31 protein-coding genes are annotated in these 57671 nt (G+C 64.0%); 14 read left to right on the forward strand and 17 right to left on the reverse strand.

What is annotated here, in order from left to right; all coding sequences use genetic code 11:
- The first annotated feature begins 125 nt into the window (after positions 1-125).
- Positions 126-290 carry an HNH endonuclease gene (locus ACWETB_RS21490; RefSeq protein ID WP_452213573.1) on the forward strand — a complete coding sequence of 55 codons (165 nt, stop codon included), beginning with the start codon at positions 126-128 and terminating at the stop codon, positions 288-290.
- 16 nt (positions 291-306) lie between these two features.
- On the opposite strand, the gene ACWETB_RS21495 is transcribed toward ACWETB_RS21490, so the two are convergent.
- Positions 307-3213 carry a DEAD/DEAH box helicase gene (locus ACWETB_RS21495; protein ID WP_452213513.1) on the reverse strand — a complete coding sequence of 969 codons (2907 nt, stop codon included), beginning with the start codon at positions 3211-3213 and terminating at the stop codon, positions 307-309.
- A gap of 83 nt (positions 3214-3296) precedes the next feature.
- On the opposite strand from ACWETB_RS21495, the gene ACWETB_RS21500 reads away from it, so the two are divergent.
- Positions 3297-5636 (forward strand): GmrSD restriction endonuclease domain-containing protein, encoded by a 2340-nt coding sequence (locus ACWETB_RS21500; protein ID WP_452213515.1) that lies wholly within the window; start codon positions 3297-3299, stop codon positions 5634-5636.
- A 90-nt stretch (positions 5637-5726) separates the two neighbouring features.
- Here ACWETB_RS21500 and ACWETB_RS21505 read toward each other — a convergent pair whose 3' ends face one another.
- The 13 genes from ACWETB_RS21505 to ACWETB_RS21565 form a co-directional block, all read right to left on the reverse strand.
- Positions 5727-6260, reverse strand: a complete 534-nt coding sequence (locus ACWETB_RS21505) for a hypothetical protein (RefSeq protein ID WP_452213517.1) — start codon at positions 6258-6260, stop codon at positions 5727-5729.
- 159 nt (positions 6261-6419) lie between these two features.
- Complete coding sequence (locus tag ACWETB_RS21510) at positions 6420-8228, reverse strand: UvrD-helicase domain-containing protein (RefSeq protein WP_452213519.1); 1809 nt, start codon at positions 8226-8228, stop codon at positions 6420-6422.
- A complete protein-coding gene (locus ACWETB_RS21515; RefSeq protein WP_452213521.1) occupies positions 8225-10372 on the reverse strand; it encodes a UvrD-helicase domain-containing protein in 2148 nt (715 codons plus the stop codon). Before ACWETB_RS21515 ends, ACWETB_RS21510 begins: the two co-directional genes overlap by 4 nt.
- Complete coding sequence (locus tag ACWETB_RS21520) at positions 10372-16620, reverse strand: DEAD/DEAH box helicase (protein WP_452213523.1); 6249 nt, start codon at positions 16618-16620, stop codon at positions 10372-10374. Before ACWETB_RS21520 ends, ACWETB_RS21515 begins: the two co-directional genes overlap by 1 nt.
- Entirely contained in the window at positions 16617-21335 is a 4719-nt protein-coding gene (locus ACWETB_RS21525) for an Eco57I restriction-modification methylase domain-containing protein (protein WP_452213525.1), read from the reverse strand. The genes ACWETB_RS21520 and ACWETB_RS21525 overlap by 4 nt, the downstream gene beginning before the upstream one ends.
- Before the next feature lie 4 nt (positions 21336-21339).
- The gene (locus ACWETB_RS21530; RefSeq protein WP_452213527.1) at positions 21340-24156 is read right to left on the reverse strand and encodes a DEAD/DEAH box helicase; all 2817 of its coding nucleotides are present in this window, start codon (positions 24154-24156) and stop codon (positions 21340-21342) included.
- Positions 24157-24191: 35 nt separating this feature from the next.
- On the reverse strand, positions 24192-25925 hold the full coding sequence (drmB, locus tag ACWETB_RS21535; protein WP_452213529.1) for a DrmB family protein: 1734 nt from the start codon (positions 25923-25925) through the stop codon (positions 24192-24194).
- Positions 25922-29107: a helicase-related protein gene (locus ACWETB_RS21540; RefSeq protein WP_452213531.1), complete on the reverse strand. Its 3186-nt coding sequence runs from the start codon at positions 29105-29107 to the stop codon at positions 25922-25924. The genes drmB and ACWETB_RS21540 overlap by 4 nt, the downstream gene beginning before the upstream one ends.
- Positions 29104-30918, reverse strand: a complete 1815-nt coding sequence (locus ACWETB_RS21545) for a UvrD-helicase domain-containing protein (RefSeq protein WP_452213533.1) — start codon at positions 30916-30918, stop codon at positions 29104-29106. The genes ACWETB_RS21540 and ACWETB_RS21545 overlap by 4 nt, the downstream gene beginning before the upstream one ends.
- A gap of 197 nt (positions 30919-31115) precedes the next feature.
- On the reverse strand, positions 31116-31775 hold the full coding sequence (locus ACWETB_RS21550) for a very short patch repair endonuclease (RefSeq protein WP_452213535.1): 660 nt from the start codon (positions 31773-31775) through the stop codon (positions 31116-31118).
- 763 nt (positions 31776-32538) lie between these two features.
- A complete protein-coding gene (locus ACWETB_RS21555) occupies positions 32539-35784 on the reverse strand; it encodes a helicase-related protein (protein ID WP_452213537.1) in 3246 nt (1081 codons plus the stop codon).
- Complete coding sequence (locus tag ACWETB_RS21560; protein WP_452213539.1) at positions 35777-37558, reverse strand: phospholipase D family protein; 1782 nt, start codon at positions 37556-37558, stop codon at positions 35777-35779. Before ACWETB_RS21560 ends, ACWETB_RS21555 begins: the two co-directional genes overlap by 8 nt.
- A complete protein-coding gene (locus ACWETB_RS21565) occupies positions 37545-38687 on the reverse strand; it encodes a DUF6361 family protein (RefSeq protein WP_452213541.1) in 1143 nt (380 codons plus the stop codon). The genes ACWETB_RS21560 and ACWETB_RS21565 overlap by 14 nt, the downstream gene beginning before the upstream one ends.
- A 239-nt stretch (positions 38688-38926) precedes the next feature.
- On the opposite strand from ACWETB_RS21565, the gene ACWETB_RS21570 reads away from it, so the two are divergent.
- The 5 genes from ACWETB_RS21570 to ACWETB_RS21590 all read left to right on the forward strand — a co-directional run bounded on the left by ACWETB_RS21570 (position 38927) and on the right by ACWETB_RS21590 (position 44126).
- Complete coding sequence (locus ACWETB_RS21570; protein ID WP_452213543.1) at positions 38927-40225, forward strand: hypothetical protein; 1299 nt, start codon at positions 38927-38929, stop codon at positions 40223-40225.
- A 449-nt stretch (positions 40226-40674) separates the two neighbouring features.
- Positions 40675-41010, forward strand: a complete 336-nt coding sequence (locus ACWETB_RS21575; protein WP_452213545.1) for a hypothetical protein — start codon at positions 40675-40677, stop codon at positions 41008-41010.
- A gap of 163 nt (positions 41011-41173) precedes the next feature.
- Positions 41174-42241: an HNH endonuclease gene (locus tag ACWETB_RS21580; RefSeq protein WP_452213547.1), complete on the forward strand. Its 1068-nt coding sequence runs from the start codon at positions 41174-41176 to the stop codon at positions 42239-42241.
- Positions 42242-42301: 60 nt separating this feature from the next.
- Positions 42302-42928, forward strand: a complete 627-nt coding sequence (locus ACWETB_RS21585) for a hypothetical protein (protein ID WP_452213549.1) — start codon at positions 42302-42304, stop codon at positions 42926-42928.
- A 127-nt stretch (positions 42929-43055) separates the two neighbouring features.
- Positions 43056-44126 (forward strand): Hsp70 family protein, encoded by a 1071-nt coding sequence (locus tag ACWETB_RS21590; RefSeq protein WP_452213551.1) that lies wholly within the window; start codon positions 43056-43058, stop codon positions 44124-44126.
- Between the two features lie 337 nt (positions 44127-44463).
- Here the strand turns inward: ACWETB_RS21590 and ACWETB_RS21595 are convergent, their stop codons facing one another.
- Positions 44464-45780 carry a lipase family protein gene (locus ACWETB_RS21595; protein ID WP_452213553.1) on the reverse strand — a complete coding sequence of 439 codons (1317 nt, stop codon included), beginning with the start codon at positions 45778-45780 and terminating at the stop codon, positions 44464-44466.
- Between the two features lie 386 nt (positions 45781-46166).
- On the opposite strand from ACWETB_RS21595, the gene ACWETB_RS21600 reads away from it, so the two are divergent.
- The 3 genes from ACWETB_RS21600 (at position 46167) to ACWETB_RS21610 (ending at position 49269) form a co-directional block, all read left to right on the forward strand.
- On the forward strand, positions 46167-46964 hold the full coding sequence (locus ACWETB_RS21600; protein WP_452213555.1) for a cyclase family protein: 798 nt from the start codon (positions 46167-46169) through the stop codon (positions 46962-46964).
- Positions 46964-48634: a thiamine pyrophosphate-binding protein gene (locus tag ACWETB_RS21605; protein WP_452213557.1), complete on the forward strand. Its 1671-nt coding sequence runs from the start codon at positions 46964-46966 to the stop codon at positions 48632-48634. Before ACWETB_RS21600 ends, ACWETB_RS21605 begins: the two co-directional genes overlap by 1 nt.
- Positions 48635-48804: 170 nt before the next feature.
- Positions 48805-49269 (forward strand): hypothetical protein, encoded by a 465-nt coding sequence (locus tag ACWETB_RS21610; RefSeq protein ID WP_452213559.1) that lies wholly within the window; start codon positions 48805-48807, stop codon positions 49267-49269.
- 84 nt (positions 49270-49353) lie between these two features.
- Here the strand turns inward: ACWETB_RS21610 and ACWETB_RS21615 are convergent, their stop codons facing one another.
- Positions 49354-50352: a hypothetical protein gene (locus tag ACWETB_RS21615; protein WP_452213561.1), complete on the reverse strand. Its 999-nt coding sequence runs from the start codon at positions 50350-50352 to the stop codon at positions 49354-49356.
- A 261-nt stretch (positions 50353-50613) separates the two neighbouring features.
- Here ACWETB_RS21615 and ACWETB_RS21620 point away from each other — a divergent pair, with 261 nt between their 5' ends.
- From ACWETB_RS21620 to ACWETB_RS21635, 4 genes are all read left to right on the forward strand, one after another.
- Positions 50614-51807 (forward strand): TY-Chap domain-containing protein, encoded by a 1194-nt coding sequence (locus ACWETB_RS21620; RefSeq protein WP_452213563.1) that lies wholly within the window; start codon positions 50614-50616, stop codon positions 51805-51807.
- A 180-nt stretch (positions 51808-51987) separates the two neighbouring features.
- Entirely contained in the window at positions 51988-54741 is a 2754-nt protein-coding gene (locus ACWETB_RS21625; RefSeq protein WP_452213565.1) for a LuxR C-terminal-related transcriptional regulator, read from the forward strand.
- 96 nt (positions 54742-54837) lie between these two features.
- A complete protein-coding gene (locus tag ACWETB_RS21630) occupies positions 54838-55452 on the forward strand; it encodes a hypothetical protein (RefSeq protein ID WP_452213567.1) in 615 nt (204 codons plus the stop codon).
- Positions 55453-55489: 37 nt separating this feature from the next.
- Entirely contained in the window at positions 55490-56905 is a 1416-nt protein-coding gene (locus ACWETB_RS21635; protein WP_452213569.1) for a carotenoid oxygenase family protein, read from the forward strand.
- Between the two features lie 76 nt (positions 56906-56981).
- Here ACWETB_RS21635 and ACWETB_RS21640 read toward each other — a convergent pair whose 3' ends face one another.
- Positions 56982-57545, reverse strand: coding sequence for a nucleoside hydrolase (locus tag ACWETB_RS21640; RefSeq protein WP_452213571.1), 564 nt, complete (start codon positions 57543-57545; stop codon positions 56982-56984).
- Positions 57546-57671 lie beyond the last annotated feature (126 nt).

Genomic DNA, 57671 nt, shown 5'->3' on the forward strand with positions numbered 1-57671 from the left:
GCTTCAGCTCAGCCGAGTACCGCTTCGATCCTGCCGCTGCCATAGGTTTCATTCTCCCTTGAGACGAACCCTCCGGAAACACCGGGACGGATCAGCCTGCTTACGGTGGCGACCTCTCATGGGTCCTGGACTCACTCGCGAAGGAGCACTTCGATCATGTCGTTCCCTTGGCGCACGGAGGCCTGAACGACATCACGAACATCCAACTCCTTTGCCAGTCTTGCAACTTGACCAAGGGCAGTGAGCGAATGGGGCCCCGCTTGCGGTATCGACGATGGCATGAGGCCTGACTGCCCAGAGTCCACCCTACCCCGCCGCCTCAGTCAGATACCCCGCCAACGTCTCCCGTGTATTCTCATCAACCACCCAGTCATTGAATCCGACACCGAATACCGTCTTGTTGGAAATCGTTGACTTGACGGTCCCCGCCGCGACCGCCGGATTGCGATACTTCTTGCCCGACAACGATGCCGCACCCTGAGCCCGAACGATCTCCAACTCCGATGACTCGGGGTCGAAGAAACCGACCACACGACACCCCTCGTAGTCGAGGACCACACGCAGCCGGCCTTCGGCCCATACCAAGCCCGGTGTCGTTGCTACCGGCACCTGTTCGTCCTGCGGAGCCACGGTATCCGATTGAGTGAGATCGACATCCGACTCTGCCTCCGGCTCAACGGGAATCGTTGTGGTGGAGGCCGTCCGAGCCGCTGCGGTGCGGGCAGCCACCTCTGCGGGTGTCGGCACACCGCTCGGCTTCTCCGGACTGGTGGAGATGGTCTCGGGTTCCGACAACTTCAGGAGATTCCAGCGTCCGAGTCCATCCTTGACGACCCATGCTTCGATGTTGATATGGGCGTCGTGACGTTCCCGGGGATTGCTCTTTGCCCGCGCATCGATGACATGCTTCACTCGCTTCGAGTATGGACCCACAGGCGCAATGTAGAAAGCGGGTGGCGTTTCGCTCTGATCGAGGAAGACCACCGCGTCGTGTTCCCCACTCCCCTGCCACAAGTGCTGGTCCTGCGTGCTGATCCGCCAGCTTCCTCCGGCTCCGCTGTGCACGCGGACCACCCTGCTCTGCCCCTGAGAATTGCTGACGATGAGTGTTCCGCGCGAATGCTCGTCGGATGTCCGCGCCGTCCAGCCCTGGGCTTCGACCTGTTCGATCACGGCACGTAGGGCCGGCCCGATGGGAGCCTGCGGCTCCAAAGTATCCGAATCAGACGCGTCCACGCGCACTTGGACAGCTTCGTCCGGTGCCGAATCTCTTTCTTGCTCAGTCTGTTCGAACTCGGCTACCCGACCACCAAGCGCCACCCACAGCTCGGATATGCGCTCACCAGTCAACGAACTGAAAGCCAGATCGCGATCAATCAGCAGGTCCTGAATCCCCGCTTGCTGCAACGACTCCGCCCCGGCGACATTGAAGGTCTGGGCCAATGCGTCAAGTGCAATAACCCGATCGTCCACGGCGTCCGAATCTCGACCGGCGAGACCGACCGTCTCGTCACCGATCCGCATCCAGGTGATGTCGTCGAAGCCCTGCATGAGGGCTTGTTCAACCTCGAGATCCGGCAAGAGCTCACGCAGCTCACGCCAGGTCACGATCCCTTCGTGTTCCTCGAAGATATCGAAGATCGCGTCCCGCGGATTCCATACAGCGGGCGCGACCACAGTGGTCGGCTCATCCGCCTCCGCGTCACCGCTTGGCTTAGAGCTCAAGGCAAGCCACTCACTCAGCCGCCGCGCAGCGTCACGCGGATCGAGGTCATCGCGCTCGGCTGCCACCGTGAACAGCTCGTCGAGATACGTGTCCGCGGTCGAACCCACATCGGGGTCCTCGATCGTCGCGTTCACATAGACCACGACCATCGCGGTTGGCCCGGCCCAATCCGCCGGATGAACCACGCGACCCATCCGCTGCAGCATCTGTGCACGACTACGGGCAGCGGCCGTCACGACGCCCACCTGCGATATCGGCACGGCAACACCCTCATCGAGCAAGCGAGAAGTGGCCAAGACATCCACCGAGCCACTCGCGTAACGACCAAGCGTGAATGCAACGTCGCCGTTCTCCGGGACTGCGTCGGTGACAACGCCAGAGTTACGGGCGGCCTTGGCAATTGCCGCCGACATCTCGTGCGACGCTGTGAAGACGGTGGTTCTGCGTGCGTCTACAACGCCGCGGGCGATCACTTCGACAGCCGCCACCTTCGACTTGCATTCCGATAGAACCCACCTGCGGGCGTCCACAGCCTCCAGGTACTCACGCGCCAGGAAACTGATCTCACCGACGAGCGAACCGGAGTCGATTTCACGCGCGGTCTCGTACACGCCACCGCTGAGATCGACGCCGGTGTCGCGGAGTTTGCGTTCGGCCCGGTCGATGCGCGCGGTGAGCCCGTCGTACTCCTCCCGCTCAGGAACCGAGAAACGGACACCGACCGTCAGCACCAACGGCTCGCCGAGGATCCCCTCGTCCACCGCACGTCGGTAGTCGCAGCCTTCGATCAGCACGCCGAAGTACGGTCGCAAAATCCGGGCGGCCTGTGGATTCGACCATTCGTAGGACGCAGTCAGGCCTAGTTTTTCGGTGATCTCCTGACGCGGGAAGACGACGTCGGTGTAGTCGGCGACGCCAAGGCGTTGGATCTCGTCGACGACGAGCAACCCAGCGTCTCGGAAAGCCGTCAGGTGCCGCTTGCCCAGTCCTGCAACTGTGGTGACGACGATCTGCTCGCGAATCGCGAGCGCCTTCGAGCCATCGGGTGCACCGATCGCCACACCGGGAAACGCCCCCTCGAGAGTGCTGCGCCAATGGTCGACGAGGTCGTGGTCCGGGGCCAGGACCAACGCGGGCACTCCCCGACGCCGCGCCTCGGCAATGGCCGCGATGCCGACGTCTGTCTTTCCCGCGCCGGTAACTGCCTCGATGACGCCGGACCGGCCGGCAGCGAGCCACTTCTGAAAGGCCTCCACCTGCCAGGGCCGCAACGGTCGATTCATACCCAACCGCGAAGCAAGATCATCCGATGAGACGACACGCCATTCGTCGGCACCTTCCGGCGGTTGAACGAATACCTGGTCGTTGTCGAGGAGAACCTTCTGCACCGCGGTCACGGTCTGCGAAAGGCGTTCGGCCAGTTCAACGGATGTCAGCGGACCGACTCGAGTGATCTCGCCCAGAACCGAATCACCGAGTGTCTGCATTGTCCCGTGTCCCCTGTCGTCGCCGTCCGCTAGGTTTGAACTTCAAAGTATTAGATCAACTGACACTGACGAGGTTCACCACCATGAAGGCCGAGGGGAAGCTTGTCCGCGAACTGTTCGAGGGCGAGCAATGCCTGGTCGTACCCGTCTTCCAACGACCGTACGTGTGGAACCGGGTTCGCAACTGGGAACCGCTGTGGGCCGACATCGTCGCCATGGCCGAGTCCATGTCGACCGACACCTCATCAGAACCACACTTCCTCGGCGCGGTGGTCCTCGATTCCACGGACAAGGACGCCGCCGACATCAGCGTGCTGCAGGTCATCGATGGACAACAGCGCATCACGACCCTGCAGATCGCTCTCTGCGCGATCCGTGACGCTTTCACCACCGCCCAGGTCGAACGCGTCTTCATCAAAGCCCTGAACAAACTGGTCACCAATGAAGATCAGCTCTCGACGGAGGCCTTCGCCCCGTACAAGGTGTGGCCCACCCTCCGCGACCGCGAGGTCTTCGCGTCGATCGTCGACCACACCCAGCCGGACGATGAGCCCGATTCACGTCTCGCCGACGCCTACCAGTTCTTCTACGAGGAGACACTGACCTGGCTCACCGAGAACGAGTCGGACCGCGCGGCGATCAAGTCGCTCGTCGACGCACTGCGGATCGGTCTGCAACTGGTCGTCATCGAACTCACCGCCAACGACAACGCGCAGGTGATCTTCGAAAGCCTCAACGACCGCGGCACGCCGCTGCTGCCCAGCGACCTCGTCAAGAACTCACTGTTCCAACAGTTGGAACGCGCAGGTGCGGACGTCGAGCAGATCTTCGACGATCACTGGCGTCGCTTGGAGGCGCCGTTCTGGCAGGAAGAGGTCAGACAGGGCCGCTTGATCAGGACGCGTGTCGACGCCTTCTTTGCCCACTACCTCACCATGCGAACGGGCGACGAGGTGTCGGCCACCGGCCTGTTCAACCGGTTCAAGGATGTGTCCGTGGGCATGTCGCGCGACGATCTCGTCGCGCTCACACAGGAAATCGCCGAGTGCAGCGACCTCTACCGAGGCATCGTGGATCGCTCCGGCGACGACGTCCACGACCGACTCCTCGAGACAGCCGAGACGCTGGACACCACGGTCCTGTCGCCGGTGGTTCTCTATCTGGATCGTCGGACAGATGAGGCCGATCGCGCCGAGGCCTACGGATACATCGAGTCGTGGCTGGTCCGACGTGCCGTGCTGCGGTCGACCAGCAAGAACTACAACCGAATGCTGCTCGATCTCCTGAAGATCTTGCAGCGAAGCGCCACGCCTTTCGCACCGACCGTACGGACGTTCTTCCTTGAGAACACGTCGGAATCCGGACGATGGCCGACCGACGCCGAGATCCGTGACGCGCTGATATCCGCGCCGATCTTCAAGAACCTCACACGCGCCCGAATGCGTATGGTGCTGCGCGGCTGTGAGCGCGGCCTCCGCTCGGACACACACCAGATTCCCGATCTCGATTCTCTGGAGCATGTATTGCTCGCGACTGCGAGCGACGACATCGACGACACACTCCGCGGTGCCCTGGGGAACTTGACGCTGTTTCCGCGGTCGCGCGACCTGTCGAGGGCAACCGACTGGCCCGCTCGCCGTGCGATCCTGTCGGGCTCGGATCTCGAGCTGAACCAGCAACTCCCCGAATCACTTTCCGGGGTTCAGATCACCGTTCGCGGCTCTCGTCTCGCAGACGGTTTCTGCCGGACATGGCCACATCCCGATACACCGACAACCGCAGCGCCGGACGACGACGTCGAGGAGGAGGCCCCATCGGACGCGCCCACCTGGGTCGACGAGGCGTGGACGGAGATCCAGGAGTTCTTCGAAGATCTACCTGTCGGATCGGTGTCGCGGGTCGAGGATCGCATGTCACGGATAGCGCCCGTTGAGGGCGGATCTCTCGAGGTCTTGACGCAAGATCCCTTGGTCGGCTATGCATTTCGTGAGATCGCCGGAACCTTGTACATCGAGAAGGTACCCGGCGAGGCGCCGATACCGGGGCCGGATATCGATGCTCTGGCCACAAGTCAGCTGAACGTCGAACCCCACTTCTCGAACGCAGCGCCTGAGACCAGCAACGGGACAGGTACCAGGGCGGTATACGAGGAGACCATCAATGATCTGATGCTCGCCGGCTTCATCGAAGAGGGCGACACCGTGTACCACGAGCAGCCCCGCAAAGGACGCTCGTTCGCGGCCAGGATCGGCCGAGCAGGCCGGATCCTCATCGGAAACCGTGAGTATGACAGCCCTTCCGGGGCCTTGTCCGATGCGGTGGGATCCAGCCGAAATGGTTGGCGCGACTGGCGACTCGAACGGACCGGTGAGACACTCGAGCAGGTTCGTGAAAGGTTTCGATCACTTCGCCGGGCGCAGTGACGCGAACCATCTCCTAGGGGTGCGACCACCCGGCTTCAACAAGTCCGACCGGCGGCGGGGTCAGGTCGATCCAACGGGATCTAAAGGGATCTAAAGGGTCTTGTGCAAAGTCAGCAAGCCGCCGATATCGCCATCCGAAGCGGACGTTACCCTGCCGCTCAACGTCGTTCCCTGGACCCTGACGGCCAACTTCCCGTCTCCACATCCTGCGGCACTTCCGGTGATATCGCTCTCCACTACATCGATGACGCCTGAGTGGACGCCAACTTGTTCCCATGTCGAGCTGCAGGAGTATCCGGAGCCGACATAGTTTATGTTCCCATTCAGCTCGGTCGGGCTGCTCACGGTGAGGTCGGCGACAAGAGTTACACCACCAGAGGTCTCGTACTTCCCTTGCCAGTGGCCGCTCAGATCATCTTCTGGAGTATCCGCCGGAGCTGATTCTGCCGAATCCACAGCTGGGGTGGCCCGCCAGTGACTGTAGGCCCAGACGCCGACACCAATTGCGCTCGCAAGAGCGATCGTGACGGTTGCGACGGCGATAATCACCAGTAGGTGCCTGTTGCCATTCTCGCCGTTTCCCATAAGACAAGCGACCCCCTGGCTCGCGCGCGATGAACTCATCTGGCGGCATCAATGTGTCGCCAGTCGACTGTGATCCAGCCCTCGAAAGATGACGCTTCGTCACTCTAGCGCGCCGAACAGCACCACGCTGTCGCCCACTTGAGGGAATTCAGCAGTGGCCGGATTGGTGACTGCCGGATGAAAATCATCTGGTGAGCGTCAAGGCGCGCGTGGCGTCACCAACCCGAAAACCCTGGGCACCAACCATAATCCCGACGAGCCCAGCCCCGCGTCCTCAGTCAATCGAGGATCGCCGGCGACCGTTTCCACCGCAACCAGGCGGAGACCCTCGATCACGGCGCCGTCCCAGCCATCGCGGAAGCGATAGCCGAACTCGTCGGCGATAGCGCGTCCGAACCACTCGTTCGTGATCCCCAGTTCGTCTCCGGCATCGGTGCGCAAAACGAAGACCGGCACATCGTCTGTCGAGTAAACGGGTTCGACAAATCCGGTGACCGGTTCACCCGGCGACGCATTCGTCAGGGCCCGCCGCATGTCCCGCACACGTGCGGCGTCCCCAGCCAATGGTCGTCCGGAGAGCACATCTCCGGACCCGAACTCGATTGCTGCGCTGTACTTTTTGCCCTGCTTGCTCTTGCGGCGCTCTCGTAGCCGTCCGTTGCGCTTGTCGAACCACATCCAACCGGTCGGGATATCGAGGACTGCCACCTCATCACGAGCACGGCTCAGTGCCACGTACTTCTGGCGCAATGCCGGCCATTCGTCCTCATTGCTCATTGGGCTGTTCGGGTGCACGAAGAAGGCACGTTCGAACTCAAGCCCTTTGGCGCGGTGGATCGTCGACACGATCACCCGGGATTCATCGGGCTCGGTCAACGTCAAGGGAATCGAGCCTGTGGCAATCAGACTGCGCACGCGAGGCAGGTTCAGCTGGTACATCGTGCGTGAACGCCCCTCGGCTCCCTTCAGCAGATACCACGCTTCCTCACGCAGCCGCTGCGCCAGCTTCGCCTCGATCACTGATTGGACGCTGTCCCGGTCGACCTCCGGCCCGGCGAAGTCTTCGAAGACGCCCGCGATCCACCGCGCCGCGCCGAAGTCCCTGGCCTGTCGACGAACCACGTGATCCACGCCCTGTTTGGTGAGAAACTGCGAAACACGCAGCACCTCACCATTGGTGGCGCACAGTACGGCGGTGCGCCCCGACTCCGGCTCGGCGAGGAACGTCCAGTCCTTGATGACACCGGAGTGGGGCAGGGTCTTCTCGAACTCTGCGACCGTCTCCGCCGCTTGAGCCTCTCGTTGGCCTCGCAGCAGATTCCCCAGGCCCACCACTTCGATCGGAAACGGTCCCTGTGCCCGGTAGTTCCGCGCCAACGTCATCGTCTCGGCGCCAAAGGCATCCGCGAGCTGAGCCGCGAAGTCGGTCGACTTCATCTGACTCCGTGACTCTTTCAGGGTGAAGTCGTATATGCCCTGCAGCGGATCTCCGAGTGCGGTGAAGCCTGCCGACTCCGGCATCCGACGGAGCAGTGCGAGAATCATCTCTGCCCGATCGCCCACGAGGTCTTGAACCTCGTCCAATATCAGGTGTTGGAGATCCTCGATCCCCTCGACGTCCTCGGAGTCGTCATTCAGCAGCTGGGTCGCCTGTCGCACTCGATTGTCGAAGCCTCCGAAGGGTTCTCGTCCGTTCTGCGACAACAGGTACGACGCCAACGAGTCGAAGGTGCGGACGTCGGTACGCGCGATGTCGTGTCCTTCGAGCCTCGTGCGAACAGCCTGTACCGCGGCTCGAGAGAAGCTCAGCACCATGATCTCCGTGGATGCCGATAGGTCTTCTTCCTCCACCAGGTACTGGATGCGCGACGCCACGACCTCGGTCTTGCCCTGGCCCGCGCCGGCGATCACCAGCAAACGCGCGTCGGCGGGCGCCTCGGCCACGGCTCGTTGCGAGTCGTCGAGTTCGAAGACCGTCTGCTCGTCCAGATCGGTGGGCTGGGTCATGTCAGAAGTCTTGCGGGCTCACCCACGTATGTCACGGCCATCCTCTCCCGCGCCCGAGATCCTGCGACGTACAACACGCTGCGAAGCTTCTTCAGTTCGCGTTCGAGGTCGTCGCCCTTCTTGCGTGCGATATAGGCGGGTGGGAAGTCGTTCACCCCCAGCCTCGCCAAGACCACTCCGCGATACTCCAGGCCCTTGGCCCGGTGCATCGTCATCACCCGTACGCTATCTCCCAGCTTCTCCTCGGCCGTGTTCGAGCCAACGGCCGCCGCTTTGATCCCCTCGGCGGCCAATGCGTGCACGATGTCGTCGACATGGCGCTTCTCGTAGGTGAAGACAGCGATACCGGAGGCTCCCAAGCCCTCCGCTTCCCACTTCCGGATCAACGCCGCGATACCAGCGTTCTCGGACGCGACACTATCGAAACCCGCCATCTCGGGTGCAGGGCCGCCGAAGACCGATCGGGAGCCCTGGAGGTCCTCGGAGTCGACATCGAGGTCGTCGACATCGGGATCGGCCACCTGCAGGGTCCACCGCAGGATCTCGCGGCTGGTGCGGTAGTTGATGGTCAGCCGACGTGAGCGTCCACGCGTCTCGATTCCGTAGCGCGACAACGGCGTCGGCCGACCGTAGATCCGTTGGTGCGCGTCACCGACAATGAAGAGATCGTCGGTGTCGGGCGGGACCAGAGCACGCACCATCTTCCAGTGAGCGGGATGGAGGTCCTGGGCCTCGTCGACGATGGCGAATCGGTACCCGAACTTCTCCCGCAGCTTGGGGTCGGCGGTGAGTGCCGACGCCGCGCGTGCGGCGAGTTCGGTGAAGGTGATCAGTCCATCGGCCCTCATCAGGCGTTGGAAATGCTCGATCACCTTCCACACGTCGGCGCGCTGAGGGCGTGAGAGTCGTTGGGAGCGGCCACTCCGGGCCACCCGCAGATATGCGGTCTCGGTCTCGATCGAGTTCCCCAACACCACCAGGGACCACTCATCGGAAAGGAAGGCCGGCTCCCAGCCCTCGGTGGACTGCTGCGCGGCGACCGACCACAGCTGGGTGACCCGTGGATCGCCATCGTGGACCAGCGTCGAGGAGGTGACCAGAGCGCGACCATTGTCGGTGGATGCGACCACCTTGCGTGCCAGTGCGTCGACGTTGAGGACCTCCACCCGCTGGGTGATCTCCTTGCCGGCGAGTTCGATGAGCTGTGCCTCGATGGCGCGCACCAGGTTTCGCGTATAGGTGGTCAACAACACCTTGGCGGCGCTGTTCTCCTCGTCCAGCCGATGGGCGAGGTGACGGGCGCGATGCAGCGCAGTGACGGTCTTCCCGGTGCCGGCGCCGCCGGTGACCCGGAAGGGACCATTCCACCCATCGTGAGTGGCAAGCTTGCGTTGCAGCGGATGCAGCCACACGCGCCATTTGGCGAAGTCGCCTTCGAGTACCGCCCGGAGTTCGGCCTCGTTGTCACCGGCCGCGGCGGTGAAGTTGAGCTGCGAGATAGGGCGCTTGAGTGCCTTCTGGATGTCGTCGGGGTCGACGGGGCCGGGCTCGTCGATGGCGTAGGAACTCCACACCTCATCGGGACTCTTCCCGAACACGAGATCGAGCACCGCGTTGGCCTGGGTATTGGGCAATGCTTCGGCGATGGCGAGAAACGCCTTCTCACCAACCACCTTGGTCAACTTCTCGGCAAGTTCCGCCTCGACGCCGAAACGTTCGAGGTCGATCGGCTTCACCGTTGAGGGCATGAAGGAAGCGTCGGATCCCGATGTGGGAGTCGTCGCCTTACCGATCGCCTCCTCAAGTGCCACATGGTCGAACAGCTCCGCAGCTCCGGTCTTCTTGTTGACCTGCAGGGTGACCTTGCCGGCGAAGTCGTAAGCGTCGTCGTGGGTCAGCACCGAGATGAGGTACAGCGACGAATCGCCGCCCGGGTCCACGAGGACCGCCCGGTAGTTGTCGTTGACACGCGCGGTTCGGATGTACTTGTTGGCGGCCCCTTTGGGCTTCTTGAAGTCCAGCCCGGTGGCGTCCGGGTCTTGTTGGAGCTTCACCATGAAGTTGAGGACCTTACCCTTGATGCTTCCGTCGAGTTTGTCGTAGGACTCCTGGAACATCTCATGCATCTGCACGTATCGCGTCATCACTGTCCTCCTGTCACCGCGCCGACGACATCGTCCACCACACCGATATCGGGCTCGCCCGTCACGCGATACACACGCCAGCCGTTCTCCTCGAGCCACCCATCCCGGTCGTCGACGATATCGGTCACGACGGCGATCCGTGGTTCTTCCCAGCCGAGTTCCACCTGCCAGATGGATTGGTCGGGGCCGAGCTCCATCCCGACCTCGGGGATCGCCGCCCCGGAGTCAGCGAGGCTCTCCACCAGGCCGGCAACCGCAGGGTCGGCGTATTCGTGGACGATCTTCCACTCTCCGGACAGCGGAGTGATGATGTCACCCCGACTCGCCGCGGTGGTCGCCAAGGGGACGGGCACAGCCAGGAAGTCGGCGAGGGACTTCGTCGTCCAGATCGCGGCCATTCGCTGGGGCAGCAGGTCACCGAAGTGTGGAAGTGATACGAACTGAAGCAGATTCGCCCATCGGAGCCAGGCTCGCCATTGATTGTCATGTATCTTCCCGCCGACGGCCTCGTCGGCGTCGTCGAGGAGCGTGAAGACCCCGAGCGTGGGTTCGAAGTTCTCGGGGTCGGCGCAGATCAGGATCGGCAGCCCGCTCAGGCCGTGTCGTGGGACCACCATGATGGTCCCGGAAGAGTCGGGATGCGTGGATGTACCGGCTGCGACATCGACGAGGATCTTCGCGAGTTGCCCCGGCCCGGTAAAGATCGGCTCTCCGGAGCCGTGCTTATCCGACGGGTTCACCAGTGCCAGCGCGGTCGCCGTGGCGCCATCGCCCCAGACGTCGGCGTCGGGATCGGCGAGGTACTCGACAAGCAACTCGATCGGGTTCTCCCACAGGTATTTGATTCGCGGGTCGGAAACCTGCTCGGCGGCAGCATTCTTGACGTGCTGGTGGACGATGTCCTGCGACCGGTTCTTGGCGTTGCCGGATTCGAGGGCGGTGATGTCATCCCACGCGATCGACCAGACGCGAGTGTCGTCGCGTCGCAGCGCGTCGCGCTTACGGGCGTCATCCGCGGTGCGATTGTGTTCGACGCTCGCGTGAAACTGTTTGCCGTCGAGGTAGATCGCGACGTCGGCAGTCTGGGCGTCGACCCTGGTGAGCAGGAAATCCGGCTCGGTGGCGACACCGACGGCGACCACCTGGACGAGCGGCCGCATACGCCATCGTCGGGGTTGCTGGTCGGGACCGGGTATGCGGATGTCGAGTTCTTCGCCGTTGGTGCCCATCGAGATCTCATACGACGCACCAGGACGGCTCTCGAGCAGCGTCTTCAACAGTTCCCGGAACCGGATCTCCAGCTCGCTGAGTTGAACGGCGCCGATGTCAATGCCGGTGACTGTCCCGATCTGCTCGACCTGCCATTCGCCGAGGAAGTCCTCGAGGAGCCGGAGGGCCGATTCACGTGAGGCGTGGGTCATGTCTCGTGCCGGCAGAACTCCGTACAGGCATCGGTGGCAGGCGCGGAGTTCTTCGGTACGACAGGGGCATTCGGCGAGCGCATCCCGGGCGAGGGTGAGGATGTGGCGCATGCGGTCGGGTTCGCCGAATCGGTCAAGGTATCCGGTGCCGCCGGGCACGGTGTCGTGCAGAACCAGGAAGCGGCGGGTGGCTCCCTCGTTGTCGGTCATGCTGGACGCCACCACCGACAGATGTTGAGGATCGCCGCCGAAGTCCTTGCGCAGTCCGAGGAGCAGCGCGCCCTTGAACGAGGCCAGGGTGGTTTCGAAGTTCAGCAACGACACGGGGAGTAGGAGTCGGACCGCTTGGGTGCGTAGTTCGTGGGAGAGCAGGAGCCGCGTCCACGTCTCGGTGCCACCGCGCCGGGTGATGCAGTAACCGCGGTGGCGGACATCTTCGGTTCGCGTGGAGCGTGATGCGACGACGCCGCAGTGTTGGCAGGTGGTGAATCCGGGTGCGTTGCGTTCGTCGCCGGCGATGGTGAGGGTCTCACCGGGCGCGTCGCCGTATCCGGTGTTGATGGTTCGGATGGTGGCCGTTCGTGCGTATTCGGCACCGAAGATGGCGTCGGTGAGTCGCCAGGCCTGGGCGATGTCGTGGGGTTCGATGTCGACGCCGGTGACGGTTCCGAAGAATGTTCGGGTGCGGTCCTCGGTTTCGTCGTCGATCAGGACATCGTCGAGGCGGTGGACCGCCGATACCTTGCGTAGTTCGAGGACGTTGTGCACCGATCCAGAGTCGGCGACCGCCCCGGAGTGACACCGTGGACAGATCTGCACGACGTCGGGTGCGGTTGTGCCCCAACCGCAGTCGGGGCACAGACGGGTTCGGCGCCAGTGAGGTTTGGTCGACGGTCCGATGTCCATGGCGTCGATCTCGACGCGCTTGCCACCCGCGTAGAAGTAGGCGCCGGGTGCGAGTTCGGTGAGGGCGGTGGCGCTGCCCCGCTCATAGGTGAGATCGAGTGCTTCGGTCTGGGGTTGGCCGCCGGGGGTACCGGTGGTCCACCACAGGTGGATGTCGAGGGTGGTCGCGTCGTCGAGCAGGTTGTAGTTCGGGAGGAGCCCGACACCGGACAGTCCGGTCAGGGTTTCGATGCTGCCGCGTTCGTAGAGTTGTTCACTGAGAGCACGGAATTCGCCGGCACAGCGTTTGCGGTCTTCCTTCTGGGCGTCATCGAGATGTCCGTGTTTGTCGAGTGCCGCAATGGTTTCCGATAGTCCGCTCATGCGGGTGCGGATTTCGTCGGTGTCGGAGACCCAGCGGGCGGCGGTCTCGGCGGCGAGGTTGCGCATTCCTCCTGCGGCGAAGTCCCGCAGATGCAGGCGGGCATCGTCGGAGATGTTGTCGCCGAAAAGTGCGGAGAACTCGGCGGTCAGGGTGTCGGCGTGATTGACGCAGGTGTCGACCACCGAACGCAGCCAGTGCCCCTCGTCCATGCCGTGGTCGAGGCATTCGGTGAGTTTGGTGGGCATGGGCGTTGTGATCGGAAGATGATCTCCGGCAACCTTGTCCAGGCAGAAGGCGAGGTACTGGCGTTGCAGGAGTTCAGTGGCCTCCAGGTACGCCCCTGGTGGCATGACCTCTCCGGCGATGAGGTTCTCGGGTTGTGCGAAGTAGTAGAGGTCGCGCGGCGAGGTGGGTACCGCGGCGAGGACGAAGGCGTTGCCGGTGGATCGTCCGGCGCGCCCGACGCGCTGAAGGTAGTTGGCCGTCGACCGGGGCAGGGAGGCCAGTGCGACGGTGCTGAGGTCACCGATGTCGATGCCGAGTTCCAGCGTCGGGGTGCATGCCAGGATGTTGGGATCAGATGCGGAACCGCCGACCTTGAACCGGGTTTCGACCTCTTCCCGTTCCGCGCGCGCGAGGAGGCCGGTGTGTTCGGCGCTGACGATGCGGCGAATGCGGCCGCTGCGGTACATGCTCCGATAGAAATTCGACTCCTCCACCGCATCGGGTTCGAGTTGTCCGGTGCATCGCATCCGGGGGCAGGGCGCTCCGTGCCAGAGGTCCAGTCGGTTCCCTGCGGCGGGTTGGACGTGATGGCACGTCGGGCATTCCAGGCGGACGATGTCGGATGGGTCGAGGATCACTGCTTGCGGTGTGAGGCCGTAGAGCTGTGATCCTTTCTCGCCGGATCTGCGAACCAGGGGCCCGGTATCACTTGCCAGCTGGTCGACGACCCCGAGCAGGAGTGCTTTCGCTTCTCCGCTGTTGACTCCGAGGCAGCGTTTGGTCCAGTCGGTGAGCCACGATTCGCCACGCGGGGTCAGCGATTGGAAGTCGGTGTCTCCGGCGGGCCCGGTGGTGTAGAAGGACGGGGCCGGTCGTCCGCGCGGGAATTTGGGCATGCCGTCGGTGCTGCCGCCCCAGATGGACCACCGCTTTCCTTCGTCCTTGAGGTAGGTCGCGAGCCAGGGGTGGATGATCCCGCCGCCGATGCGTAGGTGCTCGAGTATCCCGAACAGCCAAGGGCGATAGACACTCTCGGCGAGCGGGCCGCCGAGGCTCAGTTGTGGCAGGTTTTCATGGATGTCGTGGCTGAGGCGTGCGTAGGTGTCCAGGTCGACGTCGATATCGACGGCGAGCGATGAGGTCAGTTCGAGGGTGCGGCCGGTTCGGGAGCTTAGGCCGGCTTCGAGGTGTGCCTGGAACGCGAGGCGGGTTGCCAGCAACGATCGGAGCGGCCCGTTGTCATGGTCGAGCCAGTCGGCGTCGTTGGTGAGTCGCCGACTGAAGTCGGGTGGGGTGAGGGCATACAGTTCATCGATGGCCGTGGTGGCGCCCAGCGCTGCTCCGGCGTCGGCCAGGGACACCCGATCGTCGCCGACGGCACGGAACAATGCCGAGCGGAAGTTGAAGGCGAAGGCGCGGCCTTCGATGAATGCGGCGCGGTGGGCGGCGTCCTGTACGGAATCGGTGAAGACGAGGGTCTTCTTCTCGTCGTCCGGCAGGACTTGCGAGCCGAATTCGGTGGTGAGACCGACGCTGAGGAGCGTGGCGACACTCGATCCCATGTAGCGGACGGCGTTTCGAGCGCCGCAAGATGGGCAGACCTCGTTGGCGGCGTCCTCATCGGTCGCGGTGATGTGGACCGCGATGGTGTCGGTTCCGGGTGACGCGTGGAGTTCGAGGGTTTCGGGGTCGAGGTGGCGTACGCCTTCTTCGTCGACAGTGGCGGCGAGCAGTGTGCGTGTCTTGGCGCGGCTGCCGGGGCGGGCGCTGTTGCGCCAGATGGCAGACGCCTCGCCCGCGAGGTTATCGCCGAGTTCGGTGGTGGCGGCCATCCAGCCGGCTCGCCCACACACGCGGCAGTATGTGGCGGGCAGAAGACGCTGTCCTTCGAGGGGCCCGTCGTGCCACCATCGGAACTCGGGCGTTGGACCGACCGCGCGCATCATTCGGCTGAGTTCACGCACCCAGGTCTGCACCTGGACGTTGACCAGTGGCCGTAGTGCTCCGGTGTTGTCGGAGGTGCGTGCAATCGAGATGAGGGCCAGGAACCGGAGGAGTGCGGTCTGGGCTTCTCCGGGGTTGGTGGAGTTGTGGACACCCCATGGCAGGATGCCGGCCTGCGCGACGCCGTTCACCGCGTCGGCAACGGTCATGGGGGCGTCACCGAGGACGTCGATGACGACGCGGGTGAGGAAGTGTCTGCGGAGGGCATCACCGATCGCGACCGGATCGCTCAGATCGGTGGATTGTGCTGCGGCAGAGCCAAGGACCGCCTCTGCGAGCGGCTCCCACGTCGTTGGGTCGTCGCTGACCGGTGCCGGAACCGCGAGGATGTCGTCGACGGACGGGATGTCGAGGGTGAAGTCGACCTCTTGGACGACGTCGGTCGCGGCGAGGGATGTCTCGCCGACGAGGGAGTCGGGACCGAAGGTGGTTCCGAAGACGGTTTCGGCGAAGGTCCGTAGGGCGGCACTCTGGGTTCCGCCTCCCAGGGTCGCGGAGGTCGCGATGGGTGTGATCCGGCCGAGTGGGCCACCTGCGCCGGCCACGCCCACCTTGGCGCCGAGGCGGCGGATGAGCATGGCGACGTCGGTGCCCTGGGCGCCGTCGTAGGTGTGGAATTCGTCGAGGACGAGGTACTGCAGGCTGAGAGCCGCATTGGCCCACAGACTCGAATCTGCGCGACGCAACAGGAGTAGATCCAGCATGCGGTAGTTGGTGAGCAGGATGTCCGGTGGGTTCTCGCGCAAGGTCTCGCGGTGGTCGACGAGGGCGTGGCGGCTCGGCTGTTTGCGTTTGCCGCTGCCGCCGATGTAGACACCCGCCGTTACGCTCGCCAGGCGGTCATCATCATGGATGTACTGCGCCAGACGGCGGGCTTGGTCGGTGACAAGGGCGTTCATCGGGTACAGGATGATGGCCTTGATGCCCTTGTCGCCGCGTGCGACGGCGCGGCGGCAATGGTCCAGGAGTGGTACGAGGAAGGACTCGGTCTTTCCCGAGCCGGTGCCGGTGGTGACGATGGTCGGTTGCGCCGCAGTGCCGTTCGTCGACAGCCGCCGAAAGGCCTCCGCCTGATGTTGGAAGGGACGGAAGCCTCGTGGCATCCACTCCAGCGGCGATACCCACCCGGTTCCGACGGGCTGGTAAGGCGTGCGGATCTTGAGGTAAGGGCCGCGGAAGATCCCGGTCTGCGGATCGGCAAGGAAGGTACGAAGTGCCTGTTGCGCTTCGGGATCCGAGAGCGCGAACGTCGTCGAGAGGTACTCGATGATCGAGTCCTGGGTCTCCAGCGCAAGCAGCGAGGGGAGGCTCGGATTCGGTGCGGTCATTCGCCGGTGGCCAATCGCTGTTCGAAGTCGGCATACGCTGCGCGCATCTCGGCTTCACGGTCCGGCTTGTAGAACCAGGGTTCATCGTGGTCGTCGTCGGGAGCGAACGGCGTGTAGCGGTCGAGCAGGTCGCCGGAGTCCTCGCCATTCATCCATGCCTGGAGCAGTTTGTAGTCGTCCTTCTGCTGGTGAACCCCCTGTGCGTGATGGTCTTTCGCGATCTTTCGCCCGTTCCAGTCGAAGTACATTTCGTACTCGTATTTGCGGAGCACCGGGAACTGGGCCCGGAACATCAGCGCAAGGTGTTCGGCGGTCAGACCGAGCATGAGCGCCGACAGTGCGTCGATCTCGACGAGCGCTGCACGGCGCTCGAAGTCGGTGCGTAGCGGGGTCTTCATCGTCCACTTACGCGTGCTTACTCCGAGTGGGTCCAACAACGAGTCAAATGGTGCGGTCCACGAATCGTTGGTGAACTCTCTCTCGTACAGGGCATCCCAGAGTTCTGCGTAGTCGCGCGTCAGGCAATTCAGGCGCAGTGTCCGAAGGAGGAGTTGTTGGGCTGCTGGGTGATCTACGGGGGCAGGGAACCGGTCGACGACTTCTGTCTGCACATGCGGGCGGCCGCTGACCTTTACCAGGTAGTCGTACGGAAGTGACGCCCACAATCCCGCAACAAGTGCGGTCGTGCGTACATCGGAGAGCCCGTCAGGGCTCGACAACTGTTTACAGGTGGTGGCACATGTACACACAGTCAACGAGTTGACTGTGTGTACATGTGCTACCCCCGGTCTGACAAGGGCTGCGTGCAGTGATCTTTCCAACCCCGGTTGGGTCATATTCCTCCACGCCACCCGCCAGAAGTCCGTCGCGGGCCGATCTCCCCACTTCGGAATTCCGGCGTCGTAGGTGTCGCGGTCGCAGGCGCGCTGGTAATTGGTTCGTGGGATCACCGATTCTGGGAGGGATTCGAGGTCGATACGTTTCCAATCTCGGTGAGACTTGCATGGCACATTTGGCAACTGCGCGATCGGTGTGGCCACCGTAAAGTGCGGTCCCTGAAGTACTACCTCATCCCACACCTCTTGCTGCTCGCTCATCCACTTGATGAATCCTGACTGTTTCGCAGTCTTCTCATTCCATAGACTCGATGCCTTGTATCCAATCGAGGACAGTCGGACTGCCTGCGTCGATATCTCCTTAAGAACATCGATCTGATCATCCGTAAAAGGTCTCAAGAGCCGTGCGCGCTCCGCCTCTGTACCCGGCGGATCGAACAAGTCGGCCCAACTTCGAAGTACACTCCTATCGATACGCTGAATCCTCGCAGGATGCCCCCGTAGATCCCAGCCGCCCCACGGAAGCTGAATTCCCGGAACCGGTTCCTCTGCGTCACCGCCGAATGACCGATCGATCGTTTGCACGTCGAAGATGTACGTCATCTGCAGGAAGTCGACATCTTGAACTGAGCCGTAGATGTGAACGCCAAACGCGACAGTGTTGCCGATACCTTCGAAATAACCCGTCTCGTTGTAGAACTGCCAATGCCGTCGTAAACGCGCATATACGCCTTTGCGCAGCGCACCTGCGCTAGGATCAGAGAAGTGAGTCTCTGGGTGTATCAGTCCGGAAATAGCGGACGATCCCGAGTTTCGCCAAACTCTTTCCATGAAACACATATACAGATTGGTCCGGATTCCACTCAAGATCGGATGGTCCGTGGGCGAACTCAGAACCCAGACCGTGGCAGACCATTCCGCTAGATCAGTCAAATATTTCGACAGCGCGGGCTCGTAGGCCAGTGCATCAGCACGACGATTCCTGAATACTCTATCTGCGATCTTATCCTCAAGCACAAAGAACGGGTCCCCCTCAGCAAGGGTGAGATCGTCTTTCCAATCCGGCCTCACCCAGGGCGGATTGCCCACCTGCAGGTCGAACCCTCCCCGATCAAAGATCTGCGCAAAGTCCAACTCCCAGTGGAAGAATCCCTGATCTTGCGCAATCCCGCGCGCCGTGCCCAGCCACTGATGGCGGACCACCAAATCGAGGATAGATCGCATGCCTGAAAACTCTCGATCCCGCTGGTCAATCTCCGCCAGTTGCTCGTAACCCTCGGCGAGATCTTGGAATGAACCCTGGTCCTTGTCGACCTTCTTGATTCCGGCGGCGCCCAACAGCTCTTCGAGCGTCACGATCCACTCATCGAGATCCGGCGGGCCAGGATGGCCTTGCTCGTCGCCGACCCCTGATCCAGTGAGCGGCCAGAACCACAATGCACACCACGCATCCATGGCCAGGCGCAGCCGTTCGTACGGACCGTCTGGGTTGTGTAGATCCTCCTCTACCTTCTCGCGAGGGATCGCGTCCTCGGTCGTCGGGATCTCGGCTCCCCAGACATTGATGTGCCTAGAGATCTGCTCCTCACTGATCTCCATACGACGCAAAACCAATGCCCACAACCGTTCCACGCGCGTCGCCAGCGCCTTGAGCCGCTCGACTTGTTTCTGACTCGGCTTCTTGGTGACGCCCTTGCGCCATTCACGAAGCGCCGCTGCGGCTTCCGGCGCCAGCTCCTTGGCCTGCTTGGCATCTGCGACTGCGGCCCAACCGTCGGCGGGAAGCAGGAAGTGGTGGATCTCGCCGTCGCCGATCGCGCCCTCCGACAGTGGCCGGTCGACGGGCGGTGTTTTGAGCCAGCTCTTCTTTGCACGACCGAGCGCGGTGAGATCGTACGTTGCGCGGCGAGCGCCGATCAGCGAGTTACCCCGGCGAAGGTGCAGACCGAACCACGGTGCCTGCAGTCCGCTGTGCATCACGTTGAGCCACAACGAGACCTCGGCTAGCTCGACGGCGGTGGAGTTGAGGTCGACACCGTAGGCACGGTGCAGGGCCAGGTACGCCTTGACCTTCTGCAGTTCTTCGGTGTACTTCTCCGGCTTGATCGGCTCTTCGAGTTCGTCCTGCCTGCGCTTCAGGTACTCGGCGGCCAATTGGTTGATGGCCTCGTTGAGGAATGCGCCGCTGCCCAGCGCGGGCTCACAGATGCGGTACTCGAGAATATCCTGCGCTCGCGTGTCGTCAGTGATCAGTTCGGCCAGAGCGTGTTTGACGACGCATTTGGTCAGCACCTCGGGGGTGTAGTACGAGGCACTTCGCTGGCGGTCTCGCCCCGAGAGACGAAAAACGAAGCTGCCTTTGGGGTGTCGGACGATGTCCTTGCGTCCGGTGAGCCGGTCCTCGCGCCAGACAATGTCTTTCTCGTCGTAGTCGCCTGACTTGCTGGACGGAACCAGCCACGATCCCTTGTCGGCGTTGCCGTCTTTGGCCACTTCCACCATGTCGTCGGTGGCGATCAGTCCGCTGTATGACATCAGACCCTCATACACGGCGCCGAGCTGGTTGATACCGAGCTGCGCGTAGGAGATGTATCCGCGCTGAGAACCCTTGCGCTTGGACGGCTTCGAGAGCAGCAGGAGGTTCAGGACCTCCTGGAGTACGCGGTTGCTGATCCGCATGCCTTCGCCGTCGACGAGCGGTGTCTTCTTTGGATCGAACAGGTCGGAGCGCAGCGGCTCGAAGACGAGGCCGTCGGTGTCGCGGCCACCACGGTTGTGGCCCGTATTGACGAGCGTGAAGAGCAGGTCGAGGGAGTCGTGGAGATGGTGTCCGTCGGCGGAGCGTCCGGTGAGCGGTACCTGGACGAGTTCACGTAGCCGATCCAGTCCGTAGCCGGATTCGTATTCGGGTGTCCCGACTGGGAGCACTCCGAGTTCGGGTCGTGCCTCGGCGAAGAGTAGGAACAGGATTCGGTAGAGGAACCGCAGGGATTGGGTGGTGAGATCTCGCGGCAGTTCGGGGATGCCGTCGACAGCGAGGCCCTTTTCGCGTCGCCGCGTGAGAACTTCGTTGGCGATCTTCTCGATGGAGATCCGGAGGCCTTCGCGGAGGTCCTCGCTCACGCCGACGGCGTGCTTCTCGGAGCTCTCGGTGTACCGGTCGAGTTCGGCCTTGCCGTCGTCCTCGTCAGGCAGAAGAGCATTGGCCGACCACAGGCCGGCATGCCAGGACAGTTCGCCGTTGGCCTTGTCGTCACGTCGGTCCAAAGCCGTCGCAACATCGAAGGCGAGGTAGCGGCCCTCCGACCAGCGGGCAACGTCAGTGAGGAGCACCACGCTCCCGGCGACGACCATCAGGTATCGGGGCGCGTCGTCGCTGACAAAGACCTGGGTGATCGCTTCGCTGACACCACAAAGGGGTTGGAGTTTCTCGCTGCTGTGGTGGATGGTCAGTGGTTCCACAAGTTCGGCTTCGCCGCCGAACAGCGCATCGGCGTTGTCGACGGGGTATGCCTGCAGGATGTGGAGAGAGTCGGTGGTGGTGGCACTCGGATATCGCGCGAGTAGCGGCACGTCGATGGGCGTGTCGGCTTGTCGGGTTTCGAGGATGACCGGATCTGCTTTGAGGCCAACGGCATCGAGCAGCACCGCATGTAACTCGGTAACCCTTCCGGTGAGCGTCTCGCCGTCCTCCGGGAGGTCGCCGAGGCCTTTGATGTAGCCGGCCGCGATCGCCGTGAGCCCTTTGACCGGTGTGGACTTACCCTGCTCGGACCATTCCTTCCATTGCCGCGTCAGCGTTTTCAGGGATGACGGAAAGACCTCGGCGAGCCAGTGCTCGGAGAGAAAGTCGTTGACGTTGTGAATCGAATCGAACATCGTGTCACCCCTTGGGCTTCGGAATGATGACACCGATCACGCGCACAAACGGGTCCCCGGATGCGGCGAGGGAGTCGATGATGGTGGACCAGCTGCCCGCGGTGTTCTCGATCTCGAGTCTGCTGTCCTTGCGTTTGCCTGGTTCGGTGGCGATCTTCAGTGCCGACTGTTCCCACTGGGTCAGGCCGGCGCGGTAGCGGTCGACGCGTTCGAGGAGGTCTTGTTCGAAGTCCTCGCGCCGGTCGCGGATGTGGGCGAGGGCGGCATCGACAGCGGCGGGCACGAGATCCTGCAATTCCGCGAGCCGATCGTCGTCGATGCCGGGGTTGGTGGCGTCTTCGCTCAGTCCCGAGATTTCAACGATGGTTTCGAAGTCGTCGACCTCCGGTGACCGCGGCAGCCCGGTGACCGCACCCCAGTGGGCAATGGCCGGTCGTCCCTCGTCGTTCGACCACACGGCTTGGGTGAGGAAGTAGACGCGGTCGACGGAGCCGGTGACGACGGGGATCTCGTTGCGGCCGAATCGTCCTACGGCGCGGTCGCCCGCCCAGTCGAGAACGGGGTGGATCGGGGTGAGGAAGTGCACGTCGGGCCAGGAGGTGTCCTGCGCCTTCTGCGCTCGGGCGAGACGCTCCTTGGCGACGTCGGGGCTGCCGGTCAGGCGGAGTCGCTCTTCGATTCCCTGCTCGGCCCGGTAGTCCGGTGGGAGGTCACGGAATCGGGTGATGAGGTCGTCGGGTGGGGTGAAGGCGATGAGGTCCTTGTCGGCCTCGCGGTATACGTCGAGCTTCGTCGCTCCCTTGTCGGTGGCGATGTCGGCCAGCTCTTCGGTGAGGTAGTTGTCGTCATCGTCGAAGAAAGACAATCGGACGGAGGTGTCGGGGGCCGGCTCGTTTTCGTGCTCGCCGCCCTTGATCATCAGTCGGGCAAAGGGATTGAGCTTCTCCGGGGTGGGTTCGGGGATGACAGTATCGAGGTCTTGCTGGGTGCGGATGGCCTCCATGACGGTTTCTTCTTCGATCTTGGCGTCATGAAGGTCGAGGAGCACTTCGGCGTCACCGAGGGCACGGTTGGCCTCGTCTTCTTTCAGGAGCAGTTTGGTGACGACATTGAGGTCGTCGGTGACGTCCTCGTCGGTGGTCAGGGCCAACGCCGTGATCTGGGGTGCGTGCACTTGGCCGTACCGGTCGATGCGACCGTTGCGTTGTTGGATGCGGATGAACGACCACGGCAGGTCGTAATGCACCAGGTGGTGGCATTCCTTGTGGAGGTTGAGTCCCTCGGATGCCATGTCGGAGGCGACGAGAATGCGGATCGCGGAAGCCTTCTGGCCGAAGCCCTCGACCACCGATTGGATCTTCTCGTCCGAGAGGCCTGCGTGCAGGACCTCCACGGGGAGAAGTCCGTTGACGGCCTTGGCCGAGAACTTCAGCTTCTTCTGCAGATGAGTCTGGAGCCAGTCCAGCGTGTCGATGCGCTCGGAGAAGATGACCACCCGGGTGTCAGCGTCCTTGCCCACGCCGATCGTGTCGAGGTAGGAGACGAGGGCGTCCAGCTTGGCCGGGGAGGCCTTCTCTGTCTTCGCGGCAAGCTCGTCTAGTCGGAGCAGCGCCACCGCTTCCCGGTCACGATCGTTGTCGATGGTCTTCAGGCGCCGTCCGATACTGGCCCGCAGGGCGCGCGGTGACGAGAGGAACGCCTTGTACAGGGTCCACGGAAAGAGTTGTCGGCCTTTGCCTTCGATGACGGGCCGCCCGGTCGGGTGCAACCAGACATCCTCCAGTTCGCGAAGAACCTGCAACTCTGCGGGATTCGGTTGGACGCCGAGCACATCGGGTTTGCGGCGGGCCTTCCACTTGTGGGCGACGTCGAGTTTGACGTCTGGCGAGTTGCGGTGCCGTCGCACGTAGAGGTGCTTGATGTCCTTGGCCTCGTAGTTCCTGGGATCGACGATGGCCGTCGGGTCGAGCATGGAGATCAGCTCGGCAAACGACTCCTGTTTGCCGTTGTGCGGGGTGGCGCTGGCCAGGATGAGGGCATCCGATTGCGCGGCAAGCAGTCTGGCGAGTTCGTTGTTCTGGGTTCCGCGGTTGATCAGGTTGTGGCATTCGTCGATCACGACGGCGTCCCAGTGCTGGCTCTTGAGGTGGTGCTTGTAGCGGGCCGGGTTCTTGAGGGTGTCGATGGACACGATGACCCGCTTGTAGTAGCTGAACGGGTTGCGTGAACTGGGGAGGGTTTGCTTGACCTTCTGGATGCCGGCGGAATCCAGTCGGATCAGTGGGATGGCGAAACGCGTCCACAACTCCTGCTGGAACTGTTCGAGCACCGCGCGGGGAGTGACCACGAGGATGCGCTCGCCCCGTCCGCGGCGGATCAATTCGGAGAGCAAAATGCCGATCTCCAGTGTCTTGCCCAGTCCCACGGCGTCACCGATCAGGATGCGGGGCCGCAGGTTCTCCAGCGCCTGCGCCGCCGGCCGCAGCTGGTAATCCATGCGATCGAGTAGCGCCTGATGTCCGACGGCGATCCGCGTGTCGGCCGCGGGCACCGGGCTGCTGCGTCGTACCGACTCCAGCCACAGACGGGTTCGACGGAAGCCGGGCGAGGTGTCGGCGACCAGACTGCCCAGGCGCGGATCGAGCCGGTCGATCGTGTCGAGGTCGGGATGATCGAAGAACACCGCGTCCTGGTCACGGACCAGTTCACTGACACCGGTGGCCTCGACGCGGGTGCCGTCGAGGTCGGTGGCGCGCACCGAACGGACGAGCCACTCCTCATCTCGGACGATAACGCGCTCACCTGCAGCGATGTCTGCCACGACCCAGCCTCCTCGAATACTGCCCGATTCGCAGCCTATGCCTGCGCGAGATACCCGCTGAAAAGGCCTGCGTCCTCTTCCCCGGGCTCGTGGGTACCGAACAGCAGTGCGCGATCAAGCAACGTGTTGTTGAGCTCACACGAGGTCTCCGGCGCCAACACGCACGCATGACAAGCGGCCATGTTCAGAGCGTCGGTTCCCGATGCCGGCGACTCGATACACACGGGATCGGACGAACACCACGACAGCCTCGTCAGGCCTTCTTCGATGGCGGCGGCGAACTTGGTCGGATCGGCCTGGGAGGCGACACCACCGAGGCTTCCGGCCGAGTCAGAGCTGGCGGTGTAGATGAGGATTCCGGCCATGTCCTCATCGACGAAGAGCCGCTCCCGGAGTGAGGATGCCGGATACCCGGCGTCCAGGGACAGCTGATCGATCAGCACGTGGGCGAGCGTGTGGAGTGCGACCTTGGAGATGTCGACGGGCAGTGCATCGCGGTTGAACTGCTTCGCCTGTTTGTTGGCTGCGTCCTGCAGCTTGCGCCGGCGGCCCTCGGCGAACGGCTTTGTCGCCCAGGTCGTCAGCTGCTTTCGGTCGAGGGCGACGAAGATGCCTTCGCCAATGACCTCGATGGCCGGTAACCAGTAGAGGGGCTCCGGCGACAGCCTGCAGAACTTATCGGGGTCGGACTCCCCGGAGAGCCTGGAGAATCCACGCAGCGCGCGGACCTCGCGGAGACGTGTCACCTTCCGCAGATCGGTGAAGATGTCCGGTACACCGTCGGGGAATTGCCGTCGGGTGACCGTCTTCTCGCAGACGAAGTCGGATTCGTCGGATTCTTCCCGCCCCTCGATGAGCTTGGCGAACTCCTGGCGGCGTAGTTGTTGTTCGTCGACGTCGTCTGCCTGTTCTTCACCGCGACGCCGTTCGATCTCGGCCATGACCTGCTCATAGGAATATCGCCGAGAGTCCTCGGCGATCTTGCGGATGAGGGCTTCGCCGGCCAGGTTCGGATCCTCGAGGACAGTCCAGTGCTTATTGACGAACTTCGCGAGGGCCTCCGAGTACGGCGGGATGGAGATCGTCGACCGCACAGCCGGGAACCACACGTTGGACGCACCACGTTGGAGCACCTGAGGAGTGTCGGCGCAGTCCTCGGAGTATTCGCCCCCCAACCACGGCCGCCGGCCCTTGCATCGGATGACGCCTTTCATCGCAATTGTGGTCGTCGCCCCATCCAAGCTTCGTTCCAAGCCACAGGTGCACTTGAGCATGAGGTCATCAAGGGAGGAGGTGCGGCCCAGGGCCTGCATGTGCATCTCATGTTTCTGATCGCCGGATGCCGAGGGTCCCCGATGAAGCCATTGAAAAAAGGGGAATTCATCGATATGCCCACGTACGCATGCGGTGATCAGACGGAATGGAGACAGCGCCGCGCCGTCACGCCCCTCCTTGCATCGGCAATGCGTGGCATTCCAATCACCGCCCAGCTGGGCAGCGGTGCCGATGCGTCGGCACGCGGGGCAGATCTGTGTCTCCGGAAAGCGCACGACTGGTACGTCGCGTCTCCCACCCGCCGGTGGTGACTTGAGTTCCGTGACCCCGAGGGATCGCGCGAGACGCGGCTCGCTGATGGGCGGGGACGCGTCCTCATTCCATTCGTGCAAGCCGGAGATCATGAAACTGGTTGTTTCTGAAGGGAATAGACCACCGATTCCGTACGTACTGAGAAGCTGGCTACGACGGGCCTTGACGTTGTTGGTTTTCATTTCACCTTCTTCAGCGGAATCTGATACAGACTGCTCTCGGCGTCCACGTCACGCATGCTCTGCAATGTCGGCCAGGGAACCTCACGCTGGGAGTACTCGATCTCCTCGATGGTCAGCGCATCCTCCGGCCGAACCATCAGCGCAGCCTCCAAGTTTTTGTTCTGATACTTCATGTTCTCGCGCTCTTCGCCGGCGTCGGCCCACACCTTCAAAAGTGCGGCGAGCTGGTCCTCGGTTGCTTCTGCCTCATCCGGGGCAACCCTCTCCACTCTCTCGACGATCAGGCGCACAACCTCGGCGAGTGCATCCCATTCGTCGGCCGCCAGATGCGCGGAACCGTTACCTGACAGCCCTCCGATGAGCAACCGCGCCATCGAGATGAGGACACCGTGCAGTCCTCGATCCCGGGCTCGGGCTGCGAAAGGTGTTGCGCTGGTTGCCTCGACTGCGCGGTACAACGACTGGTGGAAGGGCCGGAAACTCTCATAATGCGAGCGATCACGCGAGCGGGCCGAGTTGAATATGGTGACGACGAGGCCGGGATGCTGGCGCCCGACACGGCTGGTTGCCTGGATGTATTCCGCACTCGCCTGGGGCTGGCCCATCACGGTCATCAGACCGAGGCGATCGATGTCGACTCCCACCGAGATCATGTTGGTGGCCAGAACCACGTCATTCGGTCTGTGCTTGCCGCCAAGTCGCTGTTCGAGTGCCTTGAGCCTTCCGGGGATTTCCGACGATGGCACCCGACTGGTCAGCTCGCTGACCAGTACCCTCGTGCGCTGCTTTGTTTCGTTGCGCTGGGCGACGACTCCGAGGCGCTCCTGGACGTCGCCCTCGACCTGCAGGTATGCACTGCCGAGTACTCGCAGGCTGTTGAAGTATCCCAGAAGCGTCCAGTAGGGGTCCCGCGTGTCGTCGTCACCCTCGATGTCGTTCGCGGCCTGCAGGAGTGCCGAGTAAACGCGGACCATCAGTGTTGCGTGGCTGGTGCCCGACGCCATCACCCCGACGTAGCGACGAGTGCCCAGTTCGTCCTTGCTCGATGGTTCGGCGAAGAACGATTCATCTGGGTCGATACCCGGAGGAGGAAAGAGCGCCGCAAAACGTGCGAAGACGGACTCGATCTGTTCGTCGGCGCGTCGGATGGTCGCGGTCGATGCGATCACCTTGGGCTTGGCCCGGTTGTATTCATCATTGAGCGACGGGACCGAGCATGCGGCGTCGACGGCCGTCTCGTACAGGCCGACCATCGAGCCGAGTGGACCCGAGATCAGGTGCAACTCGTCCTGGATGATCAACTCGGGCGGTGTGCCCTTGCCGTCGCGCGCAAAGAGCTTGCCCACGTTCTCATTCCAGGCCATCATCGCGAACTTGTCGACGGTTCCCAAGATGAGTTCCGGACGTTCGCGGTACACATCCTCGTCCACGAGGTGAACCGGGAGCCCTCCTCGAAAGTCACACGATGGGGTCTTGCAGGCGATAACGAGGTGGTCGAAAGGCCGGCGCTCTGCTGAGTAGTTCTCGTGATTGAGGAACGTTCCGCACCACGGACACTGGGTGAGCTGGACAGGGTTCTTCTCCTGAAGCTCCTCGCCTCGGGCAAGCTTGTTCAGCGACGTGCGGGCCTCCCGAACCGAGTTCGGGGTGGCGCCCGCACCGACCCACAGGCCGATGGAGAACGGCCGCGACCCAAGATCGGCATTGTCCTTACGCACCGTCTCCAGGGAGCACATGAGCATCGACGCCCGTTCGAACTGTTGAATGGTCAACAGACGCAACGTGTATCGCATGATGACTGCTACGCCCATGGCCGAAGAATTGCAGATACGGCGCAGCAGGATGACGAAGGCCACCAAACCCAGATACGCCTCGGTCTTACCACCGCCGGTCGGGAACCAGAGAAGATCCGCCACCTCCCTGTCATCGTGCGTCGGATCGGTGATCCCGGGAAGGTTCAGCAGAACGTAGGCGATCTGGAATGGGCGCCACGTGGCGTCCGCGCCGTCACCGACGGTGCCCTTGGCGCCACCACGCACCCAGTCCTGGCGTGCTCGCTGCAATTGCATAGCACGGTTGGCCAATCGAAAGGCTCGGAGCGCCTCGGGGTTGTCCTCCAGGAGCCGGATTCCGGCATCGATCCGGTCGGCAGCCTTCCGCATCTCCGCGACATGTCGGGAAGCGACACCTTTCAGATCGTCACCAGCAACCGCTTCACCGCTGTCGATATCGGCTTCGACCTTGCCGATCCAGTCGCGGTACTGGTTGGTGAGACCTCGCAGGTTCTCGCTGATCGCGTCGATGGGATCATCTGCGAATGACGCCATCCGCAGGTCGAGATTCTTGACCTTGCCGGGTTTGGCCCGATGAACCTCGTGCGTGGGAATGAAGGTGGTGGAGACCTTCGCGACTGCTCCGTTGTCCACCGAGTCCAGGTCCCAGTCGGCTGCGCAGCCATGCCCGATCGCGAAGGTGTGGGCGTTGCGGTACATCAGCGCGGCGGTGTCGAGGTCCGGGTCGCTGCCGATGTTGTGGGCGACCGAGCGATCGACGATGTCGGCGTGTTGGGTCTGGACGGTGATGCCGACCTGGAACCACGAGATGGCGTCTCGCATATCGCCTTTGACGGAGATCGCGGTGTTGTTGAGCGCCACCGTGACCGTGACCTTGCCGCCCCTCTCTGGCCGGACGTACCTGTAGAGCTCCAGACCCGGACCAATGTTCGTGCGGTACACACCCGGGCGCTGCAGCTGCTGACCGATCGCTTTGGTCTCCAGTGGGATACGGCTCCAGCCTTCCGCGGCTTCGTCCTCGTCGATCAATTGCTGATAGCGGGCGGCGCGCGGCGTGATCGTGACCGATCCGGCCGAAGCCCGGACCGAGAACGTCATTCCCACCGACGACGGGAATCGCATCCGCGCCTGCGCGACCGGGCTGCCCTCGTCGGATTCCCCATCCGCCTCCGCTCCGGTCGGTTCGGTCTCGTGTTCCTGCTCGACATCTTCGGCGTCTTCTTCGTCGGCGGGCCGCGGCCATAGGGCACCGACGATGTAGCGGCTCAGTGGCGCCTCGCCGATCACCTCGTGCTCGCCCTCGCCGGGACCGATGAGGTCGGCTTCCAGCGCGTCGACCATCTCCTCGCGGAACCGATACTTTTCGGCCAGCTCTTCTTGCACGCTCATCCCACTTTCTCCATCACGTCCCACAGCGGTCTCGCAAGACCTGCCACTCTCGGCACCAGCCAGAAGCCGCCAGGGCCTGCGCCCGCCTCGGCGGCGATATTCGGGTCACCAGCCACTGTCTCGACGGAGACCAAAACCATGTCGGTCAGCGCGGCAGGCCATTGACCCGGACGAACCTTGAATGCGGCGGAGAAGTCCTCGCCGAACTCGTCGGTGGTGTGGCCGATCGGCCGGCCATTGGCTGTCAGCGCATAGATGGGGCGCTGCGCGTCGGAACGCATGCGATCCAGTTCTGCCTCGACCGCGACGCCGGGTGTGAGTTCGTCGAGTGCGGCCTGGACCTGAGTAACCGAGGCGTTGTCGACAGCGACCGGTCGCGCGGCGTAGCTGTCGCCGTAGCCGATCTCCAGGGCCCGAGCCCTCGATTTGCCTTTGGGGCCCATGCGTTCTTGCAGCCGATCCGGAAGCCAGCGGCACTCGCTGACCACGGAATGTCGGCGCGGTGTGGTCACCATGACGATGGTGTCCCGGGCGCGGGTCAGCGCCACGTACTCGAGGCGGATCGGCGCCCACGGGTCATCCTCGTCCGGTCGGTCCGACCAGTCGGCGATGAAGACGTTGTCGAACTCGAGGCCTTTGGCGCGGTGCACCGTCGAGACGATGATCCTCGTATCGTCGTCACCTTCGGTCAGGGTCAGCGGCACGTTTCCGGCTCCCAGACGACGGCGCAGGCGGTCGAGGTCGATCTGATCCATGCCCCGGCCGCGTTGCTCGGCGGACTTCAGCAGATACCAGGCGTCCTCGGCGTCTGCTTCATCCAGGATCTGCTCGAGCCGCTGTTCCACGTCGGAACGGGCGATGATTGGTCCCTGCAGGGAGCCGAGGGCGTTTCCGATCCACTTGGCCGCCCCGAACGACTGAGCGGGCCGCCGCACCGCGTGGGCGATGCCTTCGTCGACGAGTTCTCGGGAGATGCGCAGGACCTCTGCGTTGCTGCGGCACAGGATTGCACTGCGCCCGGCGTAGAGGTCGAGGAATGACCAGTCCTCGACCCTGTCGACGTGCGGAAGGGTGTCGCGGAATCCGCGGAGAACAGCCAGTGCTTCGGCGGGTTTGGTCTCGCTCCGCAGCAGTGGACCGAGTTCAGCTGCTCTGATGCAGTCTCCGCCACGGGCTCGGTAGTTGGCCGACAGGTTCACTTCGGTGGCGCCGAGCTCAGTGGCGATGCTGCCGAGAAGTTCGGGGGATGTCGTGGGTGCGGTGGACTCGTCGAGGACGAAGTCGTAGATGCCCTGGAGCGGATCGCCCAGGACCGTGAACCCGGCGTCGTCGGAGAGGCTCGACAACAGCGCCCACACGAAGTCGGCACGATCTCCGACCAAGTCCTGCACCTCGTCGACGATGACGTGTCGGAGGGACTCGACCAGGTCGGCGACATCGTCATTGTCGGCCAGCAATTCAGTTGCCTGCCGGATACGCGCCTCGAATCCGATCGCAGGCTCGACATCTGCCTCCAGCAGGAGCTGCGACGCGAACGAGTCGAACGTTCTGACGTTGACCTCGGCGATGTCGCGCTCGGACAGCCGGGAACGGACCGCGTGTACAGCGGCCCGCGAGAAGCTCAGGACCAACAGTTCTACGGATGCGGAGAGATCCTCATCCTCGATGAGGGACTGGAGGCGAGCCGTGACGACCTCGGTCTTGCCCTGGCCGGCGCCGGCGATCACGATCAGCCGTTCGTCGGCGGCGGCCTCGGCAATGCGGTCTTGGGCGTCGTCGAGCTCGACCTGGGGGCGAGCGTTCTCGGTCATCGCTGGTCTCACTCCTGCCCGCTCATCGCGATGGTTACTTGTCCTCATGAAACCGGATGAACCCTATCGGTTGAACCGGTCTCGGTGGAGGCTCCTTCAAGACTTCTACTCGTCCTCACAGACAAAACGGGCCAGATGCGACCCCGTGTCCCTCTGAAAGCGGGACACCGGTGTCCGTCGATCAGATGAACCGTCCGTCAATGCCTTTGCCCTGTTCGCAAGAGTTCGATCGTGGCGACGATGTCGTCGGCGATGACCGAGGGTGCCTCGTGTTCCCAGTAGCGTCGAACGGTCCACCCGCGCTCCTGGAGCGCGGCGTCGGTGCGCCGATCCCGAGCAACGTTCGCGTCGAGCTTGTTCGCCCACCACTCCCGATTCGCCGCCGGACGGGTCGCATGCTCGGGACACCCGTGCCAGAAGCACCCGTCGACGAAGACGGCGAGCTTGATCCCTCGCCATGCGATGTCAGCGCGGGTGCGCATGTCCGGCTCGAGCTTCACATCGGTCCGGAAGCGAAGGCCTCTCGCGTGAAGCACTTTGCGGACCTCGACCTCGGGGGCGGTGTCCTTCGAGCGCTGCCGACTCATGCGGGAGCGGACGGCGGCGGAGGAGGCGGGTGGGCGGTGAGAAGGCCCACTTGCGTCTCGTTCCCGGGCATCCACATGCCCACAGTAGGACCAACGTCCGCACCTAGGTGCGCCATCTGCGCGCCGTCGTACTCTGTGCGGCAGGACTGAGCCAGGGAGACATCTTCGATGACAGACACGCGGAAGCGTGACAGGCCGCAGGACATCCTCGGCTATTGGCGCGCGGTTGAGCTCTTCACACCTCAATCCGTGCCCGACATCGACAGGCACAAAAGGTCATCAAGCAGAGGTTGCCACCTGATGTCGCAGACTTCGATCAGGACACGTGGGATTCCCACCGTGTCTGTGTCCACACCGGGGCTCGCCCCCGATCTCGTCGACCGATGGACGCAGAGGGCCGGACGCGTTGACGCGTTCGCGTATTGGACTGTGGCGCAAGTTTCGTCGTCGTTTCATCGTTCTCACCGCCGCTGGTCTCAGCGGTCGCCGGACACTTCTCTCACCTGACTTCGTCCCGCCTTGGAGTGGATCACTCACGGCATGTCAGTCGATGGCACACATGGGGTTGCCGGGCATCGGCGTGGGTGATCTCGACGCTCACCTCGGCGCCGTTTAATCACCAAAACGGCCCGCGCGGGTCATCCGGTGCCGGCCCATCACAGGATGCTCCGAAGTCCGAATCACGCTGCACGACCTGTACGACCTCGCTCGTCCGCAAACCACCGAGTCGTCGACGCGTTGGAGCGGTGCGCGTGGGCAGGGACCACTCCCGACCGCCGCGACTTGATCGGTGCCGCACCGAATTTCCCACTGCTCGCCGCCACCAAGACGCATCGGTTCAACTGCCGCGTCATCGTGGCGAGGGAACCCGAGTTCGCGAGGGGCGCCGTGTTGCTGACGGCAGCGGCTCCCACTGCAGCATCCCTGTCGCATGGTTGAGGTCGACGAAGTAGATGCCGAATCACTTCCTCCGCAGCGTCATCGGCGTGCCTGAACGTCAGGTGGGCGACGCATGCCGACATCCTGACGCGGGTCAGTGGCTCGAACGCGTCACCTGTGGGGGCCGTAGGTCCACCCGCCATTGGTCGGCTTCGTCGACACCAACACCCGCGGCGGCAACCACCGAGATCAGGTCCTCCTGTCGGGCCTGCCCAAATGCCAAGCGATAGTACGCAACCCGCTTCTTCGTCTGCTCGATCCGAGCTTGATCAGTACTGAGCTGATATGGCATCACGTCGCGAAGCACCTTGAATGGGCCCGGGTACACCCAGTCGGGCGCCAGCCCCTCGATGCTGCTGTGCGGTGCGTCCCTGGCGGCAACGTCGTAGGCGGCCTTCCACGGGTTACCGGTAGCGAGCATCGCGGCACTATGGGCCGCGACTATGTTGCGTCGCACCGCGTGGCCACGGAAGCGATTGACGCGGCCGTCTCTCTGCTCGAAGTCGACGGGATTGCCGGGGGTGTTCCAGTGCACGAGGTTGTGACACCACGGGTGGAAGTCGATACCTTCCTGGCCGACACTGGTCGAGACGAGCACGAAGGGCCAGAACGGGGAATTGAAGGCTTCGCGCACGTCCTCCGCGCGCACCGAGCCCTCCTCGTTCGTGGTCTCGCCATATCGCAAGGCGAACCGACTCCGAAAGTCGATGTCGTTGCCATCACCGAGAGGGTCTCTGGCCTTGTAGATCGCCGGATTCAGCTTGAGCGCTCGGGCCGCTTTGTCGGCGAACTGGATCAGGGACTCATCGGTGTATGCCGACTCCCCCTCGACGGCAGCAAGGTGGAACAAGTACTCATCGAGAACCGCTTGCAGGTTGCCGTCGGCGCAGTAGCGAATCACTTTCTGCCAGTAGTGAGTGTTGTCTTGGTACAGCTCGTCGAGCACCAGCGAGGACTCCCAGCGATTGAACAGCGTCCGCAGCCCGGACGCCAGGATGCCGGCTGCGCGCCAACGGCCGCCGATGCTCACCTTCGACGTATCGCCGTCGAGTCGACCGAACGCCCGCCAGGCGCAGTTCGCCGGCGAGTGCAGAGCCAGGCGCGCAGTTTGTCGGGCGAGTCCAGTGGGAATCACCGACAGATCCTGGCCGGCGGTGCTTCGTTGCACGCTGATCGCTTGTTGCACATATTCATCCAGCGCTGTGGCCGTCTCGACTTCCCCGGCATTCTCCGGAGCCTCCACACGGGCCGCGATCGCGTCGGCCGCGGTCAGTCCGGCCACCGATCCCCGCAAGGCTTCGCTGAGCCTGGGGTCCGAGATCATCAGCGGCCATTGCCACATCAACGCCGCAACGTCACCTGCCCCGGACTCCACACAGCCCTTGGGAAGTTGCCCGGTCAGCTCTCCCGCGAATCGGATCTCGGCGTACTCGGGGTCGTATGGCCGTCCGGCCGCACTGGCGAGGCGAAGCGGGTCGGTCTCGTCGGCCAGGCCGGGCAGGGGGAAGAACAACATGAACGCGTTCATCGCGGCGAGATCGGTTCCACTGCGCCGGAATTGGAGTCGCTGCGACACGTACTCCCGTGTTGTCGTAATGCCGTGCGGAGAGGCGGTCTTGGACCGTGCGATACGTCTGCTCGCGTCGTGACTCAACAATGACGCGACCGCAGTCGGTGTGGCCGACCACTGCGAGAACACGAGCTTCTTGGTCATCTTCCGCAGGTCTGGATCGGCGTACGGTCCTCCGGGTTTCAAGTAGGGCACCGACGGTGGCACCCACAGCAATTGCTCCCATCCTGCGCCAGTCGTGGCAGCCATCAGTGATTCCAGCCGCGGATTCTGACGCGGTAGTTCGTCGTATCTGGCTACCGCTACGGGATCGAGACGTTCCAGCCGTGCGACCGCTTCTCGTACATCTGCATCGCCGATCTGGTCTGCGGTGAATCGGCCCAGTTGATAGGAGCTTCCCATGAAGTTCGCAAGTGCCGGAACCGACTTCCATACGTCCATGGGTAGACGAGTACCGACGAGCTCTGCCAGCTCGGTAAGCCTCATGAACTGTCGGACGTCGGCGGTCGTCACCGCCTCCGCCGATACTCGGGACTCCAAGACCATCGAGTCGACCACAGCCGTAGGACGTTCGGTCCGGCACATGACGCCGAGGAGTTCGACACGCAGCCGGTCACGCAGGATGCTCGGATTATCGCCGGCAATGATCGTGTCTCGAAACTCGCTGAGTAGCTTGCTGATCCCCTCAGAACGTTCGTGTGGGTCGTGAGCATTCAGTCCCGCTGCGAGGAAGTCCAGTGTGTCCATGAACTGGCTGCGATGAGTGGAACCGTCCGTGACACTCACGCCATCGTCGAGGTCGTAGGACTTGTATGGTGTGGCAGAGAGCAGCAACACTCGTGCGGCATCTTGCGTGAACATCTCCTGCGCCAGTTCGCTCACAGGCAGATCCGCTTTGAGCAGGTCGGTGAATCGTTGGAACTCATCCAGAATGACCAGGTCGGGTTCGAGCGCCTCGACACCCGCACGGGCAAGGACGCGACGCAGGCGGATGATCACCGCAGCAGCAGCCGACGAACCGCCGGGTACCGACTGTCTACCGACGGTTTCGTTCAGCAGGGCCTCGAAGTCCTCGAGTGGACTGGACTCGTCATCACCTCGAAATTGGCCCAGTTCAAGGAATTTCTCGACGATAACCGGGTCGAGAGGAGGAGTGCCATGACGATTTGCTTTGTCCTGCAGCTCTGCCTCGTAACGCCGCGCCCGCTCCTGCAACTTGTGCCAGGTCGAGACCGTGCCTTGCAGTATCCGGAACGCGGCCGTCGCGCGAGCACCCGTGAGCGACAACTCGGATCGCAAGATCAAGAACAGTAGTGCGCGTTCGTCGGCCGTGCCCGTACGCCAGCCGCCGTCGGGGAAGGAGGTTTGCGGTGTCAGCGAGACCAGGTTGACCGGCTTACTGACACCAGGTGTTGGTGCACTCAGCTGGTGGGTCGCCGTCGCAAGCATGCTCAGCCGCGTCGACATCGTGACCTTGTTCCCGGTGACGTTCAGTCGCTTGATGTTCTGTCGAGCGATGTCGGCGTTGGAGCAGATGTAGACGATGTCGATCCGTTTGACGTTCGGATCATCCTGCAGGTGCTCGATGGCCTTGGCGATGACGCCGCTGGCAACGACGCTCTTGCCGAGCCCCGTCTCGTCGGCCACCAAGAACCTCTTGCCCGATTGTTGCTTGTACAAGATGTCGATGACGTGATCTACTGTCGCCCGTTGGAAGGGGCGCAGTTTGGCGAGCGAGGCTTCAGCCGAAAAGTGCTCGATGTCAGACACGGACTTCGCCCCTCACGTCGGCGGTCGCGGAATCCACGGCGGACCACAACTCAGCGAATCCGGTGGGCAAAACCCGGTGCGGGTCACCTTCGTTGACGATCGTCGTCACCACCCCGGAGAGCTGGTCGAGTACTTCAGGACGCGCAACTGACGCTCGCATCAACTGCTCGAACAGCCCTTGCTCCAACTGATTCCACGCTCCGACGCTCGTACCGCCGCCGTTGCCGTGACCTTCTGTGGGATCGTCCGGGACGTCGAACGACAGTAGGAGCGCCAGGAACCTGCGGAACGCGTCCGGATCGTTGATCTCGGCGGTCACGATGCCGTTCAGTCGAGCGGGGACGTCGCCAATCAGTGTCGCCTTGACCACGGTAGAACTCGATCGGTCGTTCACGTCGTAAGCAGAGATCACCAGGAATGCGGTGACGTCGGTGAGCGCTACGCTCGGGTAGTCGATCGCCAGAGGAACTGCCAGGGTGAGAGTGGTCGAAGTGGACGGATCAGTGAGAAGTGAGATGCTCATCGTGACCTGGGAGTCGTGCGTCGGTATAGGAGACTCGCTTGTCACGCTCAGGTGCACGCGTTCTTTGTCGTCGAACTGCATTTGGATGAGAAGTGGCACAGCGGCAACGGCACGGACGTAGGAATCCAGCGCGTGTTGGATTTCGTCGTCCTGGGAGGTCTGGGGTCTGATCTCGGTCTTGTCGAGGATCGAACCGAAGCCCTCACTGCCCATGAGGGCATTGACACCATAAGTCGTTGCGCTTCCGGTCATCTCGACGAGTATTTCGATGTTCTGCGTGAAGGCCGGGCCGGTCGCGTTCGCCGAACCGATGAACAGGTGCGCCAGCTTGGCGCGCTCGACGGCGTAGAGCTTGGCGTGGAGTCCGGTGAGCAATCCGTTACCTGCGATACCGTCCTCCTCCTCGGCTGGTATACCTGCGATGGGCGAGAGGACATACGCAGCTTCAATCCATTCGGCCATCTCGGCGCTCAAACCGTCAAGGGCGTCCTGACGGGAGATGACGGTCAGGTTGTTTCTCGCCTCAGCGCCGAGTATCTCAATTCCGCTGTCCTGCAAGAAAGGTGACATCACCAGGTGTCGGTATCCCGAGAAATCCGGCTGCGGCTGAGCGCGGCCTGGTATGCCGAATACGTGAAAGATCATCTCTTTGATGCCGTGGGGGTTATCCCACTCCGCATAGCGAATCTTCTCCGCCAGGGCGGTCAGACGTCGCCGGCGCGACCCTTCGAGTTCAACCTTCGGCGCCGAGGCGAGGTATCGCAGCAGATCGACGAGGGGCTTGTTCTGCGCTCGGGGAGCGGTGTTGATGGCACCATCGAGGGTCAACACGATGTCCCACGAGCGGTCCCAGGTGAGATTGCGAGACAGCACGATCAGCTTCAGTACCTGGTGGCCGCCATCGTCGGAGTAGACAGCGATCCACAGCTTGGGATGAAACAGGCCGCGCGGCGGAGTGATGCCGTGAATCGCGTTCTCCAGCAAAGAAAACAGGCGGGACCGATGGCGCGGGATCGAGATCTGTCCGGACTGGTGGAAGATGTCGATTGCGCCGATCGTGGATCTGATCGACGCGATGGTCTCGACGGTGTCTGCGGCGTCGACGCGTGTGCTTCCTGCAAGCGCCAAGCATGGGAGAAGCGCGCTCTCCAGGTCGAGGGTGAACGTCGTCGCCACGAGGTGCTCGATGGTGTAGCCCGGCGGCGGGACGAGTTCACCGAGCAGCGTTGCCCGGGCGTCAGGAGCGAGCACCGTTGAGTCCTTCCTTGATGTCTGCCAGCATGCGCTGGACGATGAACCAGCGGTACGTCAGACGGCCGGCACCGGAGGCACCACGCCAGTTGCGGATCTGCCTGTCATTGTCGAGTCGTGAATTCTTGCCTTTGTTCTTCCGTTCCCGGTCCACGATCATGGCGCGGACCGCTTCCGAGGCAATGACCTCGCGGGAATCGACAGAGCGCAGTTGAGCGAGCCATTGATCGACGAAGATCTTCGTCGCGGGTCCCACTGGACGTCCGGATCGGCCGTCGAGCACGGTCCGCCAGAAGGCGTCGAGGTCCCACGCCACCAGTGCGCTTCGATTCCGCTCGACCTCGTCGGCCCACTCATCGAGGTCTTCGAGGTAGCCCGCGGCATACCCACCTTTTTCGGCGCTGATTGCGTCGAACTTCTCGGCAACGAGGAGGTTGTATAGCAGGGCCGCCCCGTTGATCATGAGGGAGAACAGACGTGCATGCTCGACGATGTCACGGAGTTGGGGCGGCGCCATTTCGAGCGCCGGATGGGACCAGGGAGTAGACGCCTGAGCAGGGTCGGCGTCAAGACCGTCGGCGAGGAGATAGGCGAGGTAGCTCCCCTTGCACGTCAGAATGATGCGTTCGCGAAGAAACTCCGCTTCATCTGCGGTGAGCTCGAGACCATCATCGAGCCGACCCGGAAAGCCCGGTGGGGGTTCGATCGGCAGGTTCCAACGGTAGTTCTTCGGGTCCACCAGGATCCCGTATCGCTGCAGTGCAGCCCAGTAGATGCGCGACGGTAGCGCGCGGACAGTCTTACCTGCGATCTTGCCGATCATCCCGTCAACAGCCGGCGGGGTGCGCATCACCTCGATGAGTTTGCGCTCCTCGTTATTGGCTCTCGAGAGGATCGACGTGCCGGTCACCCTCGCCGCCGCCCTCTGAAAGATCCACGGGACGATCAAGAAGTAGCGGGGCCGAGCGTGGATGGTTGAGGTGCCGGGAAACATGAGATCACCGAGCGCGTCCCGCACCTGGCCGATACCGAGGTCATCGAGAGTCGCCATATCGCTGAACAGTCGAACCAGTTCTCGCATTCGGCGTTCGTCTGCCGGTGATGTGTCCAACCAGGCAATGCTCGACATCAGGCTTCTCCTCGCAGACCAGCGGACACTCTATGACTCCGTCGCCACGTACCAAACGTGCGCTCAGCGAAGTATCGCAGCGCGCGACCGCCGTGTTAACGGTTTCTCCGAGGGAGTTCGTGACAACGATCAACCAACCCGGACACGGTGTCATCTGAACAGACGAGCCCAGCGTCATGTCGGAATCGTCGGATACATTCAGGTCGTTGCCGTCACTGCCGATCTGCGAAGAGGTACCCATGTCCGACGCCGCCGGTGAAGTCGTCCCCGTATGGACCCTCACCACCCAGGATGCCGAGATCCCCGCAATTCTCAACGACGACGCCATGACACCCGATCGGCTCGGGCACCTACGCACAGCGCTGGCTTCCTTCGCGGACACCCCCATCGCAACGCTTGAGGCTCACTCACTCCACGAGCCGGTGGATCACTCAAGCGGCCTCGCGCTATCAGCGGCAAGCCCGTTGGCTCAGCAGCTGTCGCTCCTCGTGACCCGAACTCCGAAAGTAATGACGGACGGTGGCGAGACCCTCTACCGAATGGTCATTCCCGCCAAGGCTGCGGCCCAGATGAGCGCCGGCGCCCTCACCCCTATGGTCGCAAAGGCCGCAGGCACCGGCGGGATTCACAGCGCTCTGATGAACGGCTCCAAGGTCGCCGCACACGCCAGCTTCGTGCCCGTGAGTGCGGGCAAGGCCGCGGCCGCGGGTGCCGCCGCCGGAAGCGCGGGTACTGCTGGCGTCGCGGTCACCGGGGCCGCTGCTCTGACCGTGGCCGCGCCGCTGGTGTTGATGGCCGTTGCCGTTGCAGCGAGTGCACATGCCGAGCAGAAGCGTCAGCGCGCCATCGAGCGAATCACCGACTTACTTGAGAAGCTCCAAGCCGACAAGCTGGCCGACGAACAACACGCCCTCGAGGGCTGCAAGAGCGCAATCGACAAGGCCAGCTCCATCGTCCTCGATAAGGGTCAGCTCGGGGTGAGCCTCGGACTCGATAGCGCTGTAAACGTCATCGACACAGCAGTCGTCCGCGCCAAGGATCGAATCGCCAAGTGGGAGAGAGCACTCAAAGCTCTGACCGATGACCGGGTCGAGCTCGGCAAGCTGACGAAGGAGATCCCCGGCCTCGATACATCCGAAAGCGAGTTCTACGTCCACGTGCAGCTCGCGCGTACGGCAATCGAGATGAAGCGCCGCACCTTGGTGTTGCAGGCTGTTGAACACGCGCAGGCGGATGAAGGAAATCCGTTTGAGCGATTCCTTCAGAGCCTGCGCACCGAGGAACGGGAGGTGGACGCTCTCGCGGACCGGTTGCAGGCAGTCTTGGCTCGTTTGTCGACATTGCAGCTCGACCGGTCGCGCGGCAAACGCGACATTGTCTTTTCACCGGGTGAGGTCGACAAGATACTCGACACGTCCCGGCGTCTTCGAGCTCTCGGCAGTCTTATGGAGATACCGGACAAACGTGCCGACGTGACGATCGACATCGTCCAAGAACGGGACGGCTCATTGGTTGTGCTACCGCCGGTGGCCTCGTAAAACCATGACTCGGATCCATCAAGGCTCATATCGCCGAGGCTGCTACGTGCGCCCCGCATCTCGCGGATGATTCCATACGGCCTACCACTCTGGGGATGTCACGCCGATCGTCGAAACCATGGCCACCGCGGCCATCTCCGCGACTCATCAAGCCACACAACTCGTTCCCGAACTACGCAACATGCGTGCCCGATGGGACGACATTGTTCGGGCACGGCGAGGGTCGGCGGCCAGGCGACTCCTCGACGTCGTTCTCCGCCAGCCCGTCATCGACACCCGCGCCGTCGCAACAGCACTCGCCATCTCCCCCACCAACGCAGGCCGGGCCATCACCCCATTGGTCGACGCCGGGGTGCTGCAGGAGTTCACCGGTTTCAACCGGAATCGGATGTGGCAGGCGAACGAAGTGCTCGGCGCACTCGATGATTTCGCGGCGAGGGCAGCGCGTCGTGGGCGGTCAACCCGCAGCCCGCTACAAGCGCGAACTGTCCTACCTCATCGACTACGCCCGCACCGATTGGCTCGGGTTCTCCCCGATCGTCGGTTCTGCTGCGACCCTCTCGCGGCGGGACGGCACTCGCAGCCAGCAGGACTTCAAGTTCGAGCTGATTGGTGACCTCCTCGAGCGCGGCGTCCGCGCCGGTGACCGCACATCCTCCGACGAGATTCGGTTCGAGCCATGGACGGGCACTGAACACGCTGTCATGCAACATATCCGCAGGTCAGTCGCGAGCATCGGGCATCTGCCCGACTCCGGTGAGGTCAGCTGGTTCGCGATCCTGTGAGTTGATATAGGCACACGATGACACGATGCCGAGTCCGAGTTGCCCGCCGACTACATCGGGACGATCGACCGCACGGAGACAACGCTTTCCGGGGTTGCCTGCTCACTCCCGCGCGGAAGGTCAGCGCGCACCCGATTCCGGCCACACTCCCTACACTTTGCTCATGTCCTCCACTGATCCGCTGACCCTCGGCCAACGATTGGTCGCGGTACTGGAGGACGGCCAGCGCAGCACGACGTACAAGCTCGCCGTGATGGTCACGCTCCTCGATCTGGCCGTCGAGTTGGTCACGGATGATCCGGACGCGGCAATCACGGTTGACCTCGATCTCTTCGCACATCGTCTGATGGACATGTACTGGCGACAGACTCGTCCCCTCGACGGCCGCATTCTCCGCCAGTCCAACACCGGAAACAGTTTCATTCTCAGCGAGACGCTCAAGCTCCGCTCCGCGGTTGCATCACCGTCCCTCCGAGAGGTTCCTTTCGACACCGCGGCAGCCGACGCCCCGACCATCTATCACCGCTCACGTCTGGCCATCAAGAAGAAGCTGGTGGAGCTCCCACTCAAGCTGCTTCAGAAGGCCGGCACCGGGCCCTACGAGTGTTTCCTTTACGACGACTCGTGGCTCGGCCATCCGTCGAATGCCGTCATCGAGGCCCACGGCAACTGCATCGAACTGTTCCCCGGCGTCTGCCACACCCTCGCACGCCTTGCACCGTTGGTGAAGCCGGCCTTCCAACTCGCATGGGTCGCCGACGTGCGGCGGATGAACAAGCAACTCCTCCTCGACGAGGGCCCCGACCTCTCGCACCACTTGTTCGGCGCCGACCGCGTCTCACTGCAACGCCCAGCCCACATCCTCGGCGAGCACTTCGGCAACGAGTGCTTCTACTGCCACAACCATCTTCGGGCACACCGGCACGTCGACCACGTCCTGCCCTGGTCCCGTGTCGGCATCGACGGGCTCTCCAATCTGGTTCTGGCCTGCCCGAGTTGCAACTCCAGCAAATCCGATCTGCTCCCCGATCCCGATCACGTCACCCGCGCCCTCGACCGCGGACGCGACATCCTCGACGAACTGGCGCACATGATCCACTGGCCCAGTCAGTACGAACGCGTGGCATCTGCGGCACACGGACTGTATTCGACTCAGCCGCCGTCGACGCCGGTATGGCATACGACGAAACATGTTGCCCCGCTGGGGCGTATCGACTTCTTCTGGGCATGACGCCGTCCTGCTCTGGAGAATGAGCTACCTTCAGTCGCTCCGACGTGCAGACTGGTTGATGTGACTTCCGACGAAATCGCCGAACTCCGAGCAGACGAAGCACCGCGCGTTGTTGTGCGGCGGACGGGTTCAGAGCCCTTCACTTTCCATGCGGACGCCCAGGGCGCCACCCTGAACAGCTTCTGGTCGTGGGCGGCGTCAGATCTCTTGTCGAACACTCTGCGCGGGCAACTCGCCGAATTCATCGTCGGCCTCGCGCTCGACTGCGTCGACGTCCGCCTCCGCCGCGAATGGGACGCCTTCGATCTCAAAACCGACGACGGGATCACTGTCGAGGTGAAGTCGACTGCCTACCTGCAGAGTTGGGGGACAACCAGGAGCGATTCGCGGAGATTCGACATCTCCGAATCGACCGCGTGGCACGCAGATACCAACACGTCCGCGACCTCTGCATCACGACCCGCCGACGTCTACGTGTTCTGTGTCCACACAGCCGAAAACCGGAACGTCGCAGACCCGCTGCGCCTTGATCAGTGGGACTTCTACGTCGTCAGTACGACGCGGATCAACCTGATCTTGGGACAGCAGAAGTCGATCGCACTGTCCGTTCTACCGAAGGCGCTCGACACTTCACCCGTCGCATTCGGCGAGGTCGCGGATGCGGTTCGACGGGCCGCCAGATCGTAGAAGAGTCACTACTGTTATCGATCCCACATCCAGCCATCAGCATTTCACGAGGTCAGGGGCTCACACTGGGATCTGGTAGACCCTCCCGGGCCGACCTACGCACACAGGCATCACCGCGGAGGTTCCCATGAGTATCGTTCTCGGACTTCATCTTCAGACCGACCGGGTACTGGCCGTCGTCAGCGACGACCCGTCGCCCGGGGGTACTGCACTCCATGAATCCCACCAGATCTTCCCCGTCGCACTGCGGTGGCCGGCCGAATCATCGCCGACGCTGCCCGGACGCGGCCGACAGGAGGCGATCTACCGTCACTTCCTCGACCACCTCGGCGATCCACGTCCACTGTCCACATCATCGGGTGGGCCGGCCCGCTTCGCCGACGCTCTCGCCGGAGCCCTCATCGCGCAGATCGTCGCGGCCATCGAGGACTCCGTCCACGGCCACGCCTCCCGCGTTCTCGTCGCGCATCCGTCGTATTGGACTGTGGCACAGGTGTCATCGTTTCATCGAGCACTTGTCGACGCCGGGCTCCACGGTCAACGCGCCCTTCTCGCACCGGATTTCGACGCGGCTCTCGAGTGGATCGATCACACCACCGGACTCGACGAGTCACATGACGTGGCCGTGTGCGACCTCCGCGGTTCCTCAGCAGTGGTGGGGTACGCGCGCCGCCCGCACTCCGGTCATCTCAGCACCGTCACCGCGCACAGTTTCCCGGGCATCGGCGTGGCCGACCTCGACGATCGGCTCGAGCATCGTGTCCTGGTCAAGGCAGCTCGCTCCGGGCATCCGGTACCGGCCCACCCGGCCTTGCGTGCCCAGGTTCACGCGCGATGCGCCGAGGTTCGAACCTCGTTGCGCAGCATGGCCACTCGACTCGACATCGAGACCCCGGGGCGTCGCGGCCTCGAGCATCACGAGGTGGTGATCACCCTCGACGATCTCTACGGTCTCGCCCGCCCACAGGTCGTCGAGATCGTGGACGCACTGCAGCGGTGCGCGCCGGCGGGACGGACTCCCGATCACGTCGTCTTGATCGGCGCCGCCCCCAGTTTTCCGCTGCTGGCCGCAGTTGTGAGTGAACGGTTCGGCTGCGCAGTCGTCACGCCGAAGGAGCCGGAACTTGTATGTGCGAGAGGTGCAGCAGCACTTCTCGCGGCGGCTGTGCCCACTGCGACGCCGCTGTCGCCGGCCTGAACTCCGTCGCGAACGGTGCCGCCGAACAGGCTACCGTCCCACCGCGGACAAGGCTCACCGGAACGCGAGTGCGAGCCTCCACCCTTGGTAGTCGCCAATCGGAAGGCCCACCCGCTCGAGTCCGGCGCGAATGACCATGCGTTGACTCGGAAAGTTCTCAACAGGACGTGTCGGTAAACCTCCTATCCGTCCGAGCCGACGTCGTCAAAACTCGCGACCACGATTCGTGACCCAGTGCAGGCCGCGCTCGGCGTACGGGCGCGGCTCGAAGCGGAGGCTACCGGACTGGCGGGTTGAGTTCCGGCGTCGGGTTACGGGGCCTCGACACGGTCCTCCGCTATCGCTCCGGACCGGCTCGACCAGCGGGTGATGGATCGGCTCGATCTGGCGGAACGGACCGGCTTCTCGTGCCACGCATGAACCGTGGACGAGGCTGTCCCACAAGTGAAGTGACGGTGCGGTCGCGCGCCGGACGGCCCTCGAGTCGATGCGACAGCCATTTGACGGCGAGAGGACCGGAGAACGGGAGCAGTGTGAAGTGTTCGCTGAGTTGGTCGCGAACGTAGGTGACCGGTACGCCGTAGTCACGGTAGTTCGCGGTCAGCTCGTCGATGTCGTTGATGCCGATCACCTCGTCGTGGACGGCCTGGATGACGAGCAGTGGAATGGCGGGTTCGTGCGAGCCGAGTCCGAGGTCGGTCATCATCTCGACGATCTCGGGTTGGGCTAGGAAGTCGGCGATCGGGATGTCGATGTCGTCGCCGATGTCGTGGTTGCGGAACTCGCGCAGCGCGTCGACGGTCCCCATCTCGGAGATCGCGGCGAGGTCGCGCCGGCCAGTCTCGGTGAGGTGTGCCTCGAAGGCCGCGTCCAACGCCGGATACACCCGGCGCAGACCGGCCATCACCATCAGCGGCAGGCCGGCGTGGAAACCACCGTTGAGACGCGACAGCGCCGAGGCCATGTCGCCGACCGGAGATCCGAGGACTGCGCCGATCAGGTTCAGTTCCGGCGCGTAGGTCGGGGCCATCTCCGCCGCCCACGCGGTGGCCATGCCGCCACCGGAGTAGCCCCACAATCCGACGGGTGTGTTCGGCTCGAGTCGCTTGCCGGCGAAGTTGATGGTCGCGCGGATGCCGTCGAGGGTGCGGTATCCGGGTTCGCGGGGTGCGCCCCACGCGCCCAGCATGCCCTCGTGGTCGGGGATGGTCACGGCCCAGCCCTTGGCGAGCGCACGACGCACCACGAGGAACTCGAACGGCGCGATCGCGTGCGTGGCGCCCGTACCCTTGCGCAGCGCGTAGGACGGGAAGCATGCCGAAGTGACGGCGTCGATGGCGCACTGGAACGACAACAACATGAACTGGCCCTGTGGAGCAGGCTTCCGGGGCAGCACGATCGTGGTGGCGGCCACTCCGGCGACCCCGTTGAGGTCGGTGGAGCGGTACAGCAACTGCCACGCCTGACTCTGGTGGTGCGACGCCCAGAAGTCCTTGAGCTCGACCTGACGGGAGCGAATCACCTCACCGGGCGTGAGCGACGCCACGTCGTCGGGGGCGTCGAAGAACGGGTCGTCGGTGGGCAGGAGGGCACGCGGTTGCGCCGGCTCCTCGTGGGTTTCCGGTTGGCCGGCACGTCGCACATCGACACTCATCGCACACCTCGATCCTTTCGCGGGACTCCTGTGCGCAAGGTTGCAGGCGCCGACGACGGAGTCACGCCATACGTATGCCAACGGTCGGCGCGGCATCCTGATTCCGATACGGGGTGTGCCAGGTCCGGTGACATCCCTCGCGTACCGGCCGCGCTGTGAGGTTCGGTGAACATACCCGAGTAGTGGCCCCGACGACATCGCCCCCGGCAACATCTCGTACGCGCAGTCGTACTCGAGCTCATTGGGATCGATGTCCAATGGCAGAAACGGCGCGAGACGATCACGATAATCGGCACCCCGCGGCACCGACCCGCAGGTTCGGCGCGTGTCGACGGGCATGATGAGTCCCAGCCGTACCGCAACAATCACCAGCACAGGGAGCCACGATGACCACATCCGACACCGCCTCGATCCTGTCCGACTTCGTCGACGCGCTCGCCGGCGGGCGACTGCAGGTCGTCGATCTCACCACCCCGCTGAGCAGCGCCACGCCCGCGCTGCGGCTTCCGGAACCCTTCGTCAACCTGATCGACTTCAGCCTCGAAGAAGTCAGTGCCTACAACGAACCGGGCCCCTTCTGGCGGCACAACAACATCCACACCGGCGAGCACATCGGCACCCATCTGGATGCCCCGGTGCACTGGATCACCGGCCGCGACGGCGACGACGTGTCGCAGATCCCGGTGCGTCGTCTCATCGGGCCAGCGGCGGTCCTCGACCTCACCGACAAGGTGACCGATGACCCGGACTACCTGCTCACCGTCGCCGACGTACAGGAGTGGGAGGCCGCCCACGGTCGCCTCGCCGCGGGCGCCTGGCTGCTGCTGCGGACCGGTTGGGAGTCGCGCGGGCACTCCGAGGACGCGTTCCTCAACGCCGACGACACCGGCTCACATACCCCGGGCGTCGCGGTCGAGTGTGCGCAGTGGCTGGCCACCGAGCGGGAAATCACCGGCCTGGGTGTGGAGACGGTCGGCGTCGACGCGGGCCTGGCCGGAGGCTTCGATCCGGCGTTCCCGGTGCACAACTACTTCCTCGGCAACGACAAGTACGGCATCACCTCACTCCGCAATCTCGGACAGTTGCCGGCCACCGGTGCCGTGCTCATCGTCAGCCCACTGCCCATCGTCGGCGGCACCGGTAGCCCGTCGCGGGTGCTCGCGGTGATCGACGGCGCGAACTGATGGAGTCCGGGGTCACCTACGGCCCGACGGTCGCCGACGTGATCGGCCGCGTCCTCGCCGATCTCGGTGTGGGACATGCCTTCGGCGTGGTTGGCAGCGGCAACTTCGTCATGACCAATGCGCTGCGCACCGGCGGGGTGCCCTACACCGCCGCGCGCCACGAGGGTGGCGCCGCGACCATGGCCGACGCCTACTCGCGGATGTCCGGACGCGTCGGCGTCGTCACCCTACATCAGGGCTGTGGCTTGACCAACGCGATGACCGGGATCACCGAGGCCGCCAAGAGTCGCACGCCGATGATGATCCTGGCCGCCGACAGCCCGGCCACCGCGCTGCGCTCCAACTTCCGGATCGACCAGGAACACCTGGTGCGTAGCGTCGGAGCGGTCGCCGACCGCGTGTACTCGTCGACCACCGCGGTCGCCGACGTGATCCGCGCCTACCGGACCGCGGTCACGAGGCGACGCACCGTCGTACTCAACGTCGCCATCGATGTGGCGGCGTCCGAGGGTACTGCGGTGGGCCCGATCGGAGTCGATGTCACGCCACCGCGGGTCCGTCCCGATGCGCAATCGGTGACGAGACTGGTTGCGGCGCTGCGTGATGCGCGACGCCCGGTGTTCGTCGCGGGCCGTGGCGGTCGGGGTGCGGGTCCGCAGATCGCCGAGTTGGCGGCTGCGACAGGCGCTTTGGTCGCGACGTCGGCGGTCGCGAATGGCCTGTTCGCCGGTGATCCCTTCTCGCTCGGCATTTCCGGCGGCTTCTCCACCGACACCACCGCCGACCTCATCGCCGGGGCCGACCTGATCGTCGGGTGGGGGTGTGCGCTGAACATGTGGACGATGCGCCACGGTCGGCTCGTCGGCACCGACACTACCGTGATCCAGGTCGACGACGACGTCGATGCGATCGGTGCGCATCGTCCGGCGGACGTCGGGGTGGTCGGCGATTGTGCATTGACCGCACAAGACGCCTTGGAGTTGGTGACCGACGGCCCCGCGCCGGTCGGGTACCGGACCGACGAGGTGAAGGCACTGATCGCGAAATCGTCACGGTGGCAAGATGTTCCGATTGACAACTCGTCCACCGCGGAGCGCATCGATCCTCGCTTGCTCTCCGTCGAACTCGATTGGCTGTTGCCCCTCGAACGGATCGTGTCCATCGACTCCGGGAACTTCATGGGCTATCCGTCGACGCATCTGTCGGTGCCCGACGAGTTCGGTTTCTGCTTCACGCAGGCGTACCAGTCGATCGGACTCGGGTTGTACACGGCCATCGGTGCGGCAATGGCACAGCCAGATCGGTTACCGGTGCTGGGGACCGGCGACGGCGGCTTCCTGATGGCCATCAGCGAATTGGACACCGCTGTGCGGGAACGACTTCCGCTGGTGGTGATCGTGTACAACGATTCCGCGTACGGGGCCGAGGTGCACCACTTCGGGCATGCCGACATGTCGACGGTCACCTTTCCGGAGACCGACATCGCTTCCATTGCACGGGGTTTCGGTGCCACGGGTGTGACGGTCCGCGGTATGGGCGACCTGGCCGTGGTGCGGGACTGGCTGGACTCGTACCAGGCCGGCGGCACGACGGGTCCGTTGGTCATCGACGCGAAGATCACCAGCGACGGCGGTTCCTGGTGGTTGGCGGAGGCATTCGCCGGGCACTGAGGAGTCCACCGGACTACAGGTGCCTCCCCCGATTGGGGGAGGCACCTATCCACCGGCCGATCCACCGGTCGGTGGGGTTTGCGTGGTGGCGTTGCACGGCAAAGTCATTGGTGTCAGAAACACAGCCCAGCCCCACCGGGACCGGACGTCACAGACACCAGGAGCACGTCATGTCGAAGAACATCAAGAACCGCACCCTCGCCGTTCTCGCCGGCACCGGGATCGCCGCCGCCATCGCCGTCGGGGGCGCCGGACTCGCCTCGGCCGGAACGGTGCCGGTCACCCACCCCGGCGAGCCGACCGTCGCGATGACGCTGACCAATCACACCAACCGCACCGAGTTCCTCGCCTCGGCCACCCCCGGCTCGGGGCACTGGGTGGACGCCCCGAGGTTCACCCTGGCCCCCGGGGCGTCGGAGACGGTCGTCGCGGTGGCACCGACAGCCCCGTCGGAGACCGTGTTCGTGAACTACCACATCGGAGCGTTCGGCCCGACTGCCACGTACAACGTCGAGAACGTGCGCGGTGACGTCAACACCGATATGACCGGCATCTCGGGTGGGCACTACTTCATCAACACACCCCGTATCGAGTCCGGCTTCCCGAACGTCAACGTCAGCTACGACCTGTGGTGACACGCTGACCTTTCCGACAACGATTCCCGCCGACGCCCTCACGTCGGCGGGAATGGTTGCATCCGAGCGCTCACCGCTTCATGCTCAGCCCAGGCAGATCGTCCCGGACGCGTCCGGGCCGCCGGCGATCCGGTCGACGATGCCGTCCTCGACATTGATTGCGAGTTGACCGCCCGGAAGCGTCACAAGATATCCGGGCCGTGCGAACGGTCCGCCCGCCGCGAGCGGAGTCGCATCCGGGTAGGCCGCGGTCACCTTGCTCTCCGGGTCACCGAGCGTGATGCCCTTTTGCGTCATGACCGTGGGTCCGGTCGGGCTGTTACCCGAGGCCTCGACGCAGGTGATCGGGTCTCCTCGCACGGCGAGACTGTTGTTCTGGCCGCTGAGCTCGGGACCGCGCTGACCGTCGCCCTTGTTCTCGAAGGTCAGTCCGGTTGCCGCGTCGGCCTGCTCGATGGTCATGCCGACCTTCACCACGCCGAGCGACGTCGGGGTGATGGTCAGGGTGCCCCCGGTCCAGGAGCCGGAGTTCTGCGCAGCCGAGCTGGTCGGCGTCGAGGCACCGGTCGTGGGCGTGCCGGTCACGTACTCGCCGGTGCACATGTTGAGGTAGTGCGTGGGATCGAAGGACTCACCGTGCTGCGGGAAGTACCACTCCAGGTTCTGATACATCAGTTGCCCGTCGCAGGTGCCGAGGTTGAACGCGACCACCTGGGTCTGTTCGGGGAACAGATCGGCCTCGATCTTCGTCGGGTCCGGCCATGCCGCCGTTCCGACGGCATGCGCCTCCGGGCCACCCCATGACGACCAGACCACGTTGTCGACCTCACCGAGAACGCCGGCGCCTCCGTTGTAGATCTTCGCCGGCTTGATCTGGCCGTACCCTTCTTGGTTCGGCCCCCACACCTTGCCCAGCGTCGCGTTCAACGCCAACGACGGCGTAGCACTCGTAGACCCCTCGGCCGCCATCGTCGTCGCGCCGGAGTGCTCACTCGTGGCGGAACCGTTGACCGACGAGCACGCCGCCGTCGCGGTGAGCAGTGCCGCGCAGACAAGGGTGGGTAGTAATCGACGTGATCGCATCGCTGGGGCTCCTCGGACGCTGGAGATGAGGCTCGGAGCGTAGCAATCCCGATCGCATCAGGCCTCAAATCAGGCTGGTGCACTTCGGTTTTCGACCGTTCGGACGATAGTCATATCGGCACATTCACCCTATTCACGACAAAGCGGAGAGCCGACCCCGCCCACCGTGTGGCAGCCGGCATCGCAAACGCACTTTGTCATACCCCTGCCGTAGCGTGACGGCAGATGAGAGGTCCGGCCTCTCGGGTGAAGGGAGATTCGATGCGCACCAACGATTTCGACTCGTCGATCGAGGATGCTTGGCGGGAGTTCCGGGACCGTCTGGCCGACGTGTTCAGGCGCCTCTCCGACGGAGAGAACAGCCGGCTTCAGGTGAACGGCAGCACGCCCGAACACCCGGCCGGGCGATTGACCATCACCGTCACCGGCGCCCATCGGGTTCGGATCACGGTGAACGCCGATGACCTCGACGGTTCCCTCGACCGTCGCCTGCTGCAGGTCGAGCAACTCCGCACGCTCGGCTGGCGACGACTGCGCAACGGCAGCTACATCATTGAGGGCAGTCGGGCGCGTGCCGACGACCTCGCCGCGGTCACCGTCGACACCGTTCGGCAGGTGTGGGAGGCGATCCATCCGTCCTTCCTCGCCGCCCCGTTCCTGCCGCGTTCACCGGAACCCGAGGCCACGCTGCGAGTGGGCACGGCACCGCACGACGCCGATCATCTGCGATCGCTGATTCACACGATGCTCGAGACGGCCGCGGGGCGCACCATCGACCTCGACGAGGACGGCGACCTCCCGCTGCCGACGCGGCCGTACCCGTCCTGGTTGCGGGTGTGCGAGGCCGTGCCGTGCATCGAGGTGTTCACGGTGATCACCGACAAGGTGATCGATCCGGCGCACGCCGCGACGGTGATCGCCGCGCAACCCACCGACCATGCGGCGATTCGGCTCCTGCTGCGCGGACGGACTGTCGTCGCCCAACGCATCATCGATGCCGCGGTCTTCGTCCCGGAGAACATCAACACCGCCCTGAACGATTGGTTCACCTTCGTCGAATACGACGGGCCGCGCATCGCCCGGCTGGCGACCACCCGTGAAAAGCACATGCCGGCAACCGATTCTGACTCCGACGAGGAGGGCCCACTACCTGATGCCCTGCTCGCCATCCTGCACCTCGACCCCGACAACGCGACCCTGAGCGCCCACGAGGTTGCCGAGATCTGCGAGTACGACCGTTCTGAGGTGCTGCGGTGTATCCGGATCTGCGAGGAGCAGGAAGTGTCCTGGGACCGGTCGGCGGCCGAGGCGGACGGTACCGGTGCCACCGAGGAACGCGACGCATGCCGCCACGAGGCAAGATCATGGGCGGCCACATCCGCGAAACTGCGTGCGGCGTTACGCATCGTCGTCCTCCCGAGCGCGGGTCGCCGCAGGATCCGGCCGATCGCATGATGTCTCCATGCCATGCCCGGGAAGGTACCCAGGCCGACTGACCACAAACGTCCCCGTCAGCGGGTCTCGTCGGAATAGTCCGGTGAGAGTGCCTCACGGAGACGTTTGTGGGCATCGGGGCGGTGCACCCCGTGCTCGGCACTATGCCCGCGATGTCGGACTTCGGTTTACGCTCAACCCATGTCCCGGGTGCATCGACACGCTCGCCGCGAGACCGTGGACTCACTGCGACGTGCCATTGGCGACGCGCTGAGCGATGCCTCACGCCAGGTGCCGAAGACTCTGGTCCTCACCGCCGGGCCCGGCGCCGGGAAGTCCTACACACTGGCGAACCTACGCGCCGAGATCGGCGCGACCACGCGCACGACCTGCGCCGACGATCTGTCCTGGCGCCAACCGTTCGCTGTCGCCGCCACTCTGATCGGGGCGGAATTACCGGTCCCGGTCCCCGACGGCTACGAGGACCATCTTTACGACCTGGTCGATGCACTGTGCGCCGCAGGGCCGGTGGCATTGTTTGTCGACGATGCCCACCACGCCGACGCCGCATCGCTGGGATTGCTCGCCCGCCTGTCGGCCGCGTCCCGAGACCTTCCCCTGGTCCTGGTGATCGGACGCCGGCCGCTGCCTGAGCGTGACCTGCTCACCCGCCTCCTGGCGCGACCGACGGTCCACGAGTGGCACCTTCCGCCGATGACGGACACCGCGATTGCCGACCTGTGCCAGAACGTCCTCGGTGCGCGACCCGACCGCGGTCTGGCCGCGGCATTATCGTCTGCCGGCGGTAACCCGATGCACGCGATCTCGCTCCTGCGCACGCTGCAGCAGTCGGGTGCCCTCGACATCACCGACGGGCGGGCGCGCCTCCTCGGCGACACCACCGCCGACCTCACCTCGGGTAGCCGCGACACCGTCGCCGAACACCTCGCCCTCCTCGACCCGCGGGCCCGTGACCTCACCCAGAAGCTCGCGGTGTGGGGCGGGCCCGCCACGCTACTCAATCTCGCCGCCATCGACGACACGTCACCGGCCGGGCTGGTCGGACCCGCCCAGTCAGCTGCCGATGCCGGCATCATCCGCGTCGACGACGACGGAACCGTGGCATTCACCCATGACCTGTATGCCGAGGTCACCTACGACCATCTCGCGCCGGCGTTCCGGACCGTGCTTCACGACGCCATCGCCGCACTTCCCCAGACCAGCAGCGACCTGCAGACCCAGGCACACCACCGAATGGCCTCCGGCAGCGATCCCGCAGCCACCCTCGACGCGGTTCGGCGCGCCGAGTCTGCACTGACGACCACACCGGCCGTGGCCGTCGACCTTCTCGATTCCCTGGCCCGCCAGTCTGACGCCGACACCACCGTGACGCCGGGTGTGCACTTGTCACTGGCGGTGGCTCTCGCACGGACCGGACAACTCGCTCGCGCATGCGAGGTGGCCACCGAAGGTCTACCGATGAGCGCCGACATCGACGAGATCGCCGCCCTGCACCGGGTCCTGATGTTCGCACTCATCGGGCGGGGCGACACCGCACAGGCTCTTGACCTCATCGACACAACGCTGGCCCTGCCGATCGAAGCCGACACCACCGACATGCTCACCGACCTGCGCAGCTACGTCGTTCTGCTACAGGGCGATTCAGCGGTACCCACGTTGCCCTTCTTCGATGTGTCCGCGGAGCCGGATCGTTCGATCCAGGGATTGGTCGGGGAGTCACTGCGACTATTTCTCAGCGGTCGCCTCGACGAGGCACTGACATTGGCGTTGCGTGCATCGGATCGTCAGGGTCAGGAGATCACCAACGGCGCGTTGGCCACCTCGTCGGCCGACATCTGGCCACCGCTGATCGAGCTCTACGCCCGCGGACCCGCCGCCGCTGCCGAACTCTTCACCGGCATGACCAGACTGCGTGACGGACGCGGCACCGACTGGATGACCGCCTATCACGAATTCACCAGAGGAGGCATCGAATACGGACTTGGACACCTTGACGACGCGGCTGCCGCGTGGGACTCCGGACTGGAACTCGCCGCGTCCGCAGACATGGGATGGACCTCGATGGCGCACGGCAGTCGCGTCATCGTCGACATCCTACGAGGGGAACTGGCGACCGCGGGCACCCGCCTCGATACGTGGACGTCGGCCGGTCTCCCCGATCAATTCGGGCTTCCGTTGGCCGACCGCGGCCGGGCGCTGCTCCTGGAAGCCCGCCGACGCCTCCGTCCGGCAGCGCAGAGCGCCGCAGACACATGGCACCGTGCCGTCGAATTGCGTGTTCACAGTTGGCTTCCGACGTTCGCGATCGACTGTGCCCGGATTGGTACCCGCGCGCAGGATCTCGACCTGATCGCCTCCGTCCGCGACGGGCTGGACTCGCTCGAGCACCCACCGTTGCACTATCCGGCGGCCCTTGTCGCCGTCGCAACCGCCCGGTGCCGCGCGTCGCTCGGGGACACCGATCTGCATACCGTCGTCGAGGTGGGGCGTGATGCTGCGACCGCCCTGCAGGACATCTCCGATCGCCTCTCGGCAGCCTGTGCCTGGGAGGAGTCCGCTTGTGCTGCAGCTGCTCTCGGGGACAAGCCGCTGGCCCGCGAACTGGCCCGCAATGCCATCGTGCTGAGTCAGAGCATGGGCGCGGTCAGCGTGTCGACGCGGATCGCGTCGAGGCTGCGGCCGCATGGTGTGCGACTGGACCCACGCACCATTCGCGACCGACCCACACACGGTTGGGACAGTCTGACACCCACCGAGACCGCCGTCGCCGAACTGGTCGCCTCCGGCCTGTCCGGCGCCGACATCGCCACCCAGATGTTCATCTCGCCCCGAACGGTGCAGACCCATGTGTCCCACGCACTGGCGAAACTCGGGTTGAGTACACGCATCGAGTTGGCAGCCTTCATCGCGGCACGCAACGCGGGGAGGGCGTGACTGGCAGAGAAATCTCTGCCGTGACGCAGATGTCTGCGTCATCGAGACCCCGCAGGCTGGAAGCACCACAACTTCCACCTCTGTCAAAGGCCTCCGATGAACCCGAAATCAATGATCCTGGGCCTGGCGCCCTGGTTCGTATTCTCCTTCGCCGCCGAACGCCTCGGCGCCGACCACGTCACCGTCGCAGCGTTCGCCGCATGTGCACTCGCCCTCGCCATGGCCGGCTGGGACGCCATCCAGGGCCGCAGTTGGAAGATCCTCGACGTCGCGGGCATCGTCCTGTTCGGGCTGATCGGCGTGATCGGGGTGATCGGCAATCACCATGTCGATGAGACGCTGGTGTACTTCGGGCGAGGTGGGTCCGCGTTCATCCTGGCCGCGGTGATGCTGGTGTCGGCCTACACGGTCCCGTTCACCGAGCAGTACGCACGCGAGTCCGTCGACCCGTCGCTGTGGCATTCGCCGATCTTTCGGCAGAAGAACCGCCAGCTCAGCCTGCTGTGGGCCGGCGCGATCTTCGCGATGGGCATCGCACACGTGATCGCGGGCCTGCTCGCCGCCGGTGCGTCCGTCCCGGGCAGCAATCCGGGAAACATCGTCCTGAACTGGGTCGTGCCAATCGCCTTGATCATCTTCGCGGCGAAGCGGACCCAGGCCATCGCCGACGCCCCGGTCCACACCCTCGATTCGCCCGGAACGCACGCCTGACCCGACCCGACATCGACATCGACGAATGACCAGAGCCATGACCATCGACCCACACCCCAGCCGTCCCGCGGCAGTGGATATCGCCCACCACAGTCACCTCACGGGGGTGTTCGCGCCCCAACGCAACGAGGTCAACGTCGCCGACCTCGCCGTCCACGGCGACCTGCCGCCCGATCTGCGGGGCAGTTACCTCCGCAACGGGCCGAACCCGCGGTTCGATCCGATCGGCTCGTATGTCTATCCGCTCGACGGCGACGGCATGGTGCATCGCATCAGCTTCGACGGCGGGCGGGTCGGGTACACCAACCGATTTGTCCGGACGCCGATGGTAACGGCGGAAGAGGCTGCCGGGCATGCCATCTGGTCGGGCATCACCGACGGGTACACCCCGTCCGCCAAGGAAGTCGGTCCCGACCTGGTGGGAACCTTCCGCCAATTGCCCGACATCAACATCGTCCGGCATTCGGGCCGGCTGATGGCGATGGCCGAATCCGATCATCCGTATCTGCTGGATCCGACGGATCTGTCGACGATCGGTCCCACCGACTGCGGCGGGGCTATGCTGGTGGGCAGCACCGCGCACCCGAAGACCGATCCGCGCACCGGTGAGCTGATCATATTCAACTACGCCCTCGAGGCCCCGTATCTGACGTGGTCGGTGATCGCCGCCGACGGTCAGGTCACCCGGACCCCGACACCCGTCGACGGGGTGACCGATCCGATGATGATCCACGATATGGCGTTGACGACACGCTACATCGTACTGTTTCTGTGCCCCTTGGTTTTTGACATCGAGATGATGCTGACGGGCGGTTCATTGCTGTCGTGGCGACCCGACGACGGCACCCGCATCGCACTCCTCCCCCGCGACGGTGGTCCCGTCCGGTGGGTGCACACCGACCCGTTTTGGGTGTGGCACTTCGCCAACGCCTTCGACAACCCGGACGGCACGATCACCGTCGACTACGTGGAGTGGACCTATCCGGGTGGCTTCGCCGACGTCGACCGGCCGGCGACGTCGACGCTCACCCGTGCCGTCATCGACCCCGGTGGCTCCATCGCGCGGAACGTTCTCAGCGACAACGTAATCGACATGGAGTTCCCACGCGTCGACGACCGGTTGCTGACGCTCGACCATCATCGGGTGGCGTCGGTGGCGCGCGGTCCGCACGACGACACCACGCGCGACAGCCTGTGGTTCCACGATCTCGCCGCGGAAACCGAAACGCATTGGAGCCCGGGCGTGGCGATCGGCGAACCGATCTTCTTACCCGGCGCGCACCACGACTACTGGGGAGCGATCGGCACCGACCCGGACAGCCTTCGCTCGAGCTTCTATCTTCTCGACGCCGACGCCCCCGCCGACGGACCGATCGCCACCATCGACCTGCCGATCCGGGTGCCGGCGGGACTGCACGGGGCGTGGCTGGCCGACGACGCAGACGCGAGCTGACAACGTCAGGGCAGAGGCTCGTGGTCCCCGCTCGGGCAGTCTCTGGACTCGAGCTGGGCGAGTTTCCACATCGCCCTCACCGCGTTGAGATCGACGTCCACAGCGGCCTCGGACCGGTCCTAATCAGGCCATGGCCGTGGGTGTCCGGTGGTTCCGCACACCTTGGCGCTCGATCCACGGGTCGCGATCCGCATGGTCGAGGTGGTCCAGGCGAAGGCTGCGGGATTGACCGCCGCCGTCGCGGCCACCAGATCGTGGCACGGGGCCGACCATCCGGAGCCCCGCCCCAGCGGGCGTCGACGCAAACCATAGGAGCGCGTCGCCGCGAACCCCCTATCTGGCCGGCTGTCATGTCCGTGCGGCGCAGGATGAATCGACGACTCACATCGAGCCCGACCCACCGTATGGAGAGATCCGACCGGATCACGGACGCAGTCGCTTGTGGGTCGTGCCGGGTGTTGGTGTCGCGGATCCGCGCGTCCATCGGTGATCGGCTGACGCCGACTCCGCCGGACACCACGATCTGCAGGCGACGCAACTGCTGTACGGCTGCCGTGCGAGTGAGCGCCGTCGCCAGGTTCGTCAACGGACCGATGCACAGGAGGACACCGCTCGGTTCCGACCGGGCGAACTCGATCATCACCTCGGACGGTTCGGGAGTCAACGTCGGCCGGTAGATCCGCTGCGCGACGGTCGTGGAGTCCCTGGCAGGTCCCCGATAACCGGTCCAGTCGGTGCTAGAGCCAGTTCCTTCTTACGTTTGGTC

It is taken from the genome of Gordonia sp. NPDC003950 (assembly GCF_053605205.1).

Excerpts from the sequence above, each read along its gene's own strand:
- ACWETB_RS21630 (WP_452213567.1), top strand. The coding sequence starts at position 54,838 with ATGAACCCGAAATCAATGATCCTGGGCCTGGCGCCCTGGTTCGTATTC.
- ACWETB_RS21520 (WP_452213523.1), bottom strand. The coding sequence starts at position 16,620 with ATGACCGCACCGAATCCGAGCCTCCCCTCGCTGCTTGCGCTGGAGACC.
- ACWETB_RS21620 (WP_452213563.1), top strand. The coding sequence starts at position 50,614 with ATGCGCACCAACGATTTCGACTCGTCGATCGAGGATGCTTGGCGGGAG.
- ACWETB_RS21515 (WP_452213521.1), bottom strand. The coding sequence starts at position 10,372 with ATGACGCGATACGTGCAGATGCATGAGATGTTCCAGGAGTCCTACGAC.
- ACWETB_RS21590 (WP_452213551.1), top strand. The coding sequence starts at position 43,056 with ATGAGTATCGTTCTCGGACTTCATCTTCAGACCGACCGGGTACTGGCC.
- ACWETB_RS21545 (WP_452213533.1), bottom strand. The coding sequence starts at position 30,918 with ATGACCGAGAACGCTCGCCCCCAGGTCGAGCTCGACGACGCCCAAGAC.
- ACWETB_RS21635 (WP_452213569.1), top strand. The coding sequence starts at position 55,490 with ATGACCATCGACCCACACCCCAGCCGTCCCGCGGCAGTGGATATCGCC.
- ACWETB_RS21615 (WP_452213561.1), bottom strand. The coding sequence starts at position 50,352 with ATGCGATCACGTCGATTACTACCCACCCTTGTCTGCGCGGCACTGCTC.
- ACWETB_RS21580 (WP_452213547.1), top strand. The coding sequence starts at position 41,174 with ATGTCCTCCACTGATCCGCTGACCCTCGGCCAACGATTGGTCGCGGTA.
- ACWETB_RS21625 (WP_452213565.1), top strand. The coding sequence starts at position 51,988 with ATGTCCCGGGTGCATCGACACGCTCGCCGCGAGACCGTGGACTCACTG.
- ACWETB_RS21500 (WP_452213515.1), top strand. The coding sequence starts at position 3,297 with ATGAAGGCCGAGGGGAAGCTTGTCCGCGAACTGTTCGAGGGCGAGCAA.
- ACWETB_RS21640 (WP_452213571.1), bottom strand. The coding sequence starts at position 57,545 with ATGATCGAGTTCGCCCGGTCGGAACCGAGCGGTGTCCTCCTGTGCATC.
- ACWETB_RS21595 (WP_452213553.1), bottom strand. The coding sequence starts at position 45,780 with ATGAGTGTCGATGTGCGACGTGCCGGCCAACCGGAAACCCACGAGGAG.
- drmB (WP_452213529.1), bottom strand. The coding sequence starts at position 25,925 with ATGAAAACCAACAACGTCAAGGCCCGTCGTAGCCAGCTTCTCAGTACG.
- ACWETB_RS21540 (WP_452213531.1), bottom strand. The coding sequence starts at position 29,107 with ATGAGCGTGCAAGAAGAGCTGGCCGAAAAGTATCGGTTCCGCGAGGAG.
- ACWETB_RS21495 (WP_452213513.1), bottom strand. The coding sequence starts at position 3,213 with ATGCAGACACTCGGTGATTCGGTTCTGGGCGAGATCACTCGAGTCGGT.
- ACWETB_RS21605 (WP_452213557.1), top strand. The coding sequence starts at position 46,964 with ATGGAGTCCGGGGTCACCTACGGCCCGACGGTCGCCGACGTGATCGGC.
- ACWETB_RS21510 (WP_452213519.1), bottom strand. The coding sequence starts at position 8,228 with ATGACCCAGCCCACCGATCTGGACGAGCAGACGGTCTTCGAACTCGAC.
- ACWETB_RS21505 (WP_452213517.1), bottom strand. The coding sequence starts at position 6,260 with ATGAGTTCATCGCGCGCGAGCCAGGGGGTCGCTTGTCTTATGGGAAAC.
- ACWETB_RS21565 (WP_452213541.1), bottom strand. The coding sequence starts at position 38,687 with ATGTCGAGCATTGCCTGGTTGGACACATCACCGGCAGACGAACGCCGA.
- ACWETB_RS21525 (WP_452213525.1), bottom strand. The coding sequence starts at position 21,335 with ATGTTCGATTCGATTCACAACGTCAACGACTTTCTCTCCGAGCACTGG.
- ACWETB_RS21570 (WP_452213543.1), top strand. The coding sequence starts at position 38,927 with ATGTCCGACGCCGCCGGTGAAGTCGTCCCCGTATGGACCCTCACCACC.
- ACWETB_RS21600 (WP_452213555.1), top strand. The coding sequence starts at position 46,167 with ATGACCACATCCGACACCGCCTCGATCCTGTCCGACTTCGTCGACGCG.
- ACWETB_RS21610 (WP_452213559.1), top strand. The coding sequence starts at position 48,805 with ATGTCGAAGAACATCAAGAACCGCACCCTCGCCGTTCTCGCCGGCACC.